The following is a 56516-nucleotide window of genomic DNA, read 5'->3' as shown; positions in this document are numbered from 1 at the left end:
CGAAGCCACCGCGCACGGCGGCCGGGACGGCTATGTCACCAGCCAGGACGGACAGATCGAGCTGAAGGTGGCGATGCCGCCGCAGATGGGCGGGGACGGCAACGGCACCAACCCCGAGCAGCTCTTCGCGGCCGGCTACAGCGCCTGCTTCCACAACGCGCTCGTCATGGTCGGCCGCCGGGAGGGCTACGACCTGTCCGGCTCCACGGTCGCCGCGAAGGTCGGCATCGGCCCCAACGCCCAGCGCGGCTACGGCCTGGCGGTCGCCCTCAGCGTCTCCCTGCCGGTCCTCGACGCGGACATGGCGGCCAAGCTGGTGGACGCGGCCCACGCGGTCTGCCCGTACTCCAACGCCACCCGAGGGAACATCGACGTGACGATCCTGCTTGGGTAGGTGAGGGGTCGCCGCAGCGAGACGAGGAGTACGGGCGTGGACGTGAACGGCACTGTGGCCGAGGGCTTCGAGCCGGTCAGGGACGCGTTCGCGCGGAACTTCGAGCTGTTCGGGGAGCGGGGCGCGGCCGTCGCCGTGTACCGGGACGGGCGCAAGGTGGTCGACCTGTGGGGCGGCACCCACGACATCGACGGCACCGAGCCGTGGCGGCAGGGCACCGCGCAGGTCGTGCGCTCGGCGACCAAGGGCGTCGCCGCCGCCGTACCGCTGCTGCTGCATCAGCGCGGGGAGCTGGACCTGGACGCGCCGGTGGCCGCGTACTGGCCGGAGTTCAAGGCGCGCGGCAAGGAACGGGTGCTGGTCAGGCAGGTGCTGAACCACCGGGCCGGGCTGCCGGTCCTGGACCGCCCGCTCACCCCCGAGGAGGCGCTGGACCCGGCCAGGGGCCCGCAGGCCGTGGCCGCCCAGGCGCCGGCCTGGGAGCCGGGCACGGACCACGGCTACCACGCGCTGACCTACGGCTGGATGCTCGACGAGCTGGTGCAGCGGGTGACGGGCCGGCGCACGGGCGAGTGGATCGCGACGGAGATCGCCGCGCCGCTGGGCCTTCAGCTGTGGCTCGGACTGCCGGAGGCCGAGGAGGCGGCGGGCCGGGCGGGCCGCGTCGGCCGCATCGAGACGCCGGAGCCCGCCACCGGCGGGACGAACCTGCGGGTGCGCCCCAAGCGGTCGGTCACCGAGGCCTACGACGACCCGGCCTCCCTCACCCGCCGGGCCTTCGCCGCGATCACCCCCTTCCCCGACCAGAACGCCCCGGCGTACCGCGCCTCGGCCCTGCCCGCCACCAACGGCATCGCGACCGCCGACGGGCTGGCCCGCTTCTACGCGGCGCTGACCGGCCCGGTCGACGGCGTCCCCGCGCTGTTCACGCCCGGGACGCTGGCCGCGGCCCGTACCGAGGAGTCGGCGGGCCCGGACCGCGTCCTGGTGGTCGGCACGCGCTTCGGCCTCGGCTTCATGCTGCACGGCAGCGCCTCGCCGTTCCTCGGCCCGGGCTCGTTCGGACACCCGGGCCGGGGCGGTTCCCTCGGCTTCGCCGACCCGGAGACCGGCGTCGCGTTCGGCTATGTCACCAACGGCTTCCGCAAGACCGTGACGGCGGATCCACGGGCGCAGGCGCTGGTCAGGGCGGTGCGCGCCGCGCTGTAGCGGCCCTGTAGCGGCTCACACGTGGATCGGGTGGGACGTCCGGCCGGACGCCGCGTCGATCTCCCCGTGCGCCTTGGTCAGCAACTGCATGGCGAGTTCGTTGAGGGCGCGGGCGGCGGCGACCTCCTCCCCCACCCTCGGCTGATTCGGGTCGGAGTGGTGGCGGGACGCGTGCCCCTGCGTGCGTACCTCCGTACCGTCGGGCAGGCGCACCATCGCCGCCGCCCGGGTGTGCTGGTCGTCCTCCTTGAACTCCAGCTCGACGTGCCATCCCACTGTGGTGTGCGTCATGACGATCACCTCCGGAACACCTGCTTCCAGGGTGCTCCCACGGGCCCGCGGATGCACGGGCGCGACCCAAGGTCGCGTCACCCCGCGTGCAGCATCAGCCCGATGCCGACCACCAGCAGCCCCGCCGCCGCGATCCTCGGCGCTCCGAACCGCTCCTTGAACAGGACGGCCCCGATCGCGGCGCCCACGATGATGGACGACTCGCGCAGGGCGGCGATGGGCGCCAGTTCCGCCTTGGTCTGCGCCCACAGGACCAGGCCGTAGGCGGCGAAGGAGAGGGCGGCACCGATCAGGCCGATGCCCGCGAACGGCCGCAGGACGGCGACGAACCGCCCGCGCCAGCGGTACAGCGCGTAGGCCGGCAGCACCACGCCCTGCACCGCCATCAGCCAGGCGATGTACCCGAGGGAGGAACCGGAGGCGCGGACGCCCAGCCCGTCGACGACGGTGTACGCCGCGATGGTCAGGCCGGTCGCCAGGGCCGCGCCGATCGCCGCCCAGTCGGGCCGCCGGCCGCGCAGCCCCCACAGCGCGACCCCGGTCAGCCCGGCGCAGGACACCGCGATCCCGGCGGCCTGCCAGCCGTCCGGCACCTCGTGCGCGAAGAGCGCGGCGAGCAGGGTGACCACCAGGGGCGCGGTACCGCGCGCGATCGGGTACGCCTGCCCGAAGTCGCCGAGCCGGAAGGACTTCATCAGCAGCAGGTAGTACGCGATGTGGATGACGGCCGAGCCGATCAGATACGGCCACGCCCGCGCCGCCGGGAACGGCACGAACGGCACCGCCGCCAGCCCGATCAGCATCCCGCCGCCCGCGATCAGGGTGAACCCGACGAGCTTGTCGGTGATGCGGTGGGCTATCGCGTTCCAGCTGGCGTGGGTGACCGCGGCCAGCAGCACGGCCGCGGTGACCAGCGGCGTCACGAGCTGCGCTCGCGCACGTCCACCAGCGTGGCGCCCGCGTGGGCGATCAGGTCCTTGGGCTCCATGGGGAACACGGTGTACGGGGTGCCGGCCGCGGCCCACACGACCTCGTGCGCCAGCAGCGAGCGGTCCGCGAGCACGCGGGTCCTGGTCCGGTGGCCGAAGGGGGGCACACCGCCGATGGCGTACCCGGTCGTCTCCCGTACGACGTCGGCCTTGGCCCGGGTGACCTTCTCGGCGCCGAGCTCGTGCCGGACGAGCTCCAGGTCGACCCGGGACGCGCCGTCCATCAGGACGAGGACCGGGACGCCGTCCGCCGCGAAGATCAGCGACTTGCAGATCTGGCTCAGCTCGCACCCGATCGCCGCGGCGGCCTCGGCGGCGGTCCGGGTGGCGTCCGGGAAGCGGCGGACGCGCCCGCGCAGCTCGTCCAGCCCCAACCCGCTCAGTGCCTCGGCGAATCGGGGGTGGGCTCCGGAGTCTTCGGTACCGGTGGTGTCGGTCGTCGTCATGCACGGCACGCTAGCGGTGCGTGTACGGGACACGCGACCTGGTTAATACGTTCGCCCTCCGGGGCGGGGCGGGTCATGATCAGCGGTTGTGACATCGACATCTCAGGAACTCCTGGTCCGGGCCGCCGCGCGCAACAACGCCGAGTGGTGTGCGGCGATGAGCCGATCGCACGGTGTGGAGGGGGAGTTCACGGCGGGGGCCTGGGCCGCGGCCGGGCGTACGCCGTTGTACTACCCGGATGCGGTGACGCTGGAGCCGGGGGTGGACGCGGGGGCGGTGGTGGCGCGGATCGACGCGGCGCCGGGGGCTTCCGTGAAGGACAGCTTCGCCGACCTGGATCTGTCGGGGGCCGGGTTCGGGGTGCTGTTCGAGGCTCGGTGGATCCATCGGGCGGCCGAGGTGCCCGTGCGTCCGTCGGGGCTTTCCTGGGAGGTGGCGGTGGACGCGGGCGCGCTGCGGGACTGGGCGGCGGCCTGGGGTGACGACACGGGGCTCTTTCGGGCCGAACTGCTGCGGGAACCGGAGACGTTCGTCCTCTCCGGGCTGGCCGGGGACGGGCGCGTGGTCGCGGGGGCGGTCGCCAGTCGGAGTGAGCGGGTGGTGGGCATCTCCAACGTCTTCGCGCGCGAGGGGGAGTCGGAGGCCGGGGTGGCGTGGGCTGTCGTACTGGAGGCGGTGGAGTCGCTGTTCCCCGCGCTGCCGGTCGTCGGCTACGAGCACGGGGACGCGTTGGCGGCCGCGGTGGAGCAGGGGTTCGAGGAGCTGGGGGCGCTGCGGGTGTGGGTGCGGTGACGCGCCCAAGGGCGGGACGCCCGACGGCAGGTCGCTCTAGTGAACGGAGAACCCGCCGTCCACGAAGATCGACTGGCCCGTGACGTAGGCGGAGGCCCGGCTCGCCAGGAAGACCGCCGCTCCCTCGAAGTCCTCGGCGAGGCCGTTGCGGCCGGTCATCGTGCGGGCGGCGAGGGCGGCGACCTTCTCCGGGTCGGAGGACAGGCGGGTGTTGAGGGGGGTCATGACGAAGCCGGGGACCAGGGTGTTGCAGGTGACGCCGTACGGGGACCAGGCCTCGGCCTGGGAGCGGGCCAGGGATTCCAGGGCGCCCTTGGAGACGCCGTAGGCACCGCTCTGGACGAAGGCGCGGTGGGCCTGCTGCGAGGTGACGTGGATGATGCGGCCGTAGCCGCGCTCGGCCATGCCGGGGCCGAAGCGCTGGCCCAGCAGGTGTGGCGCCTCCAGGTTCACGGCCATGGTGAGGTCCCAGACGTCGTCGCCCAACTCCCCCAGCGGCGGCCGGAGGTTGATCCCGGCGCTGTTGACGAGGATGTCGGGCTCACCGAAGGCCTCGACCGCGCCCTCCGCCGCCGTGCGCACGCCCTCGCGGGTGCCCAGGTCGGCGCTCACCCAGGCCGCCCGGCAGCCCTGTGCCGTCAACTCCTCGACCGTGGCCGTCAGTTCCTTCTCCCGGCGGGCCACGACCACCACGCTCGCCCCCGCCCGCGCGAGCGCCCCGGCGACGGCCCGGCCGATACCGGAACTGCCGCCCGTCACCACGGCCACCCGGCCGTCGAGAGAGAACAGGTCGGAGAGGTAGGTCTGCGAGGTCATGTCCGCAACACTAGATCGTGTGACCCCTACGCCTGCCGTACGCCCCTACCGTCCCGGGGACCGGGACGCCCTCGACGACATCTGTGTGCGCACCGCGCACGCCGGCCGGGACAGCCGGCCCGTCTACGCGGACCCCGGCATCTTCCCGGTGACCTTCGCCGCGCCGTACGCGCACCTGGAACCGGAGCTGGCCTTCGTGCTGGACGACGGCCGGGGACAGGCCGTCGGCTATGTCCTGGGCACCGCGGACACGCCCCGTTTCGTCGAGGACTTCCGGACGAAGTGGCTGCCGCGGGTCGCGGACCGCTACCCCGAGGACAGCGCGCCGCCGGGCACGCCGGACGCGGACATCGTGCCCCTGCTGCACCACCCCGAGCGGATGCTCGTGCCGGAGGTGGCCGCCTACCCCGCCCATCTGCACATCGACCTGCTGCCCGAGTGGCAGGGCCGCGGCCACGGCCGGGAACTGCTGCACACCTTCCTCGACGCCCTGCACCACGCGGGCGTCCCGGCCGTGCACCTGTCCATGGTCACCGCCAACACCCCCGCCCGGGCGTTCTACGACCGGCTCGGTTTCCACGAGATCGACGTGCCGGACGCCGGGCCGGTGGTCGCCTACCTGGGCCGGTCCACGGCCCGGTTCACGTCCCCGACGTGAACACCACGTCCGCGGCCCCGGTCACCGCGGCGCTGCGGCCGGGCGCGGACTGCCACGTCCAGTACAGGTTGGTGTGGGCGACGACCTGCTCGGTCGGCGGGGCGCCCCACGCGCTCTTGTCCGAGGCGGTGTGGGCGTCGCCGACGAGCGTGACGTCGTAGCCGCGGACGAACGCGCCGTGGAGCGTGGAGCGTATGCAGGCGTCCGTCTCCGCGCCGGTCACCACCAGGTGTCCCACCCCGGCGCCGGCCAGGACGGCTTCCAGTTCGGTGTCCTCGAAGGAGTCGCCGTAGGACTTGTGCACCAGCGGCTCGGTGTCCCGGCGGGTCAGCTCGGGGACGTACGCCCACCCCTCACTGCCCTTCGTCAGTTCCTCGTCGGAGTGCTGGACCCAGACGACCGGGACGCCCTCCTCGCGGGCCCGGTCCACGAGCGAGCCGATGGCGGCGACGACCTCGTCCCGCCGGTGCGCCCCGGCGACGACGTCGTTCTGCACGTCGATCACGAGCAGTGCGGTACGGGGCCGTTCGGGGAGTGTGGTCATGGTCGTCACGCTAGACGACGGCACTGACAGTCACACCGATGCCGCAGCACGAATTAGTAGCCATGTACGGTACCTGTCGTGAGTGACGCACTGAGGAACGCCACCCCCGGCCACCTGGTCTGGCTGCTCTCCAACCGCTGGCGTACCGCCATGGACCAGGCGCTGGCGCCGCTGGACCTGACCCACGCCCAGTACGTGCTGCTGGCCTCGCTCTCCGGGATGGAACGCTCCGGTACGCGTCCGAGTCAGCGGGAGCTCGCCGACTTCACGGGCCTGGAGCCGCTGTACGTGTCGAAGCTGGCCCGCTCCCTGGAGGCGGCGGGGCTGGTCCGCCGTGCCCGGGACAGCGAGGACACCCGGGTCGTACGGCTCGCTCTCACCGACGCCGGGCGCGCGGCCGTGCGGCCCGCCATCGACGCCGTACAGGTGCTGCTGGACCGGCTGCTCGGCCCGCTGGGCGGCCTGGACGGTCCGCGCACCGAGGAGTTCCGGCGGACCCTGACCGCTCTCCTCGACGTACCCATGGGCCCGGAATAGGAAGAAGCCGGTGAAGGCGCCCGTCCCCACGGAGCCCTCACCGGCCGGTCCTGCTCAGGTGTCGTACGTCAGAACCTGTATTACACGCGGACCAGTTCCCGGTCCTCGTCCGGGTCCACGTCCTTGTCGTCGTCCATCGCCCGCAGGCCCTCGCCCTCGACGTCGACGTTCGGCAGGGCGCGGTCCAGCCACTTCGGCAGCCACCAGGCCTTCTTGCCCAGCAGGGCCAGGACGGCCGGGACGATCGCCATGCGGACGACGAACGCGTCGAAGAAGACGGCGATCGCGAGGCCGAAGCCGATCATCTTGATCATGGACTCGCCGGAGCTGATGAAGCCTCCGAAGACGGCCATCATGATGACCGCGGCGGCGACCACGACCCGGGCGCTGTGCTTGAACCCGGTCACCACGGCCTGGCTCGGGGACTCGCCGTGGACGTAGGCCTCCCGCATCCGGGTCACGAGGAAGACCTCGTAGTCCATCGCGAGGCCGAAGACCACGCCCACCATGAAGATCGGCATCATCGACATGATCGGGCCGGTCTCCTCGACGCCGATCAGGCCGGCCAGCCAGCCCCACTGGAAGACCGCGACCACGGCGCCGAGCGCGGCGAGCACCGAGAGCAGGAAGCCCAGGGCCGCCTTCAGCGGGACCAGGATCGAGCGGAAGACCACGATCAGGAGCAGGAAGGCGAGGCCGACGACCAGGCCCAGATACGGGATCAGGGCGTCGTTGAGCTTCTGCGAGAAGTCGATGTTCATCGCGGTGGTGCCGGTGACCAGGACCTCCGCGCCGGTGTCGGCCTTGACGTCGGCGCCCTTGTCCCGGATGGCGTGCACCAGGTCCTCGGTCTGGGTCGAGGACGGCTTGGAGTCCGGGATGACGGTGATCGTCGCGGTGTCGCCGGCCTTGTTGAACGTCGCCGGCGTGACCGTCACGACGTCCTTGAGCTCCTTGATCCCGTCGGTCACGGTGGTGGCCGCGGCCTTGGGGTCGGCGCTGCCCTTGGCGTCGACGACGATCATCAGGGGGCCGTTGAAGCCGGGGCCGAAGCCCTCCGAGAGGGTGTCGTAGGCGCGGCGCTGTGTGGTGGACGTCGGCTGCGAGCCGTCGTCGGGCAGGCCCAGCTCCAGCTGGGTGGCCGGCAGGGCGATGGCACCGAGGCCGACCACGCCGAGCAGCAGGACGGCGGCCGGGCGGCGGATGACGAAGCTCGCCCAGCGGGTGCCCATGTTGGGCCTGGCCGACTCCTCGCTCGCGGCGGCCTTCTTGCGCTTCTCGCCCGCGGGGCGGATCTTGCGGCCCGCGTATCCGAGCATGGCCGGGATCATGGTCAGCGCGATGAGGACGGCGATCACGACCGTGCCCGCCGCCGCGAGGCCCATCTTGGTGAGCATCGGTACGTTGACGACCGCGAGGCCGGCCAGCGCGATGACGACCGTGAGGCCGGCGAAGACCACCGCCGAGCCGGCGGTGCCGGTGGCCCGGCCGGCCGCCTCCTCGCGGTCGCGGCCCTCGGCCAGTTCACTGCGGTAGCGGGAGACGATGAACAGCGCGTAGTCGATGCCGACCGCGAGGCCGATCATCAGCGCCAGGGTGGAGGTGGTGTCGCCGAGGTCGAGCGCCTTGGCGAGGGCGGTGATGGTGGAGACGCCGATCCCGACGCCGATGATCGCCGTCAGCAGCGGCAGCCCGGCCGCGACCAGCGAGCCCAGGGTGATGACCAGGACGACCGCGGCGATGGCGAGTCCGATGACCTCACCGATCGCCCCCGCCTCGGCCCCGGCCTGGAGCGCGTCGCCTCCGACGTCGACGGTCAGCCCGTCGGCCCTGGCCTCGTCCGCGGTCGCCTCCAGGGCGTCCCGCGTCGAGTCCTTGAGCTCCATGCCGGGGACCTTGTACTGCACCGACGCGTAGGCGACCGTGCCGTCCTTGCTCACCGCGTTCGTCGTGAACGGGTCGCTGACGGAGACGACCTCGGAGCCGTCGCCGAGGGCCTTGACGGTCTTCTCGACGGTCGCCTTGTTGGCGGCGTCCGTCATCTTCTCGCCCTCGGGCGCCTTGAAGACCACACGACCGGTCGCACCGTCGGCGCTGGCTCCGGGGAAGCGCTGCTCCAGCAGGTCGAAGGCCTTCTGGGCCTCGGTGCCGGGGATGGAGAAGGAGGTGGAACCCGCGGCGGGCGCGCTGGCGGCGCCGGCTCCGGCGAGCACCAGCAGGGCCACCCATATCAGGGCGACGAAATGCCGTCGCCGAAAGGCGAGCCGGCCGAGTCGATAGAGGAATGTGGCCACGTGGGCGTACTCCCGGTCAGGTCGTGGGAATTCAGGGCAGGGGTGATCAGCCCGACGACGTGAGCGGATACGTCAGGTGGAGGGCTTGCTGGGGAGGAGAAAAGGGGGAGGGAGGGAAGGAGTCAGTCGTTCGAGATGCCGAGAGCGGGGAGGATCACGGCGTCGATGTACGACAGGAGGAAGGCCTGGGTCGGCGGCTTCTCGTCGATCATGGTGCGGGCGGCGAATCCGCCCATCATCATGTGGATCATGAAGTCGATCGCCGGGTTGTCCGCACGGACCTCGCCCCGGTCGACGGCCCGCTGCACCACACGGCCGAACTCGGCCATCTCGGGTTCGATGAGATGTTCGCGGAACGCCCGGAGCAGATCCGGGTTGCCGTGGATGGCCATGGCCAGACCCCGCATCAGCGCGGAGTTCCGCTCCATCTCGCAGTCGTCCGAGCGCTTGGTGAGGGCGTGCAGGTCCCCCTTCAGGGAGCCGGTGTCGATCTCCTGGAGACCCATGCCACCCGGCTTGCTGTGCCGTACCGCCTTCGCCACCAGTTCGGCCTTGCCGCCCCACTGGCGGTAGAGGGTGGCCTTGCTGGAGCGGGTGCGGGCGGCGACGGCGTCCATGGTGAGGGCGTCGTAGCCGACTTCGCGGAGCAGGTCGAGCACGGCGCCGTACAACTCGGCCTCGCGCTCGGGGGTGATACGACTGCGACGCACCGTCGCGACCTCAGTCATGCCTCACACCTTCTCCCACTCCGAACGACACGGTCCCGCAGGCGACTTCGCACATGACGTTGTACGTGACCGCCTGCGTAACTTCCTACGTGATGAATGTAGCGCACCCACGTGCGAAACGAAACTGTTTCGTTCGTGTTGTAGGTCACGCCCGGGTAAAGCGACTCGGACGAAGCCACAGGAGGCCACAGGAGGCCGCCGGAATTTTCACAAGTTGCTCCGGTCCATCCCCCGGCAAAGCATAGGGAGGTGAGCTATCTGCGCCTTCCGCACCTGAGCGGCGACCTGTTGTGCTTCGTGGCCGAGGACGACCTCTGGCTGGCCCCCCTCGACGGACCGGGCCGCGCCTGGCGGCTCACCGTCGACCGCACCAAGGTCGGCCACCCCCGCTTCTCGCCCGACGGCCGCCACCTGGCCTACACGAGCTGGCGCAGTCTGGTCCCCGAGATCCATCTGACCCCGGTGGACGGCGGCCCGGCCCGCCGGCTCACCCACTGGGGGTCTCCCGACACCCAGGTGACCGGCTGGACCCCCAACGGCGACATCCTCGCCGTCGCCTCCCACGGCGAGCCCTTCTCCTACTTCACCTGGGCCTACAAGGTGACCCCCGACGGCGACCCCGGCCGCAAGCTCCCCTGGGGACCGGTCTCCGACATCCAGGTCGCCGAGCTCGACGGCGAGCGCAGGACCCTGCTGCTGACCGGCACCCCGCCGCACGAACCGGCCGCCTGGAAGCGCTACCGGGGCGGGGCGACGGGCCGCCTGTGGCTGCACGGCGAACGGCTGCTGGAAGGCCTCGACGGCCACCTCCACTCCCCTCTCTTCGTCGGCGACCGGATCGCCTTCCTCTCCGACCACGAGGGCGTCGGCAACCTCTACTCCTGCGCCCACGACGGCTCCGACCTGCGCCGCCACACCGACCACGACGCCTTCTACGCCCGGCACGCGGCCAGCGACGGCACTCGGGTGGTGTACCAGTGCGGCGGCGATCTGTGGATCGTCGACGACCTGACCAGTGAGCCGCGCAAGCTCGACGTACGGCTGAGCGGGCCGCGCACCGGACGGCGTCCGTACCAGGTGCCCGCCTCCCAGCACGTCGACGGCCTCTCGGTCGACGAGACGGGCCGCGCGAGCGCCGTCGTCGTCCGCGGCAGTCTGTACTGGCTGACCCACCGCGACGGCCCCGCCCGCACCCTCACCGACACCCCGGGCGTACGGGTCCGGCTCCCGGAGATGCTCGGCCCGGCCGGTCAGGTCGCCTACGTCACGGACGCGGAGGGCGAGGACGCGATCGAGATCGCCCACCTGCCCCGCGCGACGGGCGACCGCGCGTCCCGGCGCCTGGCCTCGGGCAGCCTCGGCCGGGTCCTGGAGCTGGTCTCCGATCCGCGCGGCGAGCGGCTGGCCATCGCCTCGCACGACGGACGGCTGCTGCTGATCGACGCGACGGAGAGCACGGAGGACTCGGAGGACTCGGAGCACTCGGACGGCGAGGTCACCGAACTCGTCCGCTCCGTCAACGGACCCGTCCGCGACCTCGCCTTCTCCCCGGACGGGGCGTGGCTGACCTGGTCGCACCCGGGCGTCGGCCGCTCCCTGCGCCAGATCAAGATGGCCCGCATCTCCAGGATGGAGCAGGGCGACCCCCTGATCGTCGACGTGACCGACGGCCGCTTCGAGGACGAGAACCCGGTCTTCACCCGGGACGGCCGCTACCTGGCCTTCCTCTCCTGGCGGGGCTTCGACCCGGTCTACGACGTCCACACCGGCGACCTGTCCTTCCCGCTCGGCTGCCGCCCCTACCTGGTGCCGCTGAACTCGGCCACCCCCTCCCCCTTCGCGCTGACCCCGGAGGGCAGGCCGGCCGCCGGGGGCCTGGACCCGGTGGAGGAGGACGAGGGCGCCGACGGCACGGTGACGGTCGAGGTGGAGGGCCTGGAGAGCCGGGTGACGCCGTTCCCGGTCGCCGCCTCCAAGTACTCGGCGCTGTACCCGGTCGCGGGCGGCGGACTGGTCTGGCTGCGCTGGCCGATCTCCGGTGCGCTCGGCGAGACCTTCGCCAACCCGGACGACACCACCGGCCGCCCGACCCTGGAGTACTTCAGCATCGGCAAGGCGAAGAAGTCCGAACTGGTCGAGCACCTGGACTGGTTCGCGGTCAGCGGCGACGGCACCCGGCTGGTCGTCGTGGACGAGGGCGAGCTGCGCGCGGTCCCCTCCGGCGAGTCCGGGGACGGCGACAGCACGGTCTGGATCGACCTGCGCCGCATCCTGCACGAGGTCGACCCGGCCGCCGAGTGGCGCCAGTCGTACGAGGAGGCGGGCCGGCTGATCCGGGCCTACTACTGGGACCCCGGGATGTGCGGCATCGACTGGGACGCGGTCCTCGACCAGTACCGCCCCCTCGTGGAACGGGTCGCCTCCCCCGACGAGTTCGCCGACCTGCTCCGCGAGCTCCTCGGCGAACTCGGCACCTCCCACGCCTACGTCACCGCCGCCCGCCGCAACGAGGGCCCCCCGCACTACCAGCGCCGCCAGGGCCTGCTGGGCGCCAACTTCGTGCGCCGGGACGCCGGTTGGACGGTCCGGCGGATCCTGCCCGGCGACTCCTCCGACTCCAAGGCGCGCTCACCGCTGGCCGGCACGGGCATCCGCGAGGGCGCGGTCCTCACCCACGTCGACGGCCGCCCGGTGGATCCGGTCACCGGCCCCTACCCGCTGCTGGCCGGGGCGGGCGGTACGACGGTGGAGCTGACCTTCACCCCGGCGGAACCGGCTGAGGGCGAGGTCCGCTCCCGCCGGGTCGCGGTGGTCCCCCTCGTCGACGAGCGCCCGCTGCGCTACCAGGACTGGGTGGCCAAACGCCGGGAGGTCGTCCGGCAGTTGAGCGGCGGCCGCTGCGGCTACCTCCACATCCCCGACATGGGCGGCTCGGGCTGGGCCCAGTTCAACCGGGACCTGCGGATGGAGATGTCCCGCCCGGCCCTCATCGTCGACGTGCGGGGCAACGCCGGCGGCCACATCAGCGAACTCGTCGTGGAGAAACTCACCCGCACGATCCTCGGCTGGGACCTGACCCGCGACGCCCAGCCCGTGTCGTACGCCTCCACCGCCCCCCGGGGCCCCGTGGTCGCCCTCGCCGACGAGGCCACCTCCTCCGACGGCGACATGATCACCGCCGCGTTCAAGCTCCTGAAGCTCGGTCCCGTCGTCGGCCAGCGCACCTGGGGCGGCGTCGTCGGCATGACCGGCCGCCACCAACTCGGTGACGGCACGGTGATCACCGTCCCCATGAACGCCGCCTGGTTCGACGCCTACGGCTGGTCCATCGAGAACCAGGGCGTCACCCCCGACCTCGAAGTCCTCCGCACCCCGTTGGACTGGGCCGAGGGCAGACACGTCCAACTCGACGACGCCGTACAACTGGCCCTGGACCTCTTGGAGACCAACCCGCCGGCGACGCCCCCGGGTTACGAGAACGTCCCGAACAGGGCAAGGCCGAAGCTGCCGCCAAGGGTTCGCTGACCAACCCAGGGGCGCGGGGAACCGCGCGCCCAGCCCCCACCCAGCCGCACCCAAAACACAAACGTGGGGCGCCCCAACAAACAGGGCACCCCACGCTCAACCGGCAACGTCAGGCGTCGTAGTCCTGACGGAACCGGTCCTCCTCTTCACGCTGCAGCCGCTCGGTCTCCTCGTCACGCTCCCGCATACGCTCGGAGCCCTCCTGCTGACCCCGCTGCGGCCCGCGCTCACCGCGCTCACCGCGCTCCTTGGCCTGCTGGGCCTTCTGCTTGGCCTGCTCCTGCCACTGCTCCGACTTGTCCTGGAACTGGTCCTTCATACCCATGTGGGTTCACTCCCGTGGGGTGAGGGGTTGGGGGCCCCGTGGCGGGGCCTCGACCAGATTCACACGGGCCGTCACAGTGCGCATGTCGATCAGTCACGCTGAGTGATACGACCCTCCGCCCGAGCCGCCTCATCGGCCTCCCCACCTGCACCGACGAGCCCGGTCCGCACCCCCTCCAACCGCGCCCCGAACCGCCTCATCTCCCGCTGCCCGACGGTCCCGACGAGCCCCGGCAGATACCCGCGTACGCCCTGCATCCCGCGCAGCCACCACTGCCCGTACACCTGACTGGACCGCCTCTCGATCCCGGCGACGAGCCGGTCCACGGCGGGCCCGAGCGGATACGTCTTGCCGGCCGGCCACGGCAGCCGCTGCCGCAGCTCCCGCATCACCTCGTCCCGGTCGGCCCCGCGCACCATGTCCGTGTCGGTCCAGGACAGATACCCGACGCCGACCCGCACGCCCTTGTACCCGACCTCGGCCCGCAGACTGTGCGCGTAGGCCTCCACGCCGGCCTTGGACGCGCAGTACGCGGTCATCATCGGCGCCGGGGTGAGGGCGGCCAGGGAGGCGATCTGGAGCAGGTACCCCCGGCTCTCCATCAGCACCGGCAGGAAGGCCCGCGCGGTCACCGCCGATCCGATGAGGTTGACCTCGACGACCCGCCGCCAGGCCACCGGGTCGGAGTCCACGAAGGGCCCGCCGGTGGCGACCCCGGCGTTGGCGACCACGATGTCGACCTTCCCGAACCGCTCCTTGACCTCGCGTGCGACCCGGGTCATCGCCTCGTGGTCGGTGACGTCGGCGTACCAGTGGTCGGCGTCGCCGTGCAGCCGGTCGGCGACCTGCTTGAGCGCGTCCGGTTCCAGGCCGACCAGCGCCACCTTCGCGCCGCGCGCGGACAGCTTGCGGGCGAGCAGTTCCCCGACCCCCCGCGCGGCGCCCGTGACGACGGCGACCTGTCCTTCGAGACTCACCCTGCTCATGCGTCCTCCTTGATCGTCAGGTAGGTCGCGGCGAGTTCGCGGATCTTCGCGCTCACCGGTTCGGGCGTCTCGACCGGCGTCATGTGGCCGGCGCCGGGCAGTTCGGTGACGCCGAGGCAGTCGGGCAGCGCGGCGGCCAGGGCACGCGACTGCGCCGGCGGGGTCAACCGGTCCGCCGTACCGACGAGGACGGCCGTCGGCACCCTCAACTCCCGTACCCCGTGGTCGAGATCGAGCAGATCGAGCACTTGGGCCCAGGCGTACCGCACCCGGCGCGGGCAGGCGTGCACGATCCGGGCGCACGCCTCGACCATGGCGGGGGCCGAACCGGCGCCCATCGTCGCGTACCTGAGGATCCGCCGGGCGAGCGGCGTGACCGGCCCGAGCGGGGCGCGCGAGCCGAGGATGTGGTGGGTCAGCCAGGTGCGCGCCCGCCCCGGCCGCAGCGGCAGCAGCGTCGACTCGGCGACCAGCCGCGACGAGCCCGTGCTGCACAGCAGGACGGCGGCCGCGTGCTCCCGCAGGCCGGGGCGTTCGGCCGCGGCCATCACCGTCATCCCGCCCATGGAGTGCCCGGCGATCACGGCCCGCTCCCCGGGCGCGAGGGCCGCTTCCAGTACGGCTTCCAGGTCGTCGGCGAGTGCTTCGGGACTGCATGCCGGGCTCGCCGGGCTGCGTCCGTGGCCGCGTTGGTCGTAGGCGATGACGCGGTGGTCGGCGGCCAGGGCGTGGATCTGCGCGGCCCAGAAGGCGGTGGAGCAGGTCCAGCCGTGGGCGAGGACGACGGCGGGGGCGCCCTCGGGGCCGTGGAGCTCGACGTGCAGCCGGGCGCCGTCGGCGGAGACGGCCGTCAGCTCGCGGGCCGGGACGGGCGGGGCGTAGGGACCGGTGGTGACGTGCCGGAGGCGGCTCACGCGGCGACCTTCTTCCGGGCCCGGAGCACCTCGTACTCGGCGAGGTCCACGCGCCGGGTGGCCCGCCGGAACTCGCTCGTGGTGCCGGGCCAGATGGTGGTGTTGCGGCCGTTGGCGTCGAGGTACCAGCTGGTGCAGCCGCCGGTGTTCCACACCGTGCGCTTCATCCGCTCCTGCACCCGGTGGTTCCAGTCCCGTACGGCTTCGGGGCGGGCGTCGAGGGCGGCACGGCCGCCGAGGACGTCGAGCTGGCGCACGAAGTCGGCGAGGTAGTTCAGCTGCGACTCGATCATCAGGATCATCGAGGAGTTCCCGAGCCCGGTGTTGGGTCCGATCATCGTCATCCAGTTGGGGAAGCCGGCCGCCGAGGCCCCGCGCAGGGCCTCCATCCCGCCCTTCCAGGCCTCGGCCAGCGTCCTGCCGTCGGCGCCCACGACGCGGTCGGCGATCGGCATGTCGGTGACGTGGAAGCCGGTGCCGAAGACGATCGTGTCGGCCTCGGTCTCGGTGCCGTCGGCGGCGACCAGGGTCGAGCCGCGCACCTCGGCGAGGCCGCTCGCGACGACGTCGACGTTGGGCCGGGCGAGGGCCGGGTAGTAGTCGCTGCTGAGCAGGATCCGCTTGCAGCCGATGCGGTAGTCGGGGGTGAGCCGGGCGCGCAGGGCCGGGTCCTTGATGGCGCGGGCCATGTTCCGCTTCGCCAGCTGTTCGACCAGGGTCAGCTCGTCGGGGTGCTTGGTGAAGGCCTGGACCTGCAACTCCCTGATCCCCCACAGCAGTCCGCGCCGGAGCCGGGTGGTGAAGGGCAGCGCCCGGTGCAGGGCCCGTTCGGCGCCGCCGATGGCACGGTCGACGCGGGGCAGCACCCACGGCGGGGTGCGCTGGAACAGGGTGAGGTGACCGACCCGCGGCTGGATGGCGGGCACGATCTGGATGGCGGAGGCCCCGGTGCCCACCATCGCGACCCGCTCGCCGGCGAGGTCGTGGTCGTGGTCCCAGCGGGCGGAGTGGAAGACCTTGCCGGGGAAGGAGTCCAGCCCCGGGATGTCGGGGACCTTCGGGTCGGACAGCGGCCCGGTGGCGGAGACGACGATGTCGGCGGTGAGCCGCCCGCCGCTGGTCTCGATCTCCCAGCGCAGCTGCTCGGCGTCCCAGGTCATCAGCTTGACCTCGGAGTCGAAGCGGATGTGGCGCCGCAGGTGGAAGACGTCGGCGACATGCTCCAGGTACGCGCGGATGTGCCGCTGCCCGGAGAACGCGCGCGGCCACTCGGGGTTGGGCGCGAAGGAGAACGAGTACAGGTGGGAGGGCACGTCGCAGGCGCACCCGGGATAGCTGTTGTCGCGCCAGGTGCCGCCCACGCTGCTCGCCCGCTCCAGCACCACGAAGTCGGTGACGCCCTCGCGCCGCAACCGCACGGCGGCCCCCAGCCCGCCGAACCCGGATCCGATCACCGCCACCCGTACATGTTCGTGTTCGGTCATGCCGCCGCTCCTCCGCACACTCCATGACTCTGCCAGTGGATACTGGCGCAATGGGGAGAGTAGAGCAGCTCCGTACTCATGGGTAGGGGTCGGGCGAGGACGTTTTACATCAGCGGCTGCCGCCGCGGGTACCGGCGGTACAACATAGAGTTCGGGCGTGGCTGACAAGCGTGAGTACCGCATGGAGGAGCTGGCCCGGCTGGCCGGAATCACGGTGCGCACCCTGCGCTTCTACCGCGAGCGCAAACTGATCCCGCCGCCCCGCCGCGAGGGCCGTATCGCCTGGTACGACGACCACCACCTGGCCCGCCTGCGCACCATCGCGGCACTCCTGGAACGCGGCCACACCCTCACCGGCATCGCCGAACTGGCCGAGGCCCTCGACCACGGCCGAGACGTCGCCGACGTCCTGGGCGTCACCCCGCCCACCGAGGAGGAACCGGTCCGCCTCACCCCCGAGGAACTCGCCGCCCGCTTCGAGGGCCAGGTCACCCCGGAGAACCTCGCCGCCGCCCTCGAACTCGGCTACCTCGGCACCGACGGCGACGAGATCGTCCACATCAGCCGCCGCCTCCTCGACATCTCCTCCGCGCTGGTCCGCGAGGGCATCCCCCTCGCCGAGGTCCTGGCAGCCGGCAAACACGTCCGCGAACACGTCGACGCCCTCGCCGAGAACTTCGCCGTCCTGATCCTCCGCCACGGCACCGAATCCGACCTCCAACGCCTGCGCCCCCTGGCCCGCAGCGTGGTGGACGCGGAACTGTCCTTGGCGCTGGACCGGCGGTTGCGCAAGCAGGAGTAGAGCGGCAGGCCCTGGTCATCGGCGGCCGCCGGACCGGAAGCGTCTGCTCCGGCAGGTGACGGGTACCTGCCGCCCATGGCCCTGGCCCGATCCCTGCCCGACAGCGCCACCGAGTGGTGGGACTTCCTCGGCGCGGTCGCGCTCTACGTGTTCACCCGCTGGGTCCTGACCTGGCACCAGGCCCGCCGCGACGGGGACCGGCACCCCGTGCGAGCCGCCTTCGGCGACGAGGACCGGCTCCGTGTGACCCTGCTGTGCACGATCGGACCGGTGCTGGTCGCAGGAGTGGCGTACGTGGACTTCCGGTACGCACGCCGGTCACACAACGCACGCCGACCACGCGGCGCCCGGGCCTAGAGGTCGTAGACCACCGTCACCGGCGCATGATCCGACCACCGCTCGTCATGCGTGGCCGCGCGCTCCACGAACCCCTTGACCGCCTTGGCGGCGAGTCCCGGCGTAGAGCAGTGGTAGTCGATGCGCCATCCTGAATCGTTGTCGAAGGCCCGCCCCCGGTACGACCACCACGTGTACGGCCCCGCCACCTCGGGATGCAGCGCCCGCACGACGTCGACGTACCCGCCGTCGGTCTCGTCGAGGACGCGGGTCAGCCACTCCCGCTCCTCCGGGAGGAAGCCGGAGTTCTTCTGGTTGGCGCGCCAGTTCTTGAGGTCGGCCGGCTGGTGGGCGATGTTCCAGTCGCCGCAGACGAGGACCTCGCGGCCGTCGGCGGCGGAGCGCTCGCGCAGGTCCTTGAGGTGGGCGAGGAACTCGCCCATGAAGCGGACCTTCTCGTCCTGCCGCTCGGTGCCTACCTCGCCGGAGGGCAGGTAGAGGGAGGCGACCGTGACACCGGGCAGGTCGACCTCGACGTAGCGGCCGCTCGCGTCGAACTCGGCCGAGCCGAAGCCGACGCGAACCCGGTCGGGCTCGCGGCGGGTGTAGAGGGAGACACCGGCGCGGCCCTTGGCGGCGGCGGGCGCGTGCACGACGTGCCAGCCGTCCGGCGTACGGACGTACTCGGGCAGCTGCTGCGGCTCCGCGCGCACCTCCTGGAGGCAGAGCACATCGGCGGAGGTCCCGGCGAGCCACTCCACGAAGCCCTTCTTCGCGGCGGCGCGCAGTCCATTCACGTTCACGGAGGTCACAGTCAGCACCCCGGCACCCTACCGGCACACTGGACTCTGTCCCGTTCTGGAATGAATTGATATACGGTAATCAACATGAATATACGACAGGTTCCCTTCGACCACCCCGACGCGGTCAAGCTCAACGACCAGGTCCAGGCGGAGTACCACGTCCGCTACGGCGACGGCGGCGACGCCACCGTCCTGGCCCCGGAGGACTTCGAACCGCCCAAGGGGGTGTTCCTGATCGCGTACGACGAGACCGATGCCCCGGTCGCCACCGGCGGCTGGCGTGCCCAGGACACGAACGAGGAGGGCAACCTGGACGGGGACGCCGAGCTCAAGCGGATGTACGTCGTCGACGCGGCGCGCGGCCGGGGTCTCGCCCGGCGCATCCTGGCCGCGCTGGAGGAGGACGCCCGCGCGGCCGGCCGCAGACGCATGGTCCTGGAGACCGGCGACCGGCAGCCGGAGGCCATCGCCCTCTACACCTCCAGCGGTTACGAGCCGTGCGCCAAGTTCGGCTACTACCGGCACTACGAGTCGAGCCGGTGCTTCGCGAAGCCCCTGTGAGATCAGGCCCGTAGGTACGCCAGCACCGCCAGCACTCTCCGGTGGACGTCGTCCGCCGGAGGCAGGTCCAGCTTGGTGAGGATGCTCCCGATGTGCTTGCCGACCGCCGCCTCCGACACCACCAGCGTGCGCGCTATCGCGCCGTTGGAGCGGCCCTCGGCGATCAGCGCCAGCACCTCCCGCTCGCGCGGGGTCAGCCGCGTGAGCGGATCCCGCCGCCGGCGCAGCAACTGCCGTACGACCTCCGGGTCCACGACCGTGCCCCCGGCCGCGACCTCGCGCAGCGCGTCCACGAACTCCTCGACCTGGCCCACCCGGTCCTTGAGCAGATAGCCGACCCCGGTGCCGTCGCCGGAGTCGAGGAGCTCGGCGGCGTAGGCCCGCTGCACGTACTGGCTGAGCACCAGCACCGACAGCCCCGCCCGTTCCTCGCGCAGCCGTACGGCCGCGTGCAGTCCCTCGTCCTGGAAGCCGGGCGGCATCCGGACGTCGGTGACCACGATGTCGGGCCGGTGCTCGGTGGCCGCCGCGAGGAGCGCGTCCGCGTCGCCGACGGCCGCCACCACCTCGTGGCCGAAGCGGGTGAGCAGTGCGACGAGGCCGTCGCGCAGCAGCACGCTGTCCTCGGCGAGGACTACGCGCAGGGGTCGGTCGACGGTCGTGGCCGGCAAGGAATCTCCACACGCAGCAGGGTCGGTCCGCCCGGTGGGCTGGACAGGGAGAGTGTGCCATCGAGCACCGACACCCGGTCGGCGAGACCGGTGAGCCCGGTGCCGCCGCGTCCGTCGTCGCGGATGTGCAGGGTCAGCCGCCCGTCGCCGTATCCGCCGCTGACGGCGGCCCGGTTCGCCCCGCTGTGCCGGGCGACGTTCGCGAGGGCCTCGCCGACGACGAAGTACGCGGCGGACTCCACGGGTTGGGGAAGCCGCTCCGGGAGGTGGAGGTCCAGGTCGACGGGGACCGGGCTGCGGTCGGCCGCGTCGGCGACGGCGGCTTCGAGGCCGTAGTCGGTGAGAACCTTGGGGTGGATGCCGTGGATCAGCTCACGCAGGTCGGCGAGGGCCTGCCCGGCCTCCGTGTGCGCCTTGGCCAGTTGGTCGGCGAGCGGCCCCGGCGGGACGTCGAGGCGGGCCAGCCCGAGGCTCATGGTCAGGGCGACGAGCCGCTGTTGGGCGCCGTCGTGCAGATCGCGCTCGATGCGGCGCCGTTCCGCCTCGAAGGCGTCCACCAGGCGGGCACGGGAGCGCACGAGGTGCAGGACCCGCTCGCCGTCGTCCTCCTTCGCGCCCAGCACCGCCCGCACCAGTTCCGCCCGCGCACCGGCCACGACTCCCAGCGCGTAGGCGCCGGTCGCCAGCAGCGCCAGCCCGAGCACGGCCACCCCGAGGGCCCCCGGCCAGGTGCCCACGGTCCACAGCTTGACCGCCTTCGCCTCCCCGTCGAGCGCCAGGAACACGGGCGCGGCGACCATCGACAGCGGGATCCCGAGCGCACAGAACAGGACCAGCGCGTCCAGCGGCCACAGCACCAGCCCGAGCAGCACGGCGTACGCCAACTCCCGCCAGGTCGCGGCCTCCCGCACCCGCGTCACCAGCCACGCCCACAGCCCCGGCGCGTCCGGCACCCGATGCCCGCCGCCGAGCGCCGGTCCCATCCCCGTCACCCGCAGCCGCCACCGCTCCACGGCGGCCACCGGGATCCCGGCCAGCGCGGTCAGCACCAGCAACGGAAGCCCGAGGAGTACGACGGCCAGGGCCCCGCCGACGACGAGCCCGCCCAGCACCACGACGAGCACGACCGCCCCGAGCAGCGCCCCGCCCGCCAGGTAGGCGACCGCCCGCCAGGGCCACGCCGACCTCAGGTATCCACGCCCCGCGAGGGCCCGCCACACGCTCATGGGGATCACCGTAGGAGCCGGGCGGCCGTCGCGGCCATCGGTCTGGGCGGAGACCTGGGGGTATGCCTGGCCCTACCCCAAGTCTCCGTCCCGCCGCACTGATTCGCGGGCCGGCCGGCGGTTGGCTGGATCCCACGGAAACCGAGCGGATTACACAGCGGATCACCACAGGCGGGAGACGAGGCCGACATGAGATCTCAGGCGATCGAACTGCGGGACGTGCACAGGCGGTTCGAGGCGGGCGGCACCGCGGTGACCGCCCTGGACGGCGTCACGCTCGCCTTCCCCCGGGGCACCTTCACCGCCGTCATGGGCCCGTCCGGCTCCGGCAAGTCGACGCTGCTGCACTGTGCCGCCGGCCTGGACCGGCCCACCTCGGGCTCGGTCCGCCTCGGCGACACCGAACTGACCTCGCTGAGCGAACGCCGGCTGACCCTGCTGCGCCGCGACCGTATCGGCTTCGTCTTCCAGGCGTTCAACCTGCTGCCCTCCCTGACCGCCGCGCAGAACACCGCCCTTCCGCTCCGTCTGGCCGGCCGCCGTGTGCCCCGTGCGCGCGTGCCGGCCGCGCTGCGCCAGGTGGGCCTGGCCGACCGCTCCCACCACCGCCCCTCCCAACTCTCCGGCGGCCAGCAGCAACGCGTCGCCCTCGCCCGCGCCCTCATCACCCGCCCCGAGGTCCTCTTCGCCGACGAACCGACCGGCGCCCTGGACTCCCGGACGGGCCGCGAAGTCCTCACCCTGCTCCGCGCCCTGGTCGACAACGAGGGCACGGCGATCGTGATGGTCACCCATGATCCGGTGGCCGCGTCGTACGCCGACCGGGTCGTGTTCCTGGTCGACGGGCGGGTGCACGGGGAGTTGGCCGGGGGGTCGGCGCCGGAGATCGCGGGGCGGATGGCGAGCGTGGAGGACGCGGGACGGATGGCGAGGGCGGAGGACGCGGGACGGATGGCGAGGGCGGAGGACGCGGGACGGATGGCGAGGGCGGAGGACGCGGGACGGATGGCGAGGGCGGAGGACGTGAGGGCCGGGGCGCCCGAGATCGCGCCGCTGCCGGAGGCCACCCCGTGCTGATCATCGCCCTACGCGGCCTGCGTGCCCGCTGGACCGCCTTCACCGGCACCTTCCTGGCCCTCTCCCTCGGTGTCGCCCTGCTGACGGTGATGGGCCTGGCCCTCGCCTCCTCCTCCGACGCCCCGGATCGCAGGCCGGAACGTTTTGCGGCGGCGCCCGTCGTGGTGCGCGGCCAGGACACCCTGCGCGTGCCCACCCCCACCGGTGAGCGCACCCGGAAGCTGGCGCACCCCCGCCCGGTCCCGGCCGGAACCGTCGCCGAGCTGCGCACGCTCGGCAGGGTCGTCGAGGACCGCACCTTCGCCGTACGAGCCCCTGGCGCGCCCGGCGATCTGGTCGGCCATCCCTGGTCCACGGCCGCCTGCGCCCCGTACGACCTGACCGCGGGGCGGGCCCCACGCGCCGCGGACGAGGTCGTGGCCACCGGCGACTGGACGAGCGTGGGGCAACGGCTGCGCACCCCCGAGGGCCCGGTACGCGTGGTGGGCACGGTCACCGCCCTGGGCTTCGAGAACGCCCTCTTCTACACGGACGCCCGCGCGGCCCGCCTGTCACCGCGGATCCCCCAAGTCGTCGTGGAGGCGGCCCCGGTGGCGGTACGGCGGGCGGCCCCCGGTCTGGACGTCCTCACCGGTGACGCCCGGCGGCTCGCGGACGCCGATCCCGACCGGGACCGCGAGGCGGTGACCGCGCTGAACGCCCTGTTCGGCACGGCGGGCGGGGTCGCCGGGTTCGTGTCGGTGTTCGTCGTGGCGTCGACGTTCGCCTTCGCGGTCGCCCAGCGGCGCCGGGAGTTCGGCCTGCTGCGCACCGCGGGTGCCACGCCGGGCCAGATCCGCCGGACGGTGGTGGCGGAAGCCCTGCTCGTCGGCGTCCTCGCCTCGGCGGCGGGCTGCGCGCTCGGCGCGTACGCCGCCCCGCACCTGGCGTCCCGGGTCGTGGCCGACGGCCTGGCCCCGGCCTGGTTCACCATCGGCGACCACGTCTGGCCGTACCATCTGGCCTTCTGGACGGGACTGCTGGTGGCCCTGTGCGGTGTGCTGGCCGCGTCATGGCGGGCCGGGCGGACGGCCCCCACGGAGGCGCTGCGCGAGGCCTCGGTCGACACCGGCACGATGACCCGCGGCCGTCTGCTCGCGGGCACGGCCCTCCTGCTCACCGCGGTGGTGACCCTGGTCCCGGCCCTGCTCACCGACCCGGGCGACCTGCTGCACCGCAAGACCTACATCAGCCGCCCCATGCTCCTGATCACCGCGACCGCCCTGCTCTCCCCGCTCCTGATCCGCCCCTCGATCCGCCTCCTCACCTGGCTGCCGGCCACCCGGCTCCCGGGCGCCACCGCTCTCCTGGTCCGCGAGAACACCACCACGTCCCTCCGCCGGACCGCCTCCCTCACGGCCCCCGTCCTGATCACCGTCGCCCTCACCGGCTCCCTGCTGGGTGCCACCGCGACCCTGAACGAGTCGCGGACGAAGGAGCTCCGGGCCCGCACGACCGCGGACTTCGTGGTGACCCCGACGGGGACCGCCACCGGCACCGGGGCCGATTCAGGCGCTGTTTCTGCGACCGGGACCGGCCTGCCCCCGGAGACCGTGCGCCGCCTGCGCGCCGTGCCGGGCGCCGAGGTCTCGGTCACGTCGGCGAGCGAGGTGTACGCCCTGGAGGACGACGTGGCCCTGATCAGATCCGAGGCCCGCGCGGCCGCCCCGGAGGACCTCGCCGCGACGACGCACCTGCCGCTGACCTCAGGCCATGTCGCGGACCTCGACGACGACTCGATCATCGTCAACGAGGAGTGGGCCCGCCACACCGTCGGCGACCACGTCACCGTCCACCTCGGCGACGGCACCCGCCGCACCCTGCGCATCGCGGCGGTGATGCCCACCGGCACCGGCGACAACGGCGTCTACATCACCCCGGCCAACGCCCCACAGGCTCCCGTCGACCGCGTGGACGTGAAGGTCGCCCGAGGCGCGGACGCGACCGAGGTGGAGGCGGACCTACGACAAGCGGTGGGACGGGGACAGGGGGGACAGGACGCGACCGCGGAAGCGCAAGTCCTCACGAGAGACGCCTGGCTGCGAACCGTCTCCCCCGGCCCCGACGACACCACCCGCCTCGGCTTCCTCCTGGTCCTGGGCCTCGCCCTGCTCTACACGGGTATCTCCCTGGTGAACACCCTGCTCATGCCCACCTCGGACCGCACCCGAGACCTGCGCTCCCTCCGGCTGGCCGGAGCCACCCGGGGACAGCTGCTGCGCCTGCTGACAGCGGAATCCCTGACGATCGTCACCCTCGGCACCCTCCTCGGCCTCCTGGTCACCACCCTCAACCTCCTCACCCTCAGCACCGCCCTGACCCTGCTCTCCGCGCCCCCGGCTCTCCAACTCCCCTGGCTCCCCCTCACCACCACAGCCCTCGCCTGTGCCCTCCTCGCGGTGACCGCCTCACTGATCCCAACGCCCCGCACACACAAAAAAGATCCCGCCCGATCAACCGATCGGACGGGATCTCATCAACTACCCCAGGTTTCCCCGGGAAGTTGTTGCGGTGGACCTGAGGGGATTTGAACCCCTGGCCCCCTCGATGCGAACGAGGTGCGCTACCGGACTGCGCCACAGGCCCTTGCAACGAGTGAAACTCTAGCATCCCCGTCCGGGTGCTTGGAAATCCGTTCCCGGCTGGTCAGAGAGGGCCGGTCGGGGCTTGATCCGGTCGGCGGGGCGGTGGGCGGGGCGGCCGTCGGGGCGGTCGGCGGGCGGGTCACTCGTTGGCGGCCCGAGGCCGGTCGCCGTCCTCGTACTGGTCGAAGAGGGGGGTGCGACCGCGCTCGCGGGCGCGACGGGCGGAGGCGGCGCGACGGGCGTCACTGCGGCCGTCGGCCGCCGGCCTGTCCTCCGGGTCGGAGGACGCGTCCTCCGATCCCCCGTCGCACTCGGCGGGCTGCGCCTCCTGCTCCGGGGTGACGGAGCTGGACCGAGCCGAGCTCCAGGCGTCCGGCGCGCCGAGGTCCACGTCGGAGGTGGCCCGTGGCGCGACCGGCGCGGTCACGTAGGTGGGCAGGGGCACCGGGACGGGGTCCCAGCTGTCCCCGTGCGCCGGCCGCTGCTGGCGCTCGCGCTGCTGGTCGACCCACTCCGCGTGGTCGGTCTGCTCGACGAGCGCCCGCCGGTCGGCGGCGAGCGCCGACAGTCCGGGATCCGTCTCGGGCTCCGGGCCTTCGTCCGGCTCGTCGGAGTCGGCGCTCGCGTCGACCGTCGCGCGCCGACGCGGCTGGCGCGACCGTTCGCGCAGGCGCTGCGCGGCGGCCTCGGCCCGGCGCCGGTCCATCTGGTAGGCGAAGCGGCGGCGCTCCTGGGAGCGCAGATAGGCGATGTACGCGCTGAGCAGCACGGCGGGCACGCCGGGCGCCCACAGGAACGCGAGTCCTCCGACCGCGGCGACGATCGCGCCGAGCGTGAAGGCGAGGAAGAGCATGACCGTCGTACGCCGACGGCGTGCGAGCACCTTCGTGCGCCGGGCGCGCGCGGCGGCCGCCTCTTCGGCGGGCGTGCGCCTCGCGGCCGACACCCGCTTCCGCGCCGGTGCGGCACCGGACTCGGCCGCCGACGGGGCGTGCTCTTCGCGCGCGGAATCGCGTACCGATTCGCGTACCGACGCACGCGCCGGCTCGCGTACCGGTGCCTGGGTCCGGGGACGGGTCGGGGGCATGGCGAAGGCCCGGACGTCCACCGAGTCGGTGACGGCGTCCGGGTCGGCGACGCTGGACTCCCCCTCCTCGGTGGAGCGCGCCCGCAGGTCCTTGGCGTATCGGCGCTCCATCCCCGCCCGGCCGGACAACAACCGGATGGCCGTGCTGAAGCGTTCCGTCGGACGGGCCTCGTTCAGCTCGTCCTGCCTACGGAGCCACATCGGCACCAAGTAGGCGGCCCAGGCCCCGACAATGACTGCGTAGATGAGGCCGCTGCTGCTCACGCCTCACACGGTAGAGGGGTTTGCGTGAGGCCATCTGCCAATTGAGCCGGTGTGTCGCACGATCTGGCTGATATTTCGAGCTTTTTTTGTGATCGATGCGATCAGCAGGCCGCCGAGGACGCGAATTCAATGCCCTCAGACGGTCATCCGCCGATCATTTTCGAACACTTATTCAATTTCTCGGTTACGCGGGATTGTCGTGGGGCGTGCTCCTGGATCGTGCCCGCTGCCAGCGCCGGAGCAAACCGTCGGGCACCTCTTCCGCCGTGAGCGCGAAGACGAGGTGGTCGCGCCAGGCGCCGTCGATGTGGAGATAGCGGGGGCGCAGCCCCTCCTCGCGGAATCCGAGTTTTTCCACGACCCGACGGCTGGGCCCGTTCTCCGGGCGAATGCAGACCTCGATGCGGTGCAGACCGACGGTTCGGAAACAGTGGTCGACCGCGAGCGCCACGGAGGTCGGCATCACACCGCGGCCGGCCACCGACTCGTCCACCCAGTACCCGACGTGCCCCGAGCACATCGAGCCCCAGGTGATGCCGGCGACCGTCAACTGCCCGACCAGCCGCCCCTGGTACTCGATGACGAACGGCAGCATCCGGCCCGCGCTCGCCTCGTGCCGCAGATGGCGGACCATCTGACGGTAGGTGGGCCGGTGCGCGATCGGCCCGCTGGGCGTGGGCGGCGGGATGGTCGCCTCCCAGGGTCGCAGCCAGTCCCGGTTGCGCCGGTTGACCTCGCGCCAGGCCCGCTGGTCGCGCATCTTTATGGGCCTCAGGACGACATCGCCGTCCGCCAGTACGACGGGCCAGGAGGGGCTGTTCAGCTCGCACCCCCAGCGCCGGCCCCGGGTCTGGGGTGATCACCGCCGCGGATCTGGTCGACGGCGTGCGTCAGGAGGGGCTCCAGGACGGCCAGTCCGTCCTTCACCCCGCCGCTGGAACCCGGCAGATTGACGATCAGCGTCCGCCCCGCCACTCCGGCCAGCCCCCGGGAGAGCGCCGCCGTCGGCACCTTGTCCCGTCCGTATGCCCGGACGGCCTCCGCGATGCCCGGGACCTCGTGGTCGATCACCGCGCGGGTCGCCTCGGGGGTGCGGTCGGTGGGCGAGATGCCGGTGCCGCCGGTGGTGACGATCACGTCGTAGCCGGCCTCGACACCGGCGCGCAGGGCGGCCTCCACGGGGTCCCCGTCGGGGACGACCTGGGGGCCGTCGACGGCGAACCCGAAGTCCCGGAGACCCTCGGCGACCCTCGGGCCGCCCTTGTCCTCGTAGACACCGGCGGCGGCGCGGTTGGAGGCGGTCACGACCAGCGCGCTGTAGGGCGCGAGAAGTGCGCCGCCGGCCGCGGCGTCCCCTGTCATGCCCGGCTCCAGTCGCCCGACTTGCCGCCCGTCTTCTCCTCCACCCGCACGTCCGTGATGACCGCTCCCTTGTCGACCGCCTTGACCATGTCGATCACGGTGAGCGCGGCGACGGAGACCGCGGTGAGGGCCTCCATCTCGACACCCGTACGGTCGGTCGTCTTCACGGTGGCCCGGATCTCCACGGCGTCGTCCGCGACCCGCAGGTCCAGTTTCACACCGGACACCGACAACGGGTGACAGAGCGGGATCAGGTCGGGGGTGCGTTTGGCGCCCATGATGCCCGCGATCCGGGCGGTGGCCAGGGCGTCGCCCTTGGGGACGCCCTCGCCGCGCAGCAGCTCGATCACGCGGGGCGCGACCAGGACCCGGCCACTGGCGCTGGCGGTGCGCGCGGTCACGTCCTTGCCGGACACGTCGACCATGCGGGCGGCGCCCGCCTCGTCGATGTGGGTCAATCGGTCCTGCACTGGGGCTCCGGGGGTCTCCCCCCGGGACGGCTCAGTCATGCTGTGTGGCGCTCCCGGTCCGGGCCCTGCGCGGTACGGCGTGCGGGCCTGTTGTGCGCGACACGGTACCCCCAAGTCGGGGCGCGCAAGGGCACGGGACCGGGCGGTGGACACCGAGGGCGCGCGGCTCCGGGCCGGGCGCCCGCGGCTCCGCGCACGCCGGGTCAGCCGAGCAGGACGACCTCGACCTCGGCGCCGGGCTCCACGGACTCCACGTCCTCGGGTACGACGATCAGCGCGTCCGCGTGCGCGAGGGCCGCGACCAGGTGCGATCCGGCGCCTCCGACCGGGGTCACGGCACCGTCGGCGTACGTGGCGCGCAGGAACTGCCTGCGGCCCTTCGGCGAGGTCAGCGCCTTGTCCGCGGTCAGGGTCGCCGTGGTCCGGGGGCGGTGGACGTCGTCGAGGCCCATGAGGGCACGGATCGCGGGGCGGACGAACAGCTCGAAGGAGACGTACGACGACACCGGGTTGCCCGGGAGCGCGAGCAGCGGGGTGTGGTCGGGGCCGATGGAGCCGAAGCCCTGGGGCTTGCCGGGCTGCATGGCCAGCTTGCGGAAGTCGATGCCGCTGCCGGCCTCGTCCTCGTCGCCGACGTGGGACAGCGCCTCCTTGACGACGTCGTACGCCCCGACGCTGACACCGCCGGTGGTGACCATGAGGTCGGCGCGCACGAGCTGGTCCTCGATGGTGGAGCGGAGGGTCTCGGCGTCGTCGGCGACGGCGCCCACGCGGTAGGCGATGGCTCCGGCGTCCCGGGCGGCGGCGGTGAGGGCGAAGCTGTTGGAGTCGTGGATCTGCCCGGTGCCCAGTTCCTCGCCGGGCTGGACGAGCTCGCTGCCGGTGGACATGACGACCACGCGCGGGCGTGGACGCACCCGGACGGTGGCGCGGCCGATCGCGGCGAGCAGGCCGATCTGCGGCGGGCCCAGGACGGTGCCCGCGTCGAGGGCGCGGTCCCCGGCCTTGACGTCGCTGCCCTTGGCCCGCACATGCGCGCGTGCCGCGGCGGGCCGGTACACCTGCACGTGCCCCTCGGCGCCCTCGGGGGCCAGGGCGCGGGCGCGCATCCCGGTCGCGGGGCCCTCGCCGAGCCCGCCGTCGGTCCACTCGACGGGAACGACGGCCTCCGCGCCGGGCGGCAGGGGGGCGCCGGTCATGATGCGGGCGGCCTGGCCGGGGCCCACGTGGAGCAGGTCGGCCTGGCCGGCGGCGACATCCCCGACGACCTCCAGGGCGGCCGGGAACTCCTCGCTCGCGCCCGCGACGTCCGCGACCCGCACCGCGTACCCGTCCATGGAGCTGTTGTCGAACGGCGGCAGGGACACCGGGACCGTGACGTCCTCGACCAGGACGCAGCCCTGGGCGTCGAGCAGTTGCAGCTCGATGGGTTCGAGGGGGCGGACGGTCGCGAGGATGTCCTCCAGGTGCTCGTCCACCGACCACAGGTGGTCCGGGCCGACGGTGCGGGGCGCGGCGCTGCTCAACGTTGCTACATCTCCTCGGCTACGTAACTGCGAAGCCAGGTCCGGAAGTCCGGGCCCAGGTCTTCACGTTCGCACGCGAGTCTGACAATGGCACGCAGATAGTCGCCGCGGTCGCCGGTGTCATAGCGGCGGCCCTTGAAGACGACGCCGTGCACCGGGCCGCCGACCTTCTCGTCCGACGCGAGCTGCTGGAGGGCGTCGGTGAGCTGGATCTCGCCGCCGCGACCGGGCTCGGTCTGGCGGAGTATGTCGAAGATGTGCGGGTCGAGGACGTAGCGGCCGATGATCGCGTAGTTCGACGGGGCGTCCGCCGGGTCGGGCTTCTCGACCATGCCGGTCACCTTGACGACGTCGCCGTCCTCGGTGGCCTCCACGGCCGCACAGCCGTAGAGGTGGATCTGCTCGGGCGCGACCTCCATGAGGGCGATGACGCTGCCGCCGCGCTGTTCCTGGACCTCGACCATGCGCTTGAGGAGCGGGTCGCGCGGGTCGATGAGGTCGTCGCCGAGGAGGACGGCGAAGGGCTCCTGGCCCACATGGGGGGCCGCGCACAGGACGGCGTGGCCGAGGCCCTTGGGGTCGCCCTGACGGACGTAGTGCATGGTGGCGAGGTCGCTGGACTCCTGCACCTTGGCGAGCCGGCTCGCGTCGCCCTTCTTCTGAAGGGCCGACTCCAGCTCGTAGTTGCGGTCGAAGTGGTCCTCCAGGGGGCGCTTGTTGCGGCCCGTGATCATGAGGACGTCGTCGAGGCCCGCGGACACGGCCTCTTCGACCACATACTGGATCGCCGGCTTGTCGACGACCGGCAACATCTCCTTGGGAGTTGCCTTGGTGGCCGGCAGGAAGCGGGTGCCGAGGCCTGCCGCCGGGATGACAGCCTTACTGATCCGAGGGTGGGACTGAGTCATGCCCGCACCTTATCCGGTGCCTTTGCGCGGAATCTGGGGCTCCGGTTAATTGGCTCTCATATGAGCGTATTGAGAGGGTACGGGTGCAACCTTTGAGTCACGCCGGACGTCCGGGCGAGCCTGACAAGCGAATGTTGCGGCGGGAGTTCCTCGCGGTGAGGAACAGGTTGACGGCGGATGACGTGCGCGAAGCCGCCGCCGCGCTGGCCGAACGGGCGCTTGAGCTGCCCGAACTGGCCCGTGCGCGCACGGTGGCGGCGTACGTCTCCGTGGGGAGTGAACCGGGAACGCTCGCGCTGCTGGACGCGCTGCGCGCGCGGGGCGTGCGCGTCCTGCTCCCCGTGCTGCTGCCCGACAACGACCTCGACTGGGGCGCGTACACCGGAGAAGGCTCCCTCGCGCGCGTCCAACACGGCGGAAAAATGGCCCTCTTCGAACCGGTCGGCGAGCGCCTCGGTCCGGCCTCCGTGACCGGGGCCGACGCCGTGCTGCTGCCCGGCCTCGCGGTCGACGCGCGCGGGATGCGCCTGGGGCGCGGCGGGGGCTCGTACGACCGCGTCCTCGCGCGCCTGGAGCGTGCGGGCGCGCACCCCGCGCTGGTCGTGCTGCTGTACGACCGCGAGGTCGTCGAGCGCGTCCCGGCCGAGGCGCACGACCGGCCGGTGCGGGCGGTGGTGACGCCGTCGGGGGTGCGCCGCTTCCCCGGCGCCTGACACACGGGAACGGCCCGCCCGAGACACGGGAACGGCCCTCCACGCGCGCGTGGAGGGCCGTTCCCGTCGTCCGTGTCAGCCGGTCATGGTCTCAGGACCAGGGTGTCGCTCGTACTGTCGTCGACCGCCTTGTCCGAGAAGGACCAGTCCAGCAGCTCACCCTCGGCCCACTTGTCCGTCTGGTCGGTGTAGTGGGCGCTGTAGGCGTGCCCGGAGGCTCCGCTGAGGTTGATCCACTTCGACTTGTCGAGGTCGGCGAGGTTGACCACCATGCGCATGGACGGCACCCATACGACCTCGTAGCCGCCGGCCGCGTTCCAGCCGGTCGCGTTGACCGCCGCCTCGCCGCCGCTGAGCTTCCAGGGGCCGCGGTTGAGCATGTACTGGAGGAAGCCGGGACCCTCGGTGCCCAGGGTCTGGTTCTTCAGGAACAGGCGGTGCAGCCGGCCCCAGCTCCAGGTGTCGATGTCCTTGCCGAGCTTGGAGGTCAGCTCCCAGCGGGCGTCGATCATGGCGCGCTTGAACAGCTGGTCGCGGTTGGTCGCCTTGGGGCGGCTGTCGCCCACCCCGGCCGGCGTCGTCCACCAGTCGCTGTTCGGCTCGTTCATGAGCTTGCGGACCACCTCGAACCAGCGGTCGCCGCCGTCCGGCTGCGCCTGGTCGGCGTCGCGCTGGCCGCACTCCAGCACCTTGCCGGTCTCGTCGACCGGGGCGGTGGAGTTGACCGGGTCCACCCACAGGCACTGGCCCTTGACCCGCAGCTCCTTGGGGAGCTTGTTGCCGAAGGCGAGCTTGAGGATGTTGCGCCAGACCGCGTTGAAGTAGGCGGCCGCCGCGGAGTCCGCGTCCTGGGTGTAGTCCCAGCCCTCCAGCAGCTCCTGCGCCTCGCGGACGTCCTTGTCACCGATGTCGATCTTCAGCAGCTTGGGGACGAGCAGCTTGGCGATCTCACTGCTGTTGTCCAGCTGCATCTGGCGCATGTCGTCGGTGGAGATCTTGCCGTCGCCCTTGATCTTCTGCTCGATCAGGTCGGTGATCCGCTGGCTGCGGGTGCCGTAGCCCCAGTCCGTGGTGAGCGTGAAGGGGTACTTGTCCTGGTCGATCACGGCCTGGTTGGCGGTGACGATGTAGCCGCGCTCCGGGTTGTACTCGTAGGGCAGCGCGTCCTTGGGGATGTAGCCGGTCCACTTGTACTTGGAGTCCCAGCCCGGGGCCGGGAGGGAGCCGTCGTCGCCCTCCGCGCGCGTGGGGATCTTTCCGGGCAGCGTGTAGCCGATGTTGTCGTCGGTGTCGGCGTAGATCAGGTTCTGCGACGGCACGTCGAACAGGGCTGCGGCCTCGCGGAAGCCCTTCCAGTCGGTGGCCCGGTCCATCGCGAAGACGGCGTCCATGGAGGTGCCCGGGTCCAGCGCGGTCCATCTCAGGGCGATGCCGTAGCCGTCGCCGCGGTCGGGGGCGGCGGTGTCGACGGTGGCCTTCTTGCCCACCTTCACCAGCTCGTTGTCGCGGTCGGACAGCAGGGGCATCCCGTCGCTGGTCTGCCTGACGACGATCTTCTTGGACTTGCCGCCGGCGACCTTGATGGTCTCCTCGCGCGTGGTGAACGGCTTGACCTTGCCGTCGTAGAGGTAGCCGTCGCCGGTGAGCTTCTCCAGGTAGAGGTCGGTGACGTCGACACCGGAGTTGGTCATGCCCCAGGAGATGTTCTGGTTGTGGCCGATGATCACGCCGGGCATGCCCGCGAAGGTGTAGCCGGTGACGTCGTACTGGCACTTGGCGGAGACGCTGCGGCAGTGCAGGCCCATCTGGTACCAGACGGAGGGCAGCGAGGGCGACAGGTGCGGGTCGTTGGCCAGGAGCGGCTTGCCGGTGATGGTGTGCTGTCCGCCCACGACCCAGGAGTTGGAGCCGATGCCGTTGCCGTTCACGCCGACGGCCGTGGGGACGTCGTCCAGGACCCTGTAGAGGCCCTCCAGCTGGCTTTCGAGGGCCGAGGAGGCGGACGTCGAAGTGGACGCCGAGGCGGACGAGGTGGAGCCCTGCGTGCCGATTCCGGTGCCGCCGGAGCCACTCGTGCCCGTGCCGATCCCCGTGCCGGTGCCGGTGCCCGTGCCGGACGTGCCGCTCTCCGAGGTGCCGGAGCCGTCGTCGCCCCCGTCGAAGGTCTTGGTCAGCTCGTCGTACTGGCCCTGCTGGACGATCGCCCGGTTGCGGCTGTAGGGGTACGCCGGGTACAGGTCGGCGATCTGCTTCGGGCCGAGACGGCTGGTCATCAGGGCGCGGTCGATCTCGTCCTGCATGTTGCCGCGCAGGTCCCAGGCCATCGCCTTCAGCCACGAGACCGAGTCGACGGGGGTCCACTGCGCGGGCTTGTAGTCGTTCTCGAAGCCGAGCGCCGCGTACTCCAGGGAGATCTCCTCGCCGCTCTTGCCCTGGAGGTAGGCGTTGACCCCCTTGGCGTAGGCCTGGAGGTACTTCTTGGTGGAGGACGACAGCTTCTTGTCGTACTCCTCCTTGGCGACCCGGTCCCAGCCGAGCGTGCGCAGGAACTCGTCGTTGTCGACCTGGCTCTTGCCGAACATCTCCGACAGGCGCCCGGAGGTCATGTGGCGGCGCACGTCCATCTCGTAGAACCGGTCCTGCGCCTGGACGTAGCCCTGCGCCATGAACAGGTCCTCGTCGGAGGAGGCGTAGATCTGCGGGATGCCGTAGCTGTCACGCTTGACGTCCACGGGGCCCGACAGGCCCTGCAGCGAGATCGAACCCTTGGTCTGCGGGAAGGAGGCGCGCACGGTGCTGATGGTCCAGTACGCCCCGAACGCCACGCCTCCGACGATGGCCAGGACCAGGACAAAAACGACGAGGCGGGCTCTGCGCCCCTTCTTCCTGCCGGACTTGCCGGGCTTCTGACCCGATGAGGCGGTGGTGTTGGGGGGCATCGCTGTCCTTGCTGTCCTAACGCGAGCGGCAGGCGGGCTGTGACTTCGAATGAGCGCTGGAGCAACCATAGGCGCAGGGCCCGGTGCGACTTGACGCGGAGTCGGGAACCAGCACGGACGGGCGTTCGATCATGCACCGGGAAGCGTCAAGAAATCGTCAAGAGTTAGGTAAGGTAACGAAGTACTTGGGTGCGGAGTCCTGCCTCTTCGTGTCCTATGTACGTGAGCCCGCGCGCGCGTGATGCGTGCGGGCCAGGGAAGGGAACGGCCGCTGACTGTCCACCACCTCAACCAGCTCCTGCTCGTCTGCTCGCTCGTCCTGCTCGTCGCCGTCGCCGCGGTCCGGATCTCCTCGCGCAGCGGGCTCCCCAGCCTGCTCGTGTACCTGGGGATCGGCGTCGCCATGGGCCAGGACGGCATCGGCGACATCCACTTCGACAACGCCGAACTCACCCAGGTCATCGGATACGCGGCCCTCGTCGTGATCCTGGCCGAGGGCGGACTCGGCACGAAGTGGAAGGAGATCAAGCCGGCCCTGCCCGCCGCCACCACGCTGGCGCTGGCCGGGGTCGCGGTGAGCGTCGGGGTCACGGCGACGGCCGCGCACTACCTGATCGGGCTGGAGTGGCGCCAGGCGCTCATCATCGGGGCGGTGGTGTCCTCCACGGACGCGGCGGCGGTCTTCTCCGTACTGCGCCGGATCCCCCTGCCCGCGCGCGTGACGGGCACCCTGGAGGCCGAGTCCGGCTTCAACGACGCCCCCGTGGTCATCCTGGTGGTCGCCTTCTCCACGGCGGGGCCGGTCGAGCACTGGTACGTGCTCATCGGCGTGATAGCGCTCGAACTGGCCATCGGCGCCGCCCTCGGCCTCGCGGTGGGCCTGCTGGGCGCCTGGGGCCTCAGACACGTCGCCCTGCCCGCCTCCGGCCTCTACCCCATCGCCGTCATGGCGATCGCCGTCATGGCGTACGCGGCGGGCGCGCTGGCGCACGGCAGCGGCTTCCTCGCGGTCTACCTCGCCTCGATGATGCTGGGCAACGCCAAGCTGCCGCACTGGCCGGCCACCCGCGGCTTCGCCGAAGGGCTCGGCTGGATCGCCCAGATCGGCATGTTCGTCCTGCTCGGCCTGCTGGTCACCCCGCACGAACTGGGCGACGACGTGTGGCCCGCGCTCGTCATCGGGCTGGTGCTGACCATGGTCGCGCGCCCGCTGAGCGTCGTGCTGTGCCTCAGGCCCTTCCGGGTGCCCTGGCAGGAGCAGACGCTGATGTCCTGGGCCGGGCTGCGCGGCGCGGTGCCCATCATCCTGGCCACCATCCCGATGGTGGAGGGCGTCGAGGCCAGCCGCCGGATCTTCAACATCGTCTTCGTCCTGGTCGTCGTCTACACCCTGGTCCAGGGGCCGACCCTGCCCTGGCTCGCCCGCAAGCTGCGGCTGGGCGAGGACTCCGAGGCCTCCGACCTCGGCATCGAGTCGGCGCCCCTGGAGCGGCTGCGCGGACACCTGCTGTCCGTCGCGATCCCCGACGGGTCGAAGATGCACGGTGTCGAGATCCACGAGCTGCGGCTGCCCGCGGGAGCCGCGGTCACCCTGGTCGTCCGGGACGGAAAATCGTTCGTCCCGCTGCCGACGACGGTGCTGCGGCGCGGCGACGAACTCCTCGTCGTCGCCACGGATCCCGTCCGGGACGCCGCCGAGCGGCGCCTGCGGGCCGTGGGCCACGGCGGCAAGCTGGCCGGATGGCTGGGGACGGACGGCGCGAACGGCACGGGCAGCGATCATTAAGGGCGCGTTTCATACGATTCACACGACCCTCGATCGCAGGTGAACGCCCTGATGGTGGTCACTTTCACAGGGGCACCAGGCATTACCCCCTGTATGATGAAGGCACACCTGATCGAACCAACTCTGCCTGACGCAGAGCTGGCGCGACCGTATGGCGGCCGGGACGTCCCCTGAGCAGTGGATCCCGGCATCTACCGCAGTCCGCGCACCAAGGACAGCTCTCGGCGCCCCCGCACGGACGCGCTACCAGGCGGCAGAAAGGCACGGGCCGTGGCATCCACGGTCACCTCCCGCCCGGGATACGGACAGCTGCTGCGCACGCGCGGCGCCTGGACGTTCCTGCTCCCCGGCTTCGCGGCACGCCAGCCGTTCGCGATGCTCACCGTCTCCATCGTGCTGCTGGTGCAGCACACCACCGGCTCCTACGGCGCCGCGGGCGCCGCCGCGGCCGTCACCGGCGTCTCCATGGCGCTGTTCGCGCCCTTCGGCGGACGCCTCGCGGACCGCTACGGCCAGCGCGTGGTGCTGATCCCCGGCGTCGTGGTCCACGCGCTGTCGGGCCTGACCCTGACCGCGCTCGCGCTGTCGCAGGCGCCCCTGTGGGCACTGCTCGTGGCCGCCGTGCCCACCGGCGCCTCCACGCCCCAGATCGGGCCCATGGTGCGCGCCCGCTGGGGCGTCAAGCTCCAGGGCTCGCCCCTGATGTCGACCGCGGCCGCCTTCGAGTCGGTCACGGACGAACTGACCTTCGTCGTCGGCCCGCTGCTGGCCACCGCCCTGTGCACCGCTGTGGACCCGGCCGCCGGCCTGGTGACGGAGGCGTCGCTCACCCTGCTGGGCGGTCTGCTGTTCGCCGCGCAGAAGAGCACCCAGCCGCCCGTCGGCGTCGACGGCCACGCGCGCGTGGAGCGCGGCTCCGCCCTGCGCATTCCCGGAGTGCGCGTGCTGATCGTGGCCTTCCTCGGCATCGGCGCGGTCTTCGGCGGCATGCAGGTCTCCCTGGCCGCGTTCTCCGAGTCGATCGGCGAACCCGGCCTGAACGGCGTCCTGTACGGCACCTTCGCCGCGGGCAACATGCTCTCCGGTCTCGTCTGCGGGGCCATCGCCTGGAAGGCGGCCCCGAAACAGCGCCTGATCGTCGGCTACACCGCTCTCGCGCTGACCGCCTCCGGTCTGTGGGCCGCGCACTCGGTGCTCGTCCTGGCCGGCCTCGGCCTCCTGGTCGGCATGTGCATCGCCCCCTCGCTGATCACCGGCTACACCCTGGTCGAGAGCCTGGTCCCGGCCGGTGCCCGCACCGAGGCCTTCACCTGGCTGACCGGCGCGGTCGCCCTCGGCCAGGCGGTCGCCGTCACGATCGCCGGACAGCTGGAGGACCGCTACGGCGACGGTGCCGGATTCCTGGTGCCGATGGGCGGCACCCTGCTCGCCCTGGCGACCGTGCTGGCCCTGCGTTCACGGCTCGCGGCACGGCCCCACAGCCGCACCGTCGCACGTGGCGTCGGTCACCGCGTGCCGGTGGCAGTGGACTGATCCTCAGGAATACGTCACTATGGACCGTCGTTAGCACTCATTGAGTGAGAGTGCCAGGAGGAAGACAGTGCCGACCTACCAGTACCAGTGCACCGAGTGCGGCGAGGGCCTCGAGGCGGTGCAGAAGTTCACCGATGACGCCCTGACCGAGTGCCCCAGCTGCAACGGCCGCCTCAAGAAGGTGTTCTCCGCCGTCGGTATCGTCTTCAAGGGCTCCGGCTTCTACCGGAACGACAGCCGCGGCTCCTCGTCGAGCAGCTCGCCGGCGTCGGCGTCCTCGAAGGCGTCGACCTCCACTTCGTCCTCGGAGTCGAAGTCGTCCTCGTCGGAGTCCAAGTCGGACTCGAAGCCGTCGAGCACGTCGAGCGGCTCGTCCAGCAGCAGCTCCGCGGCGTAACCCTCACTTCCGGGACCCCGTCGTCATGGGACGGCGGGGTCTTCGGCGTGTCCGCTTCCCGGTCGCCGGGGCCGCGGATGTTTCACGACCCCCGCTCCCGGGGCGGAGGGCGCCCGTTAGTGTGCTGGTCATGGCGAACGCAGAGATCGGCGTAATCGGCGGCTCGGGCTTCTACTCGTTCCTCGACGACGTGACCGAGATCCAGGTGGACACCCCCTACGGGCCGCCCAGCGACTCCCTCTTCCTCGGTGAGGTCGCCGGCCGGCGGGTCGCGTTCCTGCCCCGGCACGGACGCGGCCACCACCTGCCGCCGCACCGCATCAACTACCGGGCCAACCTGTGGGCGCTGCGGTCCGTCGGCGCGCGCCAGGTCCTCGGCCCGTGCGCGGTCGGCGGGCTGCGCCCCGAGTACGGACCGGGCACGCTGCTCGTGCCGGACCAGCTGGTCGACCGTACGAAGTCCCGGGCGGGCACCTACTTCGACGGGCTGCCGCTGCCGGACGGCACGGTGCCGAACGTGGTGCACGTGTCCCTGGCCGACCCCTACTGCCCGACCGGCCGGGCGGCCGCGCTGAAGGCGGCGCGCGGTCAGGACTGGGAAGCGGTGGACGGCGGCACGCTCGTCGTGGTCGAGGGACCGCGCTTCTCGACGCGCGCCGAATCGCTCTGGCACCAGGCGCAGGGCTGGTCCGTGGTGGGCATGACCGGACACCCCGAAGCGGCGCTCGCCCGTGAACTGGAGCTCTGCTACACCTCGTTGACCCTGGTCACCGACCTCGACGCGGGCGCGGAGACCGGCGAGGGCGTCTCCCACGACGAGGTGCTGCGGGTCTTCGCGGCGAACGTGGACCGGCTGCGGGGCGTGCTGTTCGACGCCGTGGCCGCACTGCCCTCGGCCGAGGAGCGGGACTGCTTGTGCGTGAACGCGCTGGGCGGGATGGACCCGGGGATCGCGCTGCCGTAGCGGACGGGGGTGCGGGCGGCGGCCTCGTGGTCGCGGAACTCCTCGTTCGGGTGGCGGAGTTGTCCACAACCCGTCAGTAACCCACCGGCCCCGGCGGGAATCGGCGCGAAGCCGCATCGTGGCATCGCAGGCCGATCTCTCGTCACAGGTGGTGGTCCTTTCCATGTCCTACGCTCCCGCGCCCTCGCGCTCGCCCTCCCCTTTCCCGTCCCCCTCCCCCTCTCCCTCCCCCGCTCCCTTCTCCTCCCCCGCTCCCTTCCCGTCGTCGGTCCCGCTCCCGCCGGGGGCGGACGCCCCGCCGACCTGCGAGGTGCCGCACTTCGCCCCCGTGCGGGTGCGCGGCGGGCGGTATGCCTTGCAGCGGCTCGTGCGACACCGCAGGCGTGCCCTGGCGATCGGACTCGCCGTCACCGCGGCCGCGCTCGTGGCGGCGGGTCCGCGGGACGCGGAACGGGCCCGTGGGCATCCCGTGGCGGATCCCGTACGGGAAAAGCGGGCCGTCCACCTCGTCAGGGCGCCGGTGCGGATCGCCGACGGGGCGGCGGTGCGGCTGCTGCGCCCGGGCGACCGGGTGGACGTCATCGCCGCCGAGGAGACGGCGACGGGCGGTGACGCGCGCGTGGTGGCGCGCGGGGCGCGGGTGACGAAGGTGCCGGAGGCGTTGGAGGCGTTGGAGGCGTCGGAGGCTCCCGACGGCGCGTCCGGGGGCGGGGCCCTGGTAGTGCTCTCGGTGCCCCGCGCCACCGCGGCGGACCTCGCCGGCGCGAGCACGACGGCACGGCTGGCGGTGACGCTGTGTTGAGCGGTGTGCTCCGGTTCGTCTGTGCGTTCCCGTCAACTACCCCGATCGAGCTACCCAATTGGACAAGGTTGCCTCGCCCTGACGTAGGTTGCGGAGCTGTTTGTTCCACAACCGGTTCGTACGAGGAGAGTCCCCCAGTTGAGCGAGAAGAAGCCGAGCGTCTGGGATGGCTTCAAAGCCTTCCTGACCCGTGGGAACGTCGTCGATCTGGCCGTCGCGGTGGTCATCGGCGCCGCCTTCACCAACATCGTCAACTCGGTGGTGAAGGGGATCATCAACCCGCTGGTCGGAGCGATCGGCACCCAGAACCTCGACAGTTACAGCACCTGTCTGAAGGACCCGTGCCGCAAGGCCGCGGACGGCACGGTGACGGACGGCGTCCTGATCATGTGGGGTTCCGTCCTCGGCGCGACGCTCAGCTTCGTGATCACCGCGGCCGTCGTCTACTTCCTCATGGTCCTGCCGATGTCGAAGTACCTGGCCCGGGTGGAGGCCCGCCGGAAGGCGAAGGAGGGCACGCACGAGATCATCGAGGTGAGCGAGCTGGAGGTGCTCAAGGAGATCCGCGACGCGCTGGTCGCGCAGCAGCGGGGGTCGGGGCACGACGAGCGCTAGGGCCTGTCCTGGCTCACAGGTGGTGGGGCGGCTTCTCGTCGAGGAAGCGCTTGAGGTCGGCCGCCCCGTCCGTACCGGGTCGCTCGCCCCACCCGCGGTCCGTGTCGTCCGAGGACTGCTGGTCCAGGGGATCGTCGAAGATCAACGCGGCCTTGGGCCGGCGCGGCGCCGGTGGCTCGGCGGGGTCGGCGGGCGCTGCGGGGTCGGCAGGGTCGGCAGGGTCGGCAGGGTCGGGGGCGGTGCTCATAGGCCCAGGGTACGGCCCGGCGTCTCCGGCACGGACGGTCGCGGGCCGCTCCCAGGGCCGGGCACGGGCTTCTCGTCCCGGTCCGCCCATGCGCGGGCGATCCGGCGCCCCGTCTGGTGTGCTTGGACTCATGACATCCAGCTCGCCACCGTCCTCCGACCCTTCCGGCCCTTCCGGCCCCTCCGGCCCCTCCGGTCCGCCCCCACGCCTCAGTCCCCTGCGCAGGCTCACGGCCCGTGGCCGCGAGGAGGTGCATCGGGTGGCCTCGCCGCTGGAACTCTTCTTCGACCTGTGTTTCGTCGTGGCGATCGCCCAGGCCGGCATCCAGCTGGTGCACTCCGTGGCCGAGGCGCACACGGGCGAGGGGATCCTCAACTACGCGATGGTCTTCTTCGCCATCTGGTGGGCGTGGATGAACTTCACCTGGTTCGCCTCGGCGTACGACAACGACGACGCCCTCTATCGCGTGGTCACCCTGCTCCAGATCGCCGGTGTCCTGGTCCTGGCGGCCGGGGTCTCCCGGGCCTTCGAGGACCACGAGTTCCTGGCCGTCGTGGTGGGCTACCTGATCATGCGGCTCGGGCTGACGGCGCAGTGGCTGCGCGTGGCGCTGTCGAACGAGGGCCCGGAGAGAACGATGGCCCTGCGGTACGCCGGCGGTGTGCTGCTCTGCCAGATCGGCTGGCTGGGGCTGCTGGTCCTGCCCGAGGGCGCCAGGCCGTGGGTGTTCCTGGTGATGGCACTGCTGGAGATGTGCGTACCGCCGTACGCCGAGAAGGACCACCCCACGTCCTGGCATCCGCACCACATCGCGGAGCGGTACGGCCTGTTCACGATCATCGTGCTCGGCGAGACGATCGCGGCGGCCACGGTCGCCGTGAAGTCGGGCATCGACGAGAACGACGCGCTGGACGAGCTGCTGCCGATCGCCGCGGGCGGTCTGCTGATCATCTTCGCCGCCTGGTGGATCTACTTCGTGGTGCCCATCCACGGTCATCTGCGCTCCAACAGGCAGGCGTTCCTGTGGGGTTACGGCCACTACGTGGTCTTCGCCTCGGCCGCGGCGATCGGCGCGGGCCTGGAGGTGGCGGTCGAGCAGGCGGTCGGCAAGGCGCACATCTCCACCCTGGCCGCGTCGGCTGCCGTGACCCTGCCGACGGCGCTGTACCTGCTGACCGTGTGGCTGCTGCACGCGCGCCACTTCAAGGTGGGCACCGCCCAGCAGCTGGTGCTGCCGACGACGGCTCTGCTGGTGATCGGCTGCACGTTCCTGGGCGACTGGGCGGTGCTCACGGCGGGCGTCGTGGCGGCGCTGGCGGTGGTGGTCGGTACGACGCTGACGGCGCGCATGGTCACCAGGGAGAGCGTGGCGGCGGCACGGGCGGCCTGAACGCGGGGTGCCGGAGCTCCGGGTACCGAAGGTCGAGGCGCCGGAGCTCGGAGCCGGTGCGGGCTCGTCGTGGGGAGGGGCGGGCTGGACGAGACTGGGCCGCATGACAGTTGACGCATTGACGGATGTCGCCGGGGTGCGGGTGGGACACGCGACGCGGACCGGTGGCGGTTGGCTCACGGGCACCACGGTGGTCCTGGCGCCGGAGGGCGGGGCCGTCGCCGCCGTGGACGTGCGCGGTGGCGGCCCCGGCACCAAGGAGACCGACGCCCTCGACCCGCGCAACCTCGTGCAGAAGGTCGAGGCGATCGTCCTCACGGGCGGCAGCGCCTACGGGCTCGACGCGGCGTCCGGGGTGATGGCCTGGCTGGAGGAGCGGGGGCGCGGGGTGCGGGTCGGGCCGGATCCGGCGCATGTCGTGCCGGTGGTGCCCGCGGCCTGTGTCTTCGATCTGGGGCGGGGCGGTGACTTCCGGGCGCGGCCCGACGCGGCCACCGGCCGGGCCGCGGTGGAGGCCGCCGCCGCGAGCGCGCCCGGTGACCCGGTGCGGGAGGGAGGCGTGGGCGCGGGCACGGGAGCCGCGGTCGGGCCGCTGAAGGGCGGGGTCGGCACCGCGAGCACCGTCCTCGCCTCGGGGATCACGGTGGCGGCGCTGGTGGTCGCCAATGCCGCCGGGTCGGTCATGGACCCGGAGACGGGCGTGTTGTACGGGGAGTTGTTCCAGGGGCGGGCGACGTATCCGGAGCCGGAGGTCCACGAGGTCGCGGGCCGGCACCTCGCCGAGGCCGCCGCGCGGAATGGCCTTCCCCCGCTCAACACCACGCTGGCCGTGGTCGCCACCGACGCGGAGCTGTCGAAGGCGCAGGCGCAGAAGCTGGCCGGCACGTCGCACGACGGCATCGCGCGGGCCGTACGGCCGGTGCATCTGCTCAGCGACGGGGACACGGTGTTCGCGCTGTCGACGGGCGCGCGCCCCCTGGACGCCGGGAACCCCCTGGCGCTCAACGAGGTGCTCGCGGCGGGCGCGGACGTCGTGACGCGCGCGATCGTGCGGGCCGTGCGCGCCGCCGAGCCGGTGGACGGGCCGGGTGGGGTGTGGCCGTCGTACCGCGCGCTGTACGGGGAGTCGTAGGGAAGTCGCAGGGAAGCCGCAGGGCAGTCGCAGGAGGGGGTGCGGGGGAATCGATGACGGTGAGGGGTTGTCGTCCCGCGCTGCGGGGGCACCCACGCGGGGAGGGTCCGCAAAGGTGCGGGCGTGGCGGCCGATTGTCCCGGTTCCGTCACGTGACGGCACTCATGGTGGCCGGAGGGAACCTCTCCGGCCACCATTCCCCTCTTTCTTGACGCAGTGGAGCAGAACGCACACACCACACGAACCTGGAGCAGCCCGTGACAACGCCGGACACCACAGCACGGCGCGCTATCGGGGCCTGTGCCGTCCTGATGGTCGGCGCCCTCACCCTCACCGCGTGCGGCGGTGGCAGCGACAGCGGCAAGGACGACGGCAAGGGCGGCAAGGAATCCCCCAGCGCGTCGGCCGCGAAGATCGCCATCTCGGCCCGGAACGGCTCGACGGGCGCGTCGATCAACACGACCGGGGTGAAGGTCACGGACGGCGACCTGACCGCCGTGAAGATGACGGTCGCGGCCACGGGTGCGGCCGTGCCCGGCGCGATATCCGCGGACGGTGCGGCCTGGAAGCCGAAGGAGCAGCTGGAGCGCGGGACGAAGTACGAGATATCGGCGACCGCGAAGGACACGGACGGCAGGACCACCACCTCCAGGTCGACCTTCACGACCGTCAGCAAGGCCAACAGCTTCATCGGGACCTACACGCCGGACGGCGGTACCACCGTCGGGGTCGGGATGCCGGTGTCCTTCACCTTCGACAAGGGCATCAGCGACAAGAAGGCCGTGCAGTCGCACATCACGGTGTCGTCGAGCAGTGGGCAGAAGGTGGTCGGGCACTGGTTCGGCTCGCAGCGGCTCGACTTCCGGCCCGAGGCGTACTGGAAGGCCGGCTCCAAGGTCACCATGAAAATCGACCTCGACGGGGTCCAGGGCGCGAACGGCGTCGTCGGCGTGCAGAAGAAGACGGTCACCTTCACGGTCGGGCGCTCGCAGGTCTCCACGGTCGACGTGAACACGCAGACCATGACGGTGGTACGGGACGGGAAGACCGTCCGGAGCGTGCCGATCTCGGCGGGCAGCCCGGAGCACACCACGTACAACGGGCAGATGGTGATCTCCGAGAAGTACAAGAAGATCCGCATGGACAGCAGGACGGTCGGCCTGGAGAACGCGTACAACATCTCGGACGTCCCGGACGCGATGCGCCTGACCCAGTCGGGCACCTTCATCCACGGCAACTACTGGTACAACAAGGGCAATCCGCCCTTCGGTCGCACGGGCACCAGCCACGGCTGCGTGGGGCTGCAGGACGTGCGGGGCGGAGGGGCCTCGATGCCCGCCACGTGGTTCTACGACAACTCGCTCCTCGGGGACGTGGTGATCGTGAAGAACTCCCCCGACAAGACGGTGGCGCCGGACAACGGGCTCAACGGCTGGAACATGTCGTGGACCGAGTGGGTCGCCGGAAGCGCCGTCTGAGCGCACACCCGGGCGCCCGGCGCACCGGAAACAGGCCCGGCACCCTGAACCCGCCGGACCCTCCGGGCCCCCGCAAGTAGCGTCTGACCGGCGGTTTTTGACGGATCCTCGGGCCGCGTGGGAACTTTCCCCGCGGCCCGCGAGTTTTCCGGACGTACGTTTTCTCGGTTCCCGGACATGATGTCCGACCGAGGGGCTACGGTATGCACCCACAAGGTGACATGCAGCAACGCCGGGAGAAACCTTGAGCGTTCCGTACGAGACGGCAGCGTACGAACCACCCGAGTCGCCCGAGTCTCCGGAGGAGCACCTCGCGCGGCTCCTCGGCCGTGCCCTGAACTCCTTCGAGCTGCCCGACGAGACGATACGGCGACTGGACTGGGCGCTGGCGCACGACAGTTCGCTGCACTCCGCGCACCACAGCGCGGGGCTGCACCGCGAGACGTACCGGCACACCTGGCTGCTGGCGGACGGCTCGGCGCTCACCCTGTGGGAGCTCGTCCACAACACCGCGCCGGGCAGCGTCCCGCAGCACGAGGTGTACGTCGACGCGGAGGAGCTGCGCGTCGCCACCGCGCGGCTGCCGCTGCCCCCGGACGCGCCGGACTTCGAACTGCCGGTGACGGTGCAACTGTCGCCGGTTCCCGCCCCGCGGCACGCCTATGTTCCGGACGACTCGGCGGACCACGCGCGGCGGCTGCTGCGCCGGGCGGAGAACACCGACCGTCCGGGCGCGGACATGGCAGCGCTGCTGGCCACGGCATGCGCGCACCAGATCACGCAGGCCTTCGGGCGCCCCTGCCGCGCGGGCCGCGCCGGGCTGGGCTACTCGCTCTACGAGCACGCGTTCCTGCTGCGCGACGGCGAGGAGATCTCCCTCTGGGAGGTCGAGCACACGGCGACGCCGGACGGGCGGCACATGTGCGAGGTGTACGTCAGCGAGGACGCCGCGCGGGACGCGATGGAGCGGCGGGCGGCGCAGGTCTCCTGAGCGGGTTGTGACACCAGGGCGCTCACACGGTCCGGGGCGTTCACACGGTTCGGGCCGTGCACGGGGTCCGGGTCGCGCACGGCGTTCGGGCCCCGCACGGGGGTCAGGTCAGCGGTCGACGCCGAGCCGTCGTACCAGTACCGCGAACGCGTCCCGCTCCGCCGGGCTCAGCTCGACGGACTCCCGTGGCGGGCCGACCTGGCGTTGCCCCGGCAGCGCGGACAGGGGATGTCCGGCGCGCCACAGGGCGGCCCGCTCGCGGCCGCGGCGCAGCACGAGGACCAGTCCGATCCCCCAGGCGACGGTCACCAGGACGAGGAAGGTCATACCGAGCAACTGGTAGAGCGAGACGTGCGCAGGCATGCGCCCAGTAGACATCACGGTCCGGGACGGATGCCCCGGACCGTGACGTATCTCGCATGAGCCGTGAACTACGCGGCTGCCGTGTGCCGTGAGCCCCAGGCCGTGGTGCCGTGCCTTACGCGGCGACCGGCTGCTTCGCCTCCGCAGCCGGGGTCGCGGCGCCGTCGGCCGTGCCGGGTGCCCCGGCTCCGGGAGCCGTCTTGCGCAGGCCCTTGAGGATGATCACCAGGCCGGCCGTCACGACCGTACCGATGGCGATGGCCAGCAGGTACAGGACCGGCTTGCCGATCAGCAGGGTGACCCAGATGCCGCCGTGCGGGGCGCGCAGGGTCGAGCCGAAGGCCATGGTGAGCGCGCCGGTGACCGCGCCGCCGGCCATGGAGGCGGGGATCACCCGCAGCGGGTCGGCCGCGGCGAACGGGATCGCGCCCTCGGAGATGAAGGAGGCCCCGAGCACCCAGGCGGCCTTGCCGTTCTCGCGCTCGGCCGGGGTGAACAGCTTCTTGCGGACGGTGGTCGCCAGCGCCATGCCCAGCGGGGGCACCATGCCCGCGGCCATCACGGCGGCCATGACCTTCATCGCGGAGTCGCTCGGGTCCTGCACGGCGATACCGGCCGTGGCGAAGGCGTACGCGACCTTGTTGACCGGGCCGCCGAGGTCGAAGCACATCATCAGGCCGAGCAGCACGCCGAGCAGGATCGCGTTGGTGCCGGAGAGGCCGGAGAGCCAGTCCGTCATGCCCTTCTGGGCCTCGGCGATGGGCTTGCCGATCACCACGAACATCAGGAAGCCGACGACGATCGAGGAGATCAGCGGGATCACCACGACCGGCATGATGCCGCGCAGCACCGGTGGGATCCTGACCCGCTGGATCGCGAGGACCACGCCACCGGCCAGCAGACCGGCGGCCAGGCCGCCGAGGAAGCCCGCGGCGATGTTGGAGGCGATCATGCCGCCGACGAAGCCGGGCACGAGACCGGGCCGGTCCGCCATGCCGTAGGCGATGTATCCGGCCAGGACCGGGATCAGGAAGCCGAAGGCGACGCCGCCGATCTGGAAGAACAGCGCGCCCCAGCTGTCGATCTGGGTCCAGGAGAAGTGGTCCATGACCGAGGGCGCCTTGTTGATCTCCCAGCCGCCGATCGCGAAGCCGAGGGCGATCAGCAGACCACCCGCGGCGACGAACGGGACCATGTAACTCACGCCGGTCATCAGCCACTTGCGGAGCTTGGTGCCGTAGCTGTCGCCGGCGTCACCGGCCCGCTCGACCGGCGTGCCGCCCTTGGAGGCCGCGGTGACCTCACCGCGCTCGGCCCGGCCGCGCACCTCGGTGATCAGTTCGGCGGGGCGGTTGATGCCCGCCTTCACGCCGACGTCGACGGTCGGCTTGCCGGCGAAGCGGTCCTTGTCGCGTACGGGGACGTCGTGGGCGAAGATCACGCCGTCCGCCGCCTCGATGACGGCCGGGTCGAGCCGTTCGAAGCCGGCCGAGCCCTGCGTCTCGACGACGAGTTCGACACCCGCCTCGCGGCCGGCGTTCTCCAGGGACTCGGCCGCCATGTAGGTGTGGGCGATACCGGTCGGGCAGGAGGTGACGGCGACGATCCGGAAGGGCCGCTCGGAGTCACCGGCAGCGGCACCGGAACCGGCACGCTCGCCTTCGCCCGAGGAGGTCTCCGGGGTGTCGGCCGTTGCGGCATCGGCGGAGGCCGCCGCCGATGCCGCAACGGAGTCTTCGGAGGCGGTGCTCGCCTCGTCGGCCGCCGCAGGCGCCTCGTCCCCGTGGATCAGCGCCGCCGCGGCCGCCGCGTCGCCCACCGAGCGCAGCGCGTCGGTGAACTCGGTGTTCATCAGCTGGCGGGCCAGCGAGGACAGGATCGTCAGGTGGGCGTCGTCGGCGCCGGCGGGCGCGGCGATCAGGAAGATCAGGTCGGCGGGACCGTCCGCGGCGCCGAAGTCGATGCCGGCGGCGCTGCGCCCGAAGGCGAGCGTCGGCTCGGTGACGTGGGCGCTGCGGCAGTGCGGGATGCCGATGCCGCCGTCGAGGCCGGTCGGCATCTGTGCCTCGCGGGCGGCCACGTCGGCGAGGAAGCCCTCCAGGTCGGTCACCCGGCCCAGGCTCACCATGCGCTCGGCGAGGGCACGCGCCGCCGCTTCCTTGGTATCGGCGGACAGGTCGAGATCGACCAGGTCCGCGGTGATCATGTCGCTCATCGCGGGCTCCTTCGCACGCGGGCCGCCCGGGGAGTGGGGTGGGCGGGGGTGGGGACGGGGATGCTGTGGGGGTTCTGGGGGGTGGCGGGGGCGAGGCCGGGAAGGCCCCGCCTCCGCCGGGCGGCGGGGCGGCTCAGGTGGCCCCGCCTCCCTTCGGCCGCGGCGGGTAAGGGGGAGCCCCGCCGCACTATGGCCGGTCCGCGCGGCACACGGGTCGTCATGACACCGGCTCCTTCAGTACGCGGTCCACCGGCACCTCGGCCGTCACGGTCACCGCCGACGGGTCCAGGTCGTCCGGCGTCGGCATCACGCTGCCGGGCAGCTGTACGGCCGCCGCGCCATGGGCGACCGCCGAGGCCAGAGCCTGCGGGCCCCTGCCGCCGGCGATCAGGAAACCGGCGAGCGAGGAGTCGCCCGCGCCCACATTGCTGCGTACGACGTCCACGCGGGCGCTCGCGAACCAGGCGCCGTCGTCGTCCACGAGGAGTTGTCCGTCCGCGCCCAGGCTGGCGAGGACGGCCCGCGCGCCCATCGCGCGCAGTTCCTCGGCCGCCTTGACCGCGTCGCCCACCGTCGACAGAGGACGGCCGACGGCCTCCGCGAGCTCCTCGGCGTTCGGCTTCACCACGTCCGGGCGCTCGCGCAGCGCTTCGAGCAGGGCGCGCCCCGAGGTGTCCAGCGCGATCCGCGCGCCCCCGGCGTGCGCCCGGGCGACGACATCGGCGTACCAGGACGGCGCGAGCCCGCGGGGCAGGCTGCCGCAGCAGGCGATCCAGTCCGCGTCGCGCGACTGCTCGCGGACCGTCTCCAGCAGCAGTTCCTGCTCGGCGGCCGACAGTTCGGGACCCGGCGCGTTGATCTTCGTGAGCACCCCGTCGGACTCGGCGAGCGCGATGTTGGAGCGGGTGCCCCCGGCGATCGGCACCCGCGCCACCTCGATGCCCTGCGCGTCCAGCAGCTCCGCCACGAGGGCGCCCGGCGCACCGCCCAGGGGCAGCACCGCGACCGTGCGCTGCCCGGCGGCCGTGACGGCGCGCGAGACGTTCACGCCCTTGCCGCCGGGGTCCATACGCTCGCCGGTGGCGCGGATGACCTCGCCGCGCTCCAGCGAGGGGACCTCGTAGGTGCGGTCCAGGGACGGGTTCGGGGTGACGGTGAGGATCATGCGCACTCGTTTCTAGACACACAGCACTTCCGTGCCGCCGCGCTCGATCGCGGTGGCGTCTTCGGGGCTCAACCCGCTGTCGGTGATCAGCAGGTCCACGTCGCTCAGGTCGCCGAAGCGGGCGAAGTGCTCCTGGCCGTGCTTGGAGGAGTCGGCGAGCAGCACCACGCGGCGGGCGGCGGCGAGCGCCGCGCGCTTGACCGCGGCCTCGGCGAGGTCGGGGGTGGTCAGGCCGTGCTCGGCGGAGAAGCCGTTGGCCGCCACGAAGAGGACATCGGCCCTGATCTCGCCGTACGCGCGCAGCGCCCAGGCGTCGACGGCGGCGCGCGTGCGGTGCCGTACGCGTCCTCCGACGAGGTGGAGCTGGATGCCGGGGTGGTCCGCGAGGCGGGCCGCGATCGGCAGGCTGTGCGTGACGACGGTGAGGGAGGCCTCCAGCGGGATCGCGGCGGCGAGGCGGGCCACCGTCGTGCCGGCGTCGAGGATCAGCGTGCCCTCGGTCGGGAGCTCCGCGAGGGCCGCCTTGGCGACGTGGTCCTTCTCGTCGGCCGCGGTGCTCTCGCGTTCGGCGAGGTCCGGCTCGAAGTCGAGACGGCCCGCCGGGATGGCCCCGCCGTGCACCCGGCGCAGCAGACCGGCGCGGTCGAGGGCCTTCAGATCCCGGCGGATCGTCTCCGCCGTGACCTGGAACTCCTCCGCCAGCGACACCACGTCCACCCGGCCGCCGTCACGGGCGAGCCGGAGGATCTCCTGCTGCCGCTCCGGTGCGTACATGTCCGTTCGCCTCCGACTCATGCCCGAACGTGTGGTTTCAGTCGGAGGCTACGCCCGGATTTCCGGAAAGTAAACAGGTTCGGACGCGATTCGGGCGCGACCGGGCTTCCGGGTGTGTCCGGATACGGCGTCGGATACGGCAGGGGGCCCGCACCTGATCCCAGGTGCGGGCCCCTCGCGGCACGGTCACGCCACGGCCGCGTTCAGGACACGAGCTCGGGCGCCTTCTCCGCCGTCACCGTCACGGTCGCCGTCGGCTCCGGCTCCGCGGAGCCCTCCACATGCTGCGCCGGCCGCTTGGGCAGCGCGAACATCAGCAGGAAGATCACCGCCATCACGGCCGCGACCCAGCCCAGCGCGTGCTGGAAGGCGTCCACGAAGGCCGGGCCGACCTCGGTGGGGGGCAGACGGTCGCCGATGACGCCGTAGAAGACGACGGAGACCAGGCCGAGGCCGAGGGCGTTGCCCATCTGCTGGACGGTGTTGATGAGGCCGGAGGCCGAGCCCGCGTGTTCGCGGGGCACCTCGGAGAGCACCGCGTCCGTCAGCGGGGCGACGATCAGGCCCATGCCGACGCCCATGACGACCAGGGGCAGCGCCATCTGCCAGGAGGCGATGCCGAGGCCGTAGCGCTCGGACTCCCAGATGTAGAGCAGCACGCCCGCCGCCATGGTCAGCGCGCCGGCCTGGAGGACCTTGCGGCCGAAGCGCGGGACCAGCTTCTGCACCGAAAGGCCGGCCGCCGTCGAGACGGCGATCGAGAACGGGACGCCGGTCAGCCCGGCCCGCAGCGCGGTCCAGCCCAGCCCGATCTGCATGTACAGGGTCCACACCAGGAAGAAGATGCCGAGCCCGACCCCGAAGACCGTCTGCACGGCGATACCGGCGGCGAAGCTCTTCACGCGGAACAGGGACAGCTCGATCAGCGGGGAGCCGTCGCGTGCCGTCTTGCGTCGCTCGTACGCCACCAGCGCGCCGAAGACCACGACCGCGCCGCCCATCGTGACGTACCCCCACAGCGGCCAGCCCAGCTCGCGGCCCTGGGTGAGCGGGTAGAGCAGCATCAGCAGTCCCGCGACGACCAGCGCGACGCCGACGAGGTCCAGCCTGAGGGCCTTCGGTGCCTTGGACTCGGTGATGAAGCGGCTGCCGAGGACGAGCCCCGCGATGCCGACGGGCAGGTTGATCAGAAAGATCGGCCGCCATTCCAGGCCGAAGAGGTTCCACTCGGTCAGCAGGGCGCCCAGCAGCGGGCCGGAGACCGCGCCGAGGCCGACGATCGCGCCGAAGAGGCCGAAGACCTTGCCGCGCTCGTGGGCCGGGAAGGTGGCGTGCACGATCGACAGGACCTGCGGGACCATCAGCGCCGCCATGCCGCCCTGGAGGATCCGGGAGGCGACCAGCATCTCCGGGTTCGCGGCGAGGCCGCAGAGCGCGGAGGCGACGGTGAAGCCGCCGATGCCGAGGAGGAACACCCGCTTGCGGCCGTGGATGTCGCCGAGCCGTCCGCCGGTGACGAGGCCGGCGGCGAAGGCGAGCGCGTACCCGGCCGTTATCCACTGGATCTGGCTGACGGAGGCGCCCGCGTCCCGCTGGATCGACGGGATGGCGATGTTGACGATCGTGACGTCGACGAGGTCCATGAAGGCCGCGGTCATCACGATGGCCAGGGCGAACCAGCGGCGGCGGTCGCCCGGGACGGGTGACGCGCTGTCCGGCCGTACGCCGTCCGGCTGGGTGCTGAGGGTGGTCTCGGTGGAGGTCATGCTTCGAAGCTATGACCTCAATAGGTCAGATCATGTCCTAGTTCTACGGCATCCTCGAACTCATGACGACGGATACGCCGGCCCGGCTCCTGACGCTCCTCTCCCTCCTCCAGACGCCCCGCGAATGGCCCGGCGGCGAGCTCGCGGACCGGCTCGGGGTGTCCCGGCGCACGGTCCGGCGGGACATCGACCGGCTGCGGGAACTGGGCTATCCCGTGCAGGCGACCAAGGGCAGCGACGGCGGGTACCGGCTGGTCGCGGGCAAGGCGATGCCGCCGCTCGTCCTCGACGACGAGGAGGCGGTGGCGATCGCGGTGGGGCTGCGGGCGGGCGCGGGGCACGCGCTCGAAGGGGTGGACGAGGCGTCCGTGCGGGCGCTGGCCAAGCTGGAGCAGGTGCTGCCGTCGCGGCTGCGGCACCGGGTCGCCACGCTGCAGGCCGCGACGACTCCGCTGACCAGTGGGGACGGGGCCAGGATCGCGCCCGAGACGCTCACGGTGATGGCCTCCACCGTGGCCGGGCAGGAGCGGCTGCGGTTCGCCTACCGGGCGCGGGACGGGGTCGACTCACGGCGCGTCGTGGAGCCGTACCGGCTCGTGTCGACCGGGCGGCGCTGGTATCTCGTGGCCTACGACCTCGACCGTGCCGACTGGCGGACGTTCCGGGTGGACCGGGTGAGCGAGCCGTTCGCCACCGGGGCGCGCTTCGCTCCTCGGGAGTTGCCGACGGGGAGCGCGGCGGAGTATCTGCGGCGGTCGATGTACCAGCGGCAGGAGGCGTACGAGTTCTCCGTGCTGTTCGAGGCGCCGGTGTCGGTGGTGGCGGAGCGGGTGCCGGGGTGGTTGGGGGTGCCGGAGGCTGTGGGTGAGGGGCGGTGTCGGGTGCGGGGGTCTGTGGGGGACGCGGTGGAGTGGCTGGCTGTTCGGCTGGCGATGCTGGATGTGGAGTTCCGGGTCGAGGAGCCTGCGGAACTGGTGCGGGGGGTGCGGGAGTTGGGGGAGCGGTTGGTGCGGGCGGCTGGGTGAGGTCGGGGGCTGTTGGTGCTGCTGGGCCTGGGTGTTCCAGTTGCCCGGGGTGCGGCTGGGGGGGTGGGGGCGCTCGCCCGCGCTTGCGGGTGCCGCCTGCGCCCACCCGTGCCGCCCTGGGCGGCACGATTGCCCGCAGCTTGAGCGGACCACCCCCCGTGATCCCCGTATGACAGAATCTGCCCTTCGGCGGGTCACCCCGGGGTTCAGGTACGGGGTGGCTCGCCACTTGTGTGAGGGGAGCCGGACCCCGGCGCCCGGGGGGAGGGGCGCCGGAGTCCGGCTCGGGGAGAGTCCCGGCGCCGGGGGGAGTGCGTCGGGACTTGGCTCGGGGAGGGTCCGGGAGTCGGCTCCGGACTCGAACACAGGGGCCCAGAAAGGTTGTTCCCGTGGCTCCGTGTGTTGAAGCGGCGTTACACAGCCACGTTTGCGCTGTCTTTCGCCACCGGGCGCACGCCGACCATCGCGTCGCACGCCCCCGGGGCGGCGGCCCTACGCCGCCGCGTCGAACCCGGTGGAACGGGCCAGCTTCTTCAGTTCCAGCAGGGCGTGCTTCTCGATCTGGCGGATGCGCTCGCGGGTGAGGCCGTGTTCCTTGCCGACCTCGGTGAGCGTGCGCTCCCGGCCGTCCTCGATGCCGTACCGCATCTTGATGATGGAGGCCGTGCGCTGGTCGAGGCGGCCGATCAGGTCGTCCAGTTCCTCGCTGCGCAGCAGGGTCAGGACCGACTGCTCCGGCGACACCGCGGAGGTGTCCTCCAGGAGGTCGCCGAACTGGGTGTCGCCGTCGTCGTCGACCGACATGTTCAGCGAGACCGGGTCGCGGGCCCAGTCCAGGACGTCCGTCACCCGCTCGGCGTTGGAGCCGAGCTCGGCGGCGATCTCCGCGGGCTCCGGGTCGCGGCCGTGCTCACGGTTGAACTCGCGCTGCACACGGCGGATCCGGCCCAGCTCCTCCACCAGGTGGACGGGGAGCCGGATGGTGCGCGACTGGTCCGCTATGGAGCGGGTGATGGCCTGACGGATCCACCAGGTCGCGTAGGTCGAGAACTTGAAGCCCTTGCGGTAGTCGAACTTCTCGACCGCGCGCACCAGGCCGGCGTTCCCCTCCTGGATCAGGTCCAGCAGGGGCAGGCCGCTGCGGGGATAACGGCGGGCCACGGCGACGACCAGGCGCAGGTTGGACCGGATGAAGACGTCCTTGGCCCGCTCACCCTCCTCGACCAGCGCCTCCAGCTCCTCGCGGGAGGCGTCCGCCTTGGACTCCTCGTATCCGTCGAGGACCTGCCGCGCGAAGACCCCCGCCTCGATGGTCTGGGACAGCTCGACCTCCTTGGCGGCGTCGAGCAGCGGGGTGCGCGCGATCTCGTCGAGATACATGCCGACCAGGTCGCGGTCGGCGATCTCGCCGCCATGGGCGCGAACACTGCTTGCCGCGCCGGTCCGGCCGGTGGCGGACTGACGACGGGCGACGGCACGGGTTGCCATGCGTGCTCCCTTGCGATGTGAGGTCAGCGGGTCCTGGGGATGCTCGGCACTCTCCTCGGGTGCCCTGCATCTGTTGGATACAACGACTGGAATCCGGACAGAATTCCCGACCCGTACCTCTATTTTTCTGATCATGCAGTACCCTGTGCCGCCACACGCGCAGGAGTGATGTCGCCGGAACGTACGGAGGCGCAGGTCAGGCCGGGAGTCGAGGGTGGCCCCGCCTCCCTCACCGGCAACCGCGACCACTGCGTACGCGAGACGGCCATCACAGTCGGCACTGAGATCTTCGCCGAGATCTCCGCTGAGGTCTTCACTCCGGAAGGGCGCCGCCCTTGGTCACCCTCCCACCCAGAAGACGGCCCGCGCCGCCCGATGGTTGCCAGGGCGGGTCATCCGAACTGCACGGACCGCTTCGCCAGCCCCATCCAGAACCCGTCGATCACCGACCTGCGCGTGTCCAGCTCGCCGGTCGCGTCCGCCGCGCCCATCGTGACGAAGAGGGGGGCGAAGTGCTCGGTGCGCGGGTGGGCGAGGAGGCCCGCCGGGGACTTGCGGGTGAAGTCGAGCAGCGCGTCCACGTCGCCGGAGTCCAGTGCCCGGCGGCCCCAGTCGTCGAACTCGGCCGACCAGCCCGGCACCTCTCCCCCGTGCCGCAGCGCGGCCAGGTTGTGGGTGAAGAACCCGGAACCGACGATGAGTACGCCCTCGTCCCGCAAAGGGGCGAGCCGGCGGCCGATGTCCATCAGGCGGACCGGGTCGAGGGTCGGCATCGAGATCTGGAGGACGGGAATGTCGGCGTCGGGGAACATCTCGACCAGTGGAACGTAGGCACCGTGGTCCAGGCCGCGGTCGGGTATGTCCTGGACGGGCGTACCCGGCGTACGCAACAGCTTGCGCACGGCTTCGGCGAGCTGGGGGGCTCCGGGCGCCGCGTACGTCACCTTGTAGTAGTGCTCGGGAAAGCCCCAGAAGTCGTAGACGAGAGGGACGGTCTCGATGGCGCCGAGGGCCAGGGGGGCCTCCTCCCAGTGGGCGGAGACCATGAGAATCGCCTTGGGCCGAGGCAGGTCGGCCGACCAGGCGGCCAGTTCACCGGGCCAGACCGGGTCGTCGGCGAGCGGTGGGGCGCCATGGCTCAGGTAGAGGGCGGGCATGCGCTCCTCGGTGGCGGCGGACATGGCTGCGGCTCCCTCCGGCGGGACAGGGCACTTGAAACCTCAAGCTATTTCTTTCCAGAGCTTACGCCGAACTTGTTTAATATTCAAGGAGAGTCCTCGTACAGTGGAGTACATGAATACGGCACCTACATCCGCTGAAGAGCCTCGCTGGCTCACCGAAGAGGAACAGCTCGTCTGGCGCGCCTACGTGCACGCCAGCACGCTCCTCGAAGACCACCTGGACCGTCAGCTCCAGCGCGACGCGGGCATGCCGCACATCTACTACGGCCTCCTCGTCAAGCTCGCCGAGTCCCCGCGGCGGCGGCTGCGGATGACGGAGCTGGCGATGCACGCGAAGATCACCCGCTCACGGCTCTCCCACGCGATCGCCCGTCTGGAGAAGAACGGCTGGGTCCGGCGCGAGGACTGCCCCGACGACAAGCGGGGCCAGTTCGCCGTCCTCACGGACCAGGGCCTGCAGACCCTGGAGCAGGCCGCCCCGGGCCACGTGGCGGTCGTACGCAACGCGCTCTTCGACCGGCTCACCCCGGAACAGCAGAAGTCCCTCGGCGAGATCATGCAGATCGTCGCCGAGGGACTTCAGCCGAACGAAGCGGGTGCGGACCTGCCCTGGTTGCGCTGAGCCGCTCACTCGGCGCAACCGGGGCAGGTCCGGGGATCGTACGTACGGAGCGTCCCCTCCCCGTACGTACGAAGGCCCGAAGGGGGTACGACGGGACGGTCGGCGTCAGTGGGCGACGACCGGTACCGCCACCTCATCCTCGGCGTTCTCGCCGGAACCCGCGACCGCGTGGGTGTCGGGCTTGCCGGCGTTGACGAACGTCACGACGATCACGGCGGCCAGTACCAGCATGCCGACGGCGAACCAGATCGCGTTGGTGTACCCGTGCACCTGGCCCTCC

General features: G+C 71.9%; 53 protein-coding genes, 1 tRNA gene and 1 pseudogene (2 of these 55 running past the window's edge). 24 read left to right on the top strand and 31 right to left on the bottom strand.

Annotated features, from left to right (window positions below; genetic code table 11):
• Both K4B79_RS25585 and K4B79_RS25580 read left to right on the top strand, forming a co-directional pair.
• On the top strand, positions 1-394 hold the 3' portion of the coding sequence (locus K4B79_RS25585) for an organic hydroperoxide resistance protein (RefSeq protein WP_232029247.1). Its footprint begins 53 nt before the window's first position; the window shows 394 of its 447 coding nt (coding positions 54-447); its start codon lies beyond the left edge, outside the window; it ends in the stop codon at positions 392-394.
• Between the two features lie 36 nt (positions 395-430).
• Positions 431-1603, top strand: a complete 1173-nt coding sequence (locus K4B79_RS25580; protein WP_232029246.1) for a serine hydrolase domain-containing protein — start codon at positions 431-433, stop codon at positions 1601-1603.
• A gap of 15 nt (positions 1604-1618) precedes the next feature.
• Here K4B79_RS25580 and K4B79_RS25575 read toward each other — a convergent pair whose 3' ends face one another.
• The 3 genes from K4B79_RS25575 to K4B79_RS25565 form a co-directional block, all read right to left on the bottom strand.
• Positions 1619-1894 carry a DUF1876 domain-containing protein gene (locus tag K4B79_RS25575; protein WP_232029245.1) on the bottom strand — a complete coding sequence of 92 codons (276 nt, stop codon included), beginning with the start codon at positions 1892-1894 and terminating at the stop codon, positions 1619-1621.
• A gap of 77 nt (positions 1895-1971) precedes the next feature.
• The gene (locus K4B79_RS25570; RefSeq protein ID WP_232029244.1) at positions 1972-2817 is read right to left on the bottom strand and encodes a DMT family transporter; all 846 of its coding nucleotides are present in this window, start codon (positions 2815-2817) and stop codon (positions 1972-1974) included.
• Entirely contained in the window at positions 2814-3329 is a 516-nt protein-coding gene (locus K4B79_RS25565; protein ID WP_232029243.1) for a YbaK/EbsC family protein, read from the bottom strand. The genes K4B79_RS25570 and K4B79_RS25565 overlap by 4 nt, the downstream gene beginning before the upstream one ends.
• A 157-nt stretch (positions 3330-3486) precedes the next feature.
• Between K4B79_RS25565 and K4B79_RS25560 the strand changes: the two genes are divergently transcribed.
• Positions 3487-4122, top strand: a complete 636-nt coding sequence (locus K4B79_RS25560) for a hypothetical protein (RefSeq protein ID WP_232029422.1) — start codon at positions 3487-3489, stop codon at positions 4120-4122.
• Between the two features lie 36 nt (positions 4123-4158).
• Here the strand turns inward: K4B79_RS25560 and K4B79_RS25555 are convergent, their stop codons facing one another.
• Positions 4159-4938 (bottom strand): SDR family NAD(P)-dependent oxidoreductase, encoded by a 780-nt coding sequence (locus K4B79_RS25555; protein ID WP_232029242.1) that lies wholly within the window; start codon positions 4936-4938, stop codon positions 4159-4161.
• Positions 4939-4957: 19 nt separating this feature from the next.
• Between K4B79_RS25555 and K4B79_RS25550 the strand changes: the two genes are divergently transcribed.
• Complete coding sequence (locus tag K4B79_RS25550; protein ID WP_232029241.1) at positions 4958-5596, top strand: GNAT family N-acetyltransferase; 639 nt, start codon at positions 4958-4960, stop codon at positions 5594-5596.
• Here K4B79_RS25550 and K4B79_RS25545 read toward each other — a convergent pair.
• On the bottom strand, positions 5580-6140 hold the full coding sequence (locus K4B79_RS25545; RefSeq protein ID WP_232029240.1) for a cysteine hydrolase family protein: 561 nt from the start codon (positions 6138-6140) through the stop codon (positions 5580-5582). The two genes, K4B79_RS25550 and K4B79_RS25545, sit on opposite strands and share 17 nt — an antisense overlap.
• 78 nt (positions 6141-6218) lie before the next feature.
• Between K4B79_RS25545 and K4B79_RS25540 the strand changes: the two genes are divergently transcribed.
• The gene (locus tag K4B79_RS25540) at positions 6219-6677 is read left to right on the top strand and encodes a MarR family winged helix-turn-helix transcriptional regulator (RefSeq protein ID WP_232029239.1); all 459 of its coding nucleotides are present in this window, start codon (positions 6219-6221) and stop codon (positions 6675-6677) included.
• 80 nt (positions 6678-6757) lie between these two features.
• Here K4B79_RS25540 and K4B79_RS25535 read toward each other — a convergent pair whose 3' ends face one another.
• Positions 6758-8971, bottom strand: coding sequence for an MMPL family transporter (locus K4B79_RS25535; protein ID WP_232029238.1), 2214 nt, complete (start codon positions 8969-8971; stop codon positions 6758-6760).
• 122 nt (positions 8972-9093) lie between these two features.
• Positions 9094-9699 carry a TetR/AcrR family transcriptional regulator gene (locus tag K4B79_RS25530; RefSeq protein ID WP_232029237.1) on the bottom strand — a complete coding sequence of 202 codons (606 nt, stop codon included), beginning with the start codon at positions 9697-9699 and terminating at the stop codon, positions 9094-9096.
• Between the two features lie 249 nt (positions 9700-9948).
• Here K4B79_RS25530 and K4B79_RS25525 point away from each other — a divergent pair, with 249 nt between their 5' ends.
• On the top strand, positions 9949-13224 hold the full coding sequence (locus K4B79_RS25525; RefSeq protein ID WP_232029236.1) for a S41 family peptidase: 3276 nt from the start codon (positions 9949-9951) through the stop codon (positions 13222-13224).
• A 109-nt stretch (positions 13225-13333) separates the two neighbouring features.
• On the opposite strand, the gene K4B79_RS25520 is transcribed toward K4B79_RS25525, so the two are convergent.
• From K4B79_RS25520 to K4B79_RS25505, 4 genes are all read right to left on the bottom strand, one after another.
• Positions 13334-13549, bottom strand: coding sequence for a hypothetical protein (locus K4B79_RS25520; RefSeq protein ID WP_232029235.1), 216 nt, complete (start codon positions 13547-13549; stop codon positions 13334-13336).
• Between the two features lie 89 nt (positions 13550-13638).
• The gene (locus K4B79_RS25515) at positions 13639-14535 is read right to left on the bottom strand and encodes an SDR family oxidoreductase (RefSeq protein ID WP_232029234.1); all 897 of its coding nucleotides are present in this window, start codon (positions 14533-14535) and stop codon (positions 13639-13641) included.
• Positions 14532-15449 carry an alpha/beta fold hydrolase gene (locus tag K4B79_RS25510; RefSeq protein WP_232029233.1) on the bottom strand — a complete coding sequence of 306 codons (918 nt, stop codon included), beginning with the start codon at positions 15447-15449 and terminating at the stop codon, positions 14532-14534. The genes K4B79_RS25515 and K4B79_RS25510 overlap by 4 nt, the downstream gene beginning before the upstream one ends.
• Positions 15446-16933 (bottom strand): flavin-containing monooxygenase, encoded by a 1488-nt coding sequence (locus K4B79_RS25505; protein WP_232029232.1) that lies wholly within the window; start codon positions 16931-16933, stop codon positions 15446-15448. The genes K4B79_RS25510 and K4B79_RS25505 overlap by 4 nt, the downstream gene beginning before the upstream one ends.
• Before the next feature lie 181 nt (positions 16934-17114).
• Between K4B79_RS25505 and K4B79_RS25500 the strand changes: the two genes are divergently transcribed.
• Both K4B79_RS25500 and K4B79_RS25495 read left to right on the top strand, forming a co-directional pair.
• Positions 17115-17735, top strand: coding sequence for a MerR family transcriptional regulator (locus K4B79_RS25500; protein ID WP_232029421.1), 621 nt, complete (start codon positions 17115-17117; stop codon positions 17733-17735).
• 75 nt (positions 17736-17810) lie between these two features.
• Positions 17811-18092 (top strand): hypothetical protein, encoded by a 282-nt coding sequence (locus tag K4B79_RS25495; RefSeq protein ID WP_232029231.1) that lies wholly within the window; start codon positions 17811-17813, stop codon positions 18090-18092.
• On the opposite strand, the gene K4B79_RS25490 is transcribed toward K4B79_RS25495, so the two are convergent.
• Complete coding sequence (locus K4B79_RS25490; protein WP_232029230.1) at positions 18089-18892, bottom strand: exodeoxyribonuclease III; 804 nt, start codon at positions 18890-18892, stop codon at positions 18089-18091. The two genes, K4B79_RS25495 and K4B79_RS25490, sit on opposite strands and share 4 nt — an antisense overlap.
• A gap of 66 nt (positions 18893-18958) precedes the next feature.
• Here K4B79_RS25490 and K4B79_RS25485 point away from each other — a divergent pair, with 66 nt between their 5' ends.
• Entirely contained in the window at positions 18959-19435 is a 477-nt protein-coding gene (locus tag K4B79_RS25485; RefSeq protein ID WP_232029229.1) for a GNAT family N-acetyltransferase, read from the top strand.
• Positions 19436-19437: 2 nt separating this feature from the next.
• Here the strand turns inward: K4B79_RS25485 and K4B79_RS25480 are convergent, their stop codons facing one another.
• Entirely contained in the window at positions 19438-20106 is a 669-nt protein-coding gene (locus tag K4B79_RS25480) for a response regulator (RefSeq protein ID WP_232029228.1), read from the bottom strand.
• Positions 20070-21332 carry a sensor histidine kinase gene (locus K4B79_RS25475; protein WP_232029227.1) on the bottom strand — a complete coding sequence of 421 codons (1263 nt, stop codon included), beginning with the start codon at positions 21330-21332 and terminating at the stop codon, positions 20070-20072. Before K4B79_RS25475 ends, K4B79_RS25480 begins: the two co-directional genes overlap by 37 nt.
• 189 nt (positions 21333-21521) lie before the next feature.
• Between K4B79_RS25475 and K4B79_RS25470 the strand changes: the two are divergent.
• Together K4B79_RS25470 and K4B79_RS25465 are read left to right on the top strand one after the other, a co-directional pair.
• A pseudogene (locus K4B79_RS25470) lies at positions 21522-22250 on the top strand (ABC transporter ATP-binding protein); the annotation flags it as partial.
• Between the two features lie 152 nt (positions 22251-22402).
• On the top strand, positions 22403-24979 hold the full coding sequence (locus K4B79_RS25465; RefSeq protein WP_232029226.1) for an ABC transporter permease: 2577 nt from the start codon (positions 22403-22405) through the stop codon (positions 24977-24979).
• Here K4B79_RS25465 and K4B79_RS25460 read toward each other — a convergent pair.
• From K4B79_RS25460 to galU, 7 genes are all read right to left on the bottom strand, one after another.
• Positions 24961-25034: transfer RNA gene (locus tag K4B79_RS25460), tRNA-Ala, on the bottom strand. The genes K4B79_RS25465 and K4B79_RS25460 overlap by 19 nt on opposite strands.
• Before the next feature lie 138 nt (positions 25035-25172).
• Positions 25173-26384, bottom strand: coding sequence for a divisome protein SepX/GlpR (gene sepX, locus K4B79_RS25455; RefSeq protein WP_232029225.1), 1212 nt, complete (start codon positions 26382-26384; stop codon positions 25173-25175).
• A gap of 184 nt (positions 26385-26568) precedes the next feature.
• Positions 26569-27207: a GNAT family N-acetyltransferase gene (locus K4B79_RS25450; RefSeq protein WP_269463953.1), complete on the bottom strand. Its 639-nt coding sequence runs from the start codon at positions 27205-27207 to the stop codon at positions 26569-26571.
• On the bottom strand, positions 27204-27746 hold the full coding sequence (locus K4B79_RS25445; RefSeq protein WP_232029223.1) for a MogA/MoaB family molybdenum cofactor biosynthesis protein: 543 nt from the start codon (positions 27744-27746) through the stop codon (positions 27204-27206). The genes K4B79_RS25450 and K4B79_RS25445 overlap by 4 nt, the downstream gene beginning before the upstream one ends.
• On the bottom strand, positions 27743-28255 hold the full coding sequence (gene moaC / locus K4B79_RS25440) for a cyclic pyranopterin monophosphate synthase MoaC (RefSeq protein ID WP_232029222.1): 513 nt from the start codon (positions 28253-28255) through the stop codon (positions 27743-27745). Before moaC ends, K4B79_RS25445 begins: the two co-directional genes overlap by 4 nt.
• Positions 28256-28419: 164 nt before the next feature.
• On the bottom strand, positions 28420-29742 hold the full coding sequence (glp, locus tag K4B79_RS25435; protein ID WP_232029221.1) for a molybdotransferase-like divisome protein Glp: 1323 nt from the start codon (positions 29740-29742) through the stop codon (positions 28420-28422).
• A gap of 5 nt (positions 29743-29747) precedes the next feature.
• Complete coding sequence (galU, locus tag K4B79_RS25430; protein WP_232029220.1) at positions 29748-30650, bottom strand: UTP--glucose-1-phosphate uridylyltransferase GalU; 903 nt, start codon at positions 30648-30650, stop codon at positions 29748-29750.
• 131 nt (positions 30651-30781) lie between these two features.
• Between galU and K4B79_RS25425 the strand changes: the two genes are divergently transcribed.
• The gene (locus K4B79_RS25425) at positions 30782-31363 is read left to right on the top strand and encodes a 5-formyltetrahydrofolate cyclo-ligase (protein WP_232029219.1); all 582 of its coding nucleotides are present in this window, start codon (positions 30782-30784) and stop codon (positions 31361-31363) included.
• An 83-nt stretch (positions 31364-31446) separates the two neighbouring features.
• On the opposite strand, the gene K4B79_RS25420 is transcribed toward K4B79_RS25425, so the two are convergent.
• Positions 31447-34302, bottom strand: a complete 2856-nt coding sequence (locus K4B79_RS25420) for a penicillin acylase family protein (RefSeq protein WP_232029218.1) — start codon at positions 34300-34302, stop codon at positions 31447-31449.
• Positions 34303-34543: 241 nt separating this feature from the next.
• Here K4B79_RS25420 and K4B79_RS25415 point away from each other — a divergent pair, with 241 nt between their 5' ends.
• From K4B79_RS25415 to mscL, 6 genes are all read left to right on the top strand, one after another.
• Positions 34544-36088, top strand: coding sequence for a potassium/proton antiporter (locus K4B79_RS25415; RefSeq protein WP_232029217.1), 1545 nt, complete (start codon positions 34544-34546; stop codon positions 36086-36088).
• Positions 36089-36358: 270 nt separating this feature from the next.
• On the top strand, positions 36359-37621 hold the full coding sequence (locus K4B79_RS25410; protein WP_232029216.1) for an MFS transporter: 1263 nt from the start codon (positions 36359-36361) through the stop codon (positions 37619-37621).
• A 67-nt stretch (positions 37622-37688) separates the two neighbouring features.
• Positions 37689-38018 (top strand): FmdB family zinc ribbon protein, encoded by a 330-nt coding sequence (locus tag K4B79_RS25405; RefSeq protein WP_232029215.1) that lies wholly within the window; start codon positions 37689-37691, stop codon positions 38016-38018.
• Between the two features lie 130 nt (positions 38019-38148).
• Positions 38149-38982, top strand: a complete 834-nt coding sequence (locus K4B79_RS25400) for an S-methyl-5'-thioadenosine phosphorylase (RefSeq protein WP_232029214.1) — start codon at positions 38149-38151, stop codon at positions 38980-38982.
• Between the two features lie 163 nt (positions 38983-39145).
• Positions 39146-39784, top strand: coding sequence for an RcpC/CpaB family pilus assembly protein (locus tag K4B79_RS25395; protein WP_232029213.1), 639 nt, complete (start codon positions 39146-39148; stop codon positions 39782-39784).
• A gap of 138 nt (positions 39785-39922) precedes the next feature.
• Positions 39923-40399 (top strand): large conductance mechanosensitive channel protein MscL, encoded by a 477-nt coding sequence (gene mscL, locus K4B79_RS25390; protein WP_232029212.1) that lies wholly within the window; start codon positions 39923-39925, stop codon positions 40397-40399.
• A 13-nt stretch (positions 40400-40412) separates the two neighbouring features.
• On the opposite strand, the gene K4B79_RS25385 is transcribed toward mscL, so the two are convergent.
• Entirely contained in the window at positions 40413-40646 is a 234-nt protein-coding gene (locus K4B79_RS25385) for a hypothetical protein (protein ID WP_232029211.1), read from the bottom strand.
• Positions 40647-40776: 130 nt separating this feature from the next.
• Here K4B79_RS25385 and K4B79_RS25380 point away from each other — a divergent pair, with 130 nt between their 5' ends.
• The 4 genes from K4B79_RS25380 to K4B79_RS25365 all read left to right on the top strand — a co-directional run bounded on the left by K4B79_RS25380 (position 40777) and on the right by K4B79_RS25365 (position 45637).
• Positions 40777-42036, top strand: coding sequence for a low temperature requirement protein A (locus K4B79_RS25380; RefSeq protein ID WP_269463899.1), 1260 nt, complete (start codon positions 40777-40779; stop codon positions 42034-42036).
• Positions 42037-42139: 103 nt separating this feature from the next.
• Complete coding sequence (locus tag K4B79_RS25375; protein ID WP_232029209.1) at positions 42140-43168, top strand: P1 family peptidase; 1029 nt, start codon at positions 42140-42142, stop codon at positions 43166-43168.
• 257 nt (positions 43169-43425) lie between these two features.
• Positions 43426-44646 (top strand): L,D-transpeptidase, encoded by a 1221-nt coding sequence (locus tag K4B79_RS25370; protein ID WP_232029208.1) that lies wholly within the window; start codon positions 43426-43428, stop codon positions 44644-44646.
• A 244-nt stretch (positions 44647-44890) separates the two neighbouring features.
• Complete coding sequence (locus K4B79_RS25365; protein WP_232029207.1) at positions 44891-45637, top strand: DUF6227 family protein; 747 nt, start codon at positions 44891-44893, stop codon at positions 45635-45637.
• Between the two features lie 108 nt (positions 45638-45745).
• Here K4B79_RS25365 and K4B79_RS25360 read toward each other — a convergent pair whose 3' ends face one another.
• From K4B79_RS25360 to K4B79_RS25340, 5 genes are all read right to left on the bottom strand, one after another.
• The gene (locus tag K4B79_RS25360) at positions 45746-46000 is read right to left on the bottom strand and encodes a hypothetical protein (protein WP_232029206.1); all 255 of its coding nucleotides are present in this window, start codon (positions 45998-46000) and stop codon (positions 45746-45748) included.
• Positions 46001-46115: 115 nt separating this feature from the next.
• Entirely contained in the window at positions 46116-48215 is a 2100-nt protein-coding gene (locus K4B79_RS25355; protein WP_232029205.1) for a PTS fructose transporter subunit IIABC, read from the bottom strand.
• 217 nt (positions 48216-48432) lie between these two features.
• The gene (gene pfkB, locus K4B79_RS25350; protein WP_232029204.1) at positions 48433-49380 is read right to left on the bottom strand and encodes a 1-phosphofructokinase; all 948 of its coding nucleotides are present in this window, start codon (positions 49378-49380) and stop codon (positions 48433-48435) included.
• A gap of 12 nt (positions 49381-49392) precedes the next feature.
• Positions 49393-50154 (bottom strand): DeoR/GlpR family DNA-binding transcription regulator, encoded by a 762-nt coding sequence (locus tag K4B79_RS25345; RefSeq protein WP_232029203.1) that lies wholly within the window; start codon positions 50152-50154, stop codon positions 49393-49395.
• A 203-nt stretch (positions 50155-50357) separates the two neighbouring features.
• Positions 50358-51920 carry an MFS transporter gene (locus K4B79_RS25340; RefSeq protein ID WP_232029202.1) on the bottom strand — a complete coding sequence of 521 codons (1563 nt, stop codon included), beginning with the start codon at positions 51918-51920 and terminating at the stop codon, positions 50358-50360.
• A 62-nt stretch (positions 51921-51982) separates the two neighbouring features.
• Between K4B79_RS25340 and K4B79_RS25335 the strand changes: the two genes are divergently transcribed.
• Complete coding sequence (locus tag K4B79_RS25335) at positions 51983-52945, top strand: helix-turn-helix transcriptional regulator (protein ID WP_232029201.1); 963 nt, start codon at positions 51983-51985, stop codon at positions 52943-52945.
• 492 nt (positions 52946-53437) lie between these two features.
• On the opposite strand, the gene K4B79_RS25330 is transcribed toward K4B79_RS25335, so the two are convergent.
• Together K4B79_RS25330 and K4B79_RS25320 are read right to left on the bottom strand one after the other, a co-directional pair.
• Positions 53438-54433 (bottom strand): sigma-70 family RNA polymerase sigma factor, encoded by a 996-nt coding sequence (locus tag K4B79_RS25330; RefSeq protein WP_232029200.1) that lies wholly within the window; start codon positions 54431-54433, stop codon positions 53438-53440.
• Between the two features lie 392 nt (positions 54434-54825).
• Positions 54826-55614 carry a dioxygenase family protein gene (locus tag K4B79_RS25320; protein WP_232029199.1) on the bottom strand — a complete coding sequence of 263 codons (789 nt, stop codon included), beginning with the start codon at positions 55612-55614 and terminating at the stop codon, positions 54826-54828.
• 112 nt (positions 55615-55726) lie between these two features.
• Between K4B79_RS25320 and K4B79_RS25315 the strand changes: the two genes are divergently transcribed.
• Positions 55727-56236, top strand: a complete 510-nt coding sequence (locus K4B79_RS25315; protein ID WP_232029198.1) for a MarR family winged helix-turn-helix transcriptional regulator — start codon at positions 55727-55729, stop codon at positions 56234-56236.
• Between the two features lie 105 nt (positions 56237-56341).
• On the opposite strand, the gene K4B79_RS25310 is transcribed toward K4B79_RS25315, so the two are convergent.
• Positions 56342-56516: the final stretch of an MFS transporter gene (locus K4B79_RS25310; RefSeq protein ID WP_232029197.1), read on the bottom strand. 1364 nt of this gene lie beyond the right edge of the window; 175 of the gene's 1539 nt are visible here — the last part of the coding sequence; the start codon falls outside the window, past its right edge; it ends in the stop codon at positions 56342-56344.

The organism is Streptomyces lincolnensis, from assembly GCF_021173675.1.
GTDB lineage: Bacteria > Actinomycetota > Actinomycetes > Streptomycetales > Streptomycetaceae > Streptomyces > Streptomyces lincolnensis_B.
The sequence above is the reverse complement of the archived record's forward strand: the minus strand, read 5'-3'. Positions and strand labels throughout refer to the sequence as shown.

Coding starts and splice junctions, on each gene's coding strand:
- K4B79_RS25575 (WP_232029245.1), bottom strand. CDS start 1,894: ATGACGCACACCACAGTGGGATGGCACGTCGAGCTGGAGTTCAAGGAG.
- K4B79_RS25565 (WP_232029243.1), bottom strand. CDS start 3,329: ATGACGACGACCGACACCACCGGTACCGAAGACTCCGGAGCCCACCCC.
- K4B79_RS25560 (WP_232029422.1), top strand. CDS start 3,487: ATGAGCCGATCGCACGGTGTGGAGGGGGAGTTCACGGCGGGGGCCTGG.
- K4B79_RS25555 (WP_232029242.1), bottom strand. CDS start 4,938: ATGACCTCGCAGACCTACCTCTCCGACCTGTTCTCTCTCGACGGCCGG.
- K4B79_RS25545 (WP_232029240.1), bottom strand. CDS start 6,140: ATGACCACACTCCCCGAACGGCCCCGTACCGCACTGCTCGTGATCGAC.
- K4B79_RS25530 (WP_232029237.1), bottom strand. CDS start 9,699: ATGACTGAGGTCGCGACGGTGCGTCGCAGTCGTATCACCCCCGAGCGC.
- K4B79_RS25520 (WP_232029235.1), bottom strand. CDS start 13,549: ATGGGTATGAAGGACCAGTTCCAGGACAAGTCGGAGCAGTGGCAGGAG.
- K4B79_RS25515 (WP_232029234.1), bottom strand. CDS start 14,535: ATGAGCAGGGTGAGTCTCGAAGGACAGGTCGCCGTCGTCACGGGCGCC.
- K4B79_RS25505 (WP_232029232.1), bottom strand. CDS start 16,933: ATGACCGAACACGAACATGTACGGGTGGCGGTGATCGGATCCGGGTTC.
- K4B79_RS25500 (WP_232029421.1), top strand. CDS start 17,115: ATGGAGGAGCTGGCCCGGCTGGCCGGAATCACGGTGCGCACCCTGCGC.
- K4B79_RS25495 (WP_232029231.1), top strand. CDS start 17,811: ATGGCCCTGGCCCGATCCCTGCCCGACAGCGCCACCGAGTGGTGGGAC.
- K4B79_RS25485 (WP_232029229.1), top strand. CDS start 18,959: ATGAATATACGACAGGTTCCCTTCGACCACCCCGACGCGGTCAAGCTC.
- K4B79_RS25475 (WP_232029227.1), bottom strand. CDS start 21,332: ATGAGCGTGTGGCGGGCCCTCGCGGGGCGTGGATACCTGAGGTCGGCG.
- K4B79_RS25445 (WP_232029223.1), bottom strand. CDS start 27,746: ATGACAGGGGACGCCGCGGCCGGCGGCGCACTTCTCGCGCCCTACAGC.
- moaC (WP_232029222.1), bottom strand. CDS start 28,255: ATGACTGAGCCGTCCCGGGGGGAGACCCCCGGAGCCCCAGTGCAGGAC.
- galU (WP_232029220.1), bottom strand. CDS start 30,650: ATGACTCAGTCCCACCCTCGGATCAGTAAGGCTGTCATCCCGGCGGCA.
- K4B79_RS25425 (WP_232029219.1), top strand. CDS start 30,782: ATGTTGCGGCGGGAGTTCCTCGCGGTGAGGAACAGGTTGACGGCGGAT.
- K4B79_RS25420 (WP_232029218.1), bottom strand. CDS start 34,302: ATGCCCCCCAACACCACCGCCTCATCGGGTCAGAAGCCCGGCAAGTCC.
- K4B79_RS25415 (WP_232029217.1), top strand. CDS start 34,544: ATGCGTGCGGGCCAGGGAAGGGAACGGCCGCTGACTGTCCACCACCTC.
- K4B79_RS25400 (WP_232029214.1), top strand. CDS start 38,149: ATGGCGAACGCAGAGATCGGCGTAATCGGCGGCTCGGGCTTCTACTCG.
- K4B79_RS25395 (WP_232029213.1), top strand. CDS start 39,146: ATGTCCTACGCTCCCGCGCCCTCGCGCTCGCCCTCCCCTTTCCCGTCC.
- K4B79_RS25385 (WP_232029211.1), bottom strand. CDS start 40,646: ATGAGCACCGCCCCCGACCCTGCCGACCCTGCCGACCCTGCCGACCCC.
- K4B79_RS25380 (WP_269463899.1), top strand. CDS start 40,777: ATGACATCCAGCTCGCCACCGTCCTCCGACCCTTCCGGCCCTTCCGGC.
- K4B79_RS25375 (WP_232029209.1), top strand. CDS start 42,140: ATGACAGTTGACGCATTGACGGATGTCGCCGGGGTGCGGGTGGGACAC.
- K4B79_RS25360 (WP_232029206.1), bottom strand. CDS start 46,000: ATGCCTGCGCACGTCTCGCTCTACCAGTTGCTCGGTATGACCTTCCTC.
- K4B79_RS25355 (WP_232029205.1), bottom strand. CDS start 48,215: ATGAGCGACATGATCACCGCGGACCTGGTCGATCTCGACCTGTCCGCC.
- pfkB (WP_232029204.1), bottom strand. CDS start 49,380: ATGATCCTCACCGTCACCCCGAACCCGTCCCTGGACCGCACCTACGAG.
- K4B79_RS25345 (WP_232029203.1), bottom strand. CDS start 50,154: ATGTACGCACCGGAGCGGCAGCAGGAGATCCTCCGGCTCGCCCGTGAC.
- K4B79_RS25340 (WP_232029202.1), bottom strand. CDS start 51,920: ATGACCTCCACCGAGACCACCCTCAGCACCCAGCCGGACGGCGTACGG.
- K4B79_RS25335 (WP_232029201.1), top strand. CDS start 51,983: ATGACGACGGATACGCCGGCCCGGCTCCTGACGCTCCTCTCCCTCCTC.
- K4B79_RS25330 (WP_232029200.1), bottom strand. CDS start 54,433: ATGGCAACCCGTGCCGTCGCCCGTCGTCAGTCCGCCACCGGCCGGACC.
- K4B79_RS25320 (WP_232029199.1), bottom strand. CDS start 55,614: ATGTCCGCCGCCACCGAGGAGCGCATGCCCGCCCTCTACCTGAGCCAT.
- K4B79_RS25315 (WP_232029198.1), top strand. CDS start 55,727: ATGAATACGGCACCTACATCCGCTGAAGAGCCTCGCTGGCTCACCGAA.